This window comes from Streptomyces sp. NPDC047982, assembly GCF_043204165.1.
GTDB lineage: Bacteria > Actinomycetota > Actinomycetes > Streptomycetales > Streptomycetaceae > Streptomyces.
Genome location: NZ_JBIDBS010000013.1, coordinates 1 through 57,671, shown reverse-complemented (window position 1 = coordinate 57,671; position 57,671 = coordinate 1). Strand labels below are relative to the sequence as shown.

Here is a 57,671-nt window from a genome sequence, read left to right as displayed (position 1 = left end):
GCACCTGGCGCAACGACGACACCGGATTCGATTCGCGCTACGCGACCGTGTACTACCCGTGGATCAGCGTCTTCGACCCGGCGGTCGGCCGCAACTCCCTGATGCCGCCGAGCGGTCACGTCGCCGGCGTGTGGGCGCGCAGCGACGGCGAGCGGGGCGTGCACAAGGCCCCCGCCAACGAGGTCATCCGCGGCGCGCTGGACCTGGAGATCCGTCTCAGCAAGGGCGAGCAGGACCTGCTGAACCCGATCGGCGTCAACTGCGTGCGCGCCTTCCCCGGCCGAGGCATCCGGATCTGGGGCGCCCGCACGCTCTCCTCCGACCCCGCCTGGCGCTACCTCAACGTGCGCCGCCTCTTCAACTACCTGGAGGAATCGATCCTCCTGGGCACCCAGTGGGTGGTGTTCGAGCCGAACGACGACCGCCTGTGGTCGAGCATCCGGCGCAACGTGACCGCCTTCCTCACCGAGGAATGGCGCCGGGGCGCTCTCTTCGGCCGCACGGCCGAGGAGGCGTTCTACGTCAAGTGCGACCGCGACAACAATCCGCAGGAGTCGATCGACCTCGGTCAGGTCGTGTGCGAGATCGGCGTGGCGCCGGTGAAGCCCGCGGAGTTCGTGGTCTTCCGTCTCGCGCAGTTCTCCGACAGCACCAGCCTCGTCAACGAGTGACCCGGCAGGGTCCACAAACGGAACAGGTGACACAGAGTCATGGCAGAGGGCGACGCTCTTTCCACCCACGTCTTCGGCGTGCAGCTCGGCGGCTATCTCGTCGAGTCGATCCAGGAGGTCAGCGGTCTGACCGTCGAGGAGGAAGTCGTCGAGGTCCGTCAGGTGACCGCCGAGGGCAAGCAGATCATCCGCAAGCAGCCCGGCGCCCGCCAGGCGGGTGAGGTGACGATCACCCGCGGGATCGACAAGAGCAGCGAGTTCACCAACTGGATCAAGGAGACCCTCAACAAGGGGGCCGTCGACACCGCGCGCCAGAACCTCACCATCGAGATCAAGGACTCGAAGGGCGACACGGTCCGGCGCATCCAGCTGATGCAGGGCTGGGCCAGCAAGTGGGAGGGCCCGTCGCTGAAGGCCGGCGAGTCCAGCGCGGCCACCGAGACGGTCACCATCACCTTCGAGGAGATCGTGGTCGAATGAGGCGCAGGACCGTTACGTCGGGCGGGCTCGACGACGTCCTCGACACCCTCGCGGCGGCCCCGTCCGCCGCACGCGAGGAGGCCCCCGCGCCGCCTGCCGCGCGGGAACGGGAACGCCCGGACCTGCGCACGGAGTTCGAGTTCGAGCTGCCGCGCGGTTACGTCGACGACGAGGGCCAGGTGCACCGGCAGGGCTCGATGCGGCTCGCGACGGCACGCGACGAGCTGCGCCCGCAGATCGACCTGCGGGTGAAGGAGAACCCGGCGTACCTGAGCGTCGTGCTGCTGAGCCAGGTGATCACCCGGCTCGGCACCATCACCGATGTGCACGCCGGGGTGGTCGAGCGGATGTACGCCACCGACGTGGCGTTCCTGCAGGACTTCTACCGGCGGATCAACAGCGAGGGCCACACGCATGCCGCGGTGACGTGTCCGTTGTGCCACGGCTCGTTCGAGGTGGACCTCTCGGGTGGGCGCCTGGGGGAATCGTGACGTACGCACTTCCCCGTCTGCGGGAGGAGATCGCGTACGTCGCCTACCACTTCCACTGGCAGCGTGAGGACATTCTCGACCTCACCCACGGCGAGCGTCAGCAGTGGGTCCGGGAGATAGCGCGGATCAACACCCGCGTCAACGAAGGCGGGTGATCGTATGGGGTTCGGCAACTGGTTCCGTCGAGCGGACCGGACGCGGTCCGACGCCCCCTCCCTGGGCGGGGACGAAGCCGGTGCCGGGACCGACTCGGGCGCCGGCCCGACCGAGCGGCGGGACGGCGACTGGGACGGCGGCTGGCGACAGGTCGCGCCGCCGACGGTGACCGTCGCCCGGTCCTCGATCGGGGTGAGTGACGGGCTGCGGTTCAGGTCGGGCCTCGCCTCGTGGCAGAACGTCGCGTTCGGCGGCGAACTCGGCCATGCCGTGATGCCGTCCGCGCCGGTGGGACTCATCCGCGGGGTCACCCGCCCCGCGGGCGCGCGTGCGGTTTCCGCCGGTGGACCGCTGCTCCTGCGCGCCGCCCGGCCCGGTGCGGACGGGGGCGCCGAACCCGCCGCGGAGCTGCCGCCCGCGGCGGGCGGCTCGGCCGGCCGGGGAGCGACCGGTCGGAGGCAGGGCCCGGCCGCCGTCCAGCGGTCGAGCACTCCGGTGCCTCCCGCCTCCTCCGATCGGGGAACACGGGAACGGGCCGCTCGTGGGAGCGGCGCGAGGGCCCCCGAGGCCGCGTCGGGGACGCACCTGGCGAAGAGTGCGGCACCGGCCGACGGCCCGGAGCCCGCATCGGCGTCGGCGTCGGCGTCGCAGCGGGCCGGGGGCGCCGCATCGGCACCGGCCGCATCCCCGCGCACCCGCCCCGCAGCGGTGCGCCCCCGGCGGACCGCCGCACCGCTGATCGTCGCCCGGCGCCCGGCGATGCCGCTCCGGCACATCACCGGAATTCCGCCGGCGGCGCAATCCGCACCGTCCGCCCCCGTCACCGGCGACGGCGACGGCGACGGCGCCGTGCGACGGAACGCGTCCGACCGGCCGGGCCGCCCCGGCGCGGATGCCACCGTCCCCGCGCCCGACGCCGTGCCCGCACCGGCACCGGCACCGGCACCAGCACCAGCACCAGCACCAGCACCGGACAGCTCCGCCGGGCCGCGCGACGTCACGACGGTGCGGCCCGCCCTGGGCAAGCCGCTGCGGGAACTGCCCGCCGGGGCCGTGCCCACCGCCCCGGCGGGGCGGCGCGGGGTCGTGCCGTCCGGCCCGGCGGGGCAGCGCGAACCGGGCATGCCCGTACTCCAGCGGCAGACATCGCAGGCACCGGACCCGGTGACCGCAGGTCCGCGGGAGGCGACGGCACCGCGCCCGCAGCCGTCCCCGCGTCCCGGCGCCGCGGAGCCGCCCCGGGCACCCCGGTCGTCCCCGTCCCTCCAGTCGGCACCGGCTCCGGGCCGGGCTTCGTCCTCCGGGCCGGAACGGTCCCAGGAGCCCGCCGGGCACGAGCCGTCGAAGCCCGCGCCTGCCGGGGCGCCGGCACCACCACCGCCCGACGGGGCCGGCTCGCCGAGACGTACCCGCAGCGGGATCGGCGCCCCCCTCCCCTCGCTCCCCTCGACGGCCAGTCTCCGGGACGACGCTCCCCTGCTGGGTGACCGCCGTCGGACGCACCCGGGAGCCATGGGCCCCGGCCGGGGCACGACGCCGGCGCGGGAGCCCTCGGCTCCCCCGCCGTCCGCACCGGCCGGGCCCGCACGGACACCGACGCGGCCGGACGGGCCTTCCGGGATGCCCGTGCTCTCGTCCCCCGCGGCTGCGGCTGCCTCCTCGGCCGCACCGGGCCCCGCGGCCGGCCGGCGCGCGACGGACCCCCGTACGCCCACGAACGCATCTCTCACCGGCTCCTCTCCCTCCACGCCCCGGACTCCTCCGGTTCCTTCGGTGTCTTCGGCACCGGCCTCTCCGGTACGTGTCCGGAGGGTCGCCCCGGAGCGGGTGCCGACAGGCGCGTACGGACCCACCGGCGGTGCCGGAAGGCAAGCGCCCGCCGTTCAGCGTTCGCGTGCCCTGCTCCCGAGCAGGGCACTGAAGGTCAGCACCGGCTCGGCCGAGGGCTTCTCGGCCCCGGCGGCGACGGCGGGCGGCGGCGCGGCGCGGCCGGTCGTGGCAGCGACGTGGCGCCGTGACGTACCGCCACCACCGGGGGCCGCCGTACCGCCACCGGGGCACGGCAGTGCGTCGCCCGGACAGGACCGGCCGTCGACCGGTGCGTCCCCCCGGCCGACGGCCCCTCACCCGCGCACCGGTCCCGCCGCACCCGTCCCGGCGCACCGGTCCCGCGCCGACGGACGGGCAGCGGCGCCCGAAGGGCCGACCCCCGGCGGGACCGTCCAGCGCTCGTTCTCCAAAAACCCCGGGTCCGCGGCCTCTGGGAGCGGGGCGCCGCCGGGCCGGACGACCTCCGGTGGTCCCGCTCGCCCCGCACCGGAAGGCGCCGGGGCGAGGACCGCGATCGGCAGTGGCCGGACGAGTCGCGGGTCGTGGGCCGGCGGCTTCCTCCTGCGGCTCGTGCAGCGTTCGGCGCGCGGTGGGCCGACCACGCCGTCCCGGCTCGATGCCGACCCGTCGGCGCGGGATCACGGGGAATCCCGCCCGGCCCGTGTCCCCGCTCCGTCGTCCCCGGCACCGCACCACGCGCCGGCCCTCCCGTACGCGTCACCGTCCTCCCCCGGAGCGTCCGTACCGCACGCGTCGGCGTCCCCGTCCGCAGCGTCCGCGCCGTCCGCCGCTCGGCCGGTTCCGGTGGTGCGCCCGCATCCGCCCGCGACGGCCGGGCCGGGACCGGCCGCCCCGGCCGTACAGCGGATGGCGATGCCGGTGGTGCCCGAGTCCGCCGGGCCCGCGATCACCGGTCCGGCGCCCAAAGACGGCGCCGGACCGGGCGGAGCACCGGCCCTCTCGGTGCGGGTGCCGCAGCCACCGCGTCCCGCCCCCGCTTCTGCCGCCGGAACGAACGATCCGGGGTCCGCGGCCCGGGCCGTGCAGCGCGCGGCGGCCTCAGCCGGGATCACTGGTGTTCCGGTCAGGGCGGCCCCGGTGAAGCCCGCCGGTCCGTCGGCGAGGACCGCAGCGGCCGACCCGCCCGATGCGGCGGGTCCGGCCGCGCACCGGGTGACCGGCGCGGAGATCGAGGAACTGGCACGTCGCCTGCTCGATCCGGTGAGCCGGCTGATCCGCGCGGACCTGCGGCGGGGCCGGGAGCGCGCCGGCCGGTTGTACGACGGCCGCCGCTGACCACCGGTCCCACCCGGCAGCGCACTGGGAAACGGCAGAGAAGAAGAAGAGCAATGACGGACAACATCTTCGCGACGAGCGTGTTCTTCAAGCTGGTGATCGGAGGCAACGACCTGGGTGCCTTCCACACCTGCTCGGGGCTGGGTGCCGAGGTGGAGCTGGAGCAGTACGCCGAGGGCGGCAACAACGGCTTCACCTGGCAGTTGCCGGGGCGGATCACCTGGACCAACATCACGCTGACCCGCCCGGTGACCGCCGACACGCTGAAGATCGCGCGGTGGCTGAACGACACGACCCAGCGGGTCGAGCGCAAGGACGGCGAGATCGTCGCGCTCCGTCCCGACCTCAGCCGCATCATCGGCTGGCAGGTGCAGGGCATCGTGCCGGTGCGCTGGCAGGGCCCCTCCTTCGATCCCGCCAGCTCCCAGCCGGCGATCGAGACGCTGGAGATCGCGCACGAGGGTCTGGAGCCCTCCTGAGCGTTCATCGGATCGCCTGCGGACACCAGCGGTCCGTCACACGTGCGGTCCCGTTCGTCACACGCGAAGTTCCGGAAGGAGGAACGCGATGTCACCCGTCGCCCGCACGAGTCGTGCGCGCGCCCAGCTGACCATCATGGAGCCACCGGCGGAGGTCGGCGCCAAGCCGGGCGGCAGGATCGCCCAGCTCACGTTGCAGTTCAACCCGGCGAAGCTGTCGCTGAACAAGAGCACCGAGTGGCGGCGCACGCCGTCGCGGATGGCCGAGCAGTCCGCGCTGCCCGAGTTCGTGGGCAGCGGACCCCGGACCCTGTCCATGGAGGTCTTCCTCGATGCCACGGCCACCCATGACAACTCGGTGGAGAAGGCGGTGGAGCAGCTGATGCTGGCGTGTGCGCCCACCCCGAAGAGTCTGGCGCGCAAGACGCCGGCCAGCCCCTGGGTGCGCTTCGACTGGGGCACGTCCCGGACGACCTCGTTCGACGGTGTGATGTCCAGCCTGTCCATCTCGTACACGCTCTTCGACGTCGACGGGAAGCCGTTGCGCGCCACCTGTTCCCTCTCGATCGAGGAGGCGGGCGGCGAGACGCCCGGCCAGAACCCGACATCGGGCTCGCGGGAGGCGCGGCGCACCCATCGGGTCGTCGTCGGTGACAGTCTGCCGCTGCTCGCGTGGCGGGAGTACGGCGACGCCACCGCGTGGCGCACGATCGCTCGTGCCAATGACATCGACGACCCGATGCAGTTGGCCCCCGGCACGGAGCTGGTCGTACCCGGCCTGGAGGCCCCCGCCCCGGAGGGCGGCCGGTGACCGCCGCCGGCCGCTCCTTCGCCGCCGATCCGATCGTCGAGGCCCCCGGCGAGCTGCCCCCCGTCTGGGCGGCCCAGTTGGTGAGCTGCGTGGTCGACGAGAACGTCGGCCTGCCGGACACCGCCGTGCTGACGTACCGGGACCCCGACCACAAGCTGCTCACCGCCACCGGGCTCACCATCGGCACCCCGCTGAACATATCCGTGGTCACCGTGCAGGAGCGGGTGCGCGAGCGGTTGTTCACCGGCGAGGTCACGGCGGTCGAGCTGGACAGCGACACCACTGGTTCGTTCACCGTCGTCCGGGCCTTCTCCCGGGCCCATCGGCTGCAGCGCGGGCGGAAGGTGGTGGCCTACCGCAACATGAGGGCCGCGGACATCGTCCGCAAGGTCGCCGCGGGCGCCGGGCTCGCCTGCGGAAGGATCGAGGCCGCGCCCGTCACGTACAAGCAGCTGACCCAGCCCAACGTCTCCGACTGGGAGTTCCTCCAGTACCTCGCGGGCGAGAGCGGCGCGCACGTGCGGGTGGACGACAAGGGCCTGTTGCAGTTCGTGAGGCCGAGACCCGCCGCGTCGGCGCCCTCGCCCGACACGTCCGCCGCCCGGAATCCGATGGTTCTCGAGTACGGGCGCAATCTGCTGGCCCTGCGGGCCGTCCTGACCGGTGCCGACGGGGCGGACGACGTGGAGGTGCGCGGCTGGGACATCGAGACCAAGACGCGGCTGGTGGCCCGTGAGCAGTCCGTGCGCAGCGACACGGTGTCCCCCGGGATGAGTCCGTCGCGGGCGGCCGGCGCGTTCGGGCCGGGCGCCCGGCTGACGGTCGCCGACACCCCGTACCGGACCCAGGCCGAGGCCACGGCCGTCGCCGGTTCGCTCGCCGCCTCGGTGAGTTCCGGTTTCGGGGAGATCGAGGCGGTCGCCGAGGGGAACCCCCGGCTGCGGGCCGGTGAGCCGGTGGCGCTCGGCAACGTCGGGCCCGCGTTCTCCGGCCGCTACACGGCGACCGCCGCGCATCACGTCCTGGAGCCGAACGGCGGCTACCGCACGACCGTGCTGGTGAGCGCCGCGCCCGACCGCTCCCTGGCGGGGCTGGCCGGTGGCGCCGACGCGACCTCGCGCGGTCCGCGCATGCCGGGCCTCGCGATCGGCGTGGTCACCGACATCCGTGAGGAGGGCAGGGGCGAACGGGGCTGGGTCCGGCTGAAGTTCCCCTGGCTCGACGACACCTATGTGTCCGACTGGGTCCGTACGGTGCAGTGGGGCGGCCGGGGCGGCGGCGGTGTGTTCAGTCCCGAGGTCAACGACGAGGTGCTGGTCGGATTCGAGCAGGGCCTGCTGGACAGCCCCTACGTGCTGGGGGGCCTCTACAACGGGGTCGACAAGCCGTCGCCCCACGACGTGCCGCTGGTCGATCCCACCAGCGGCAGGGTCAACCGCCGTTCGCTGGTGTCCCGTTCCGGGCACCGGCTGGAACTGCTGGACAGCCCGCGCGGACCGTCCGGCGTCCGGCTGGCCAGCGGTGACAAGCGGCTCGACGTCACGCTGGACGAGCGGCGAAGCGAGATCGCGCTGAAGGTGTTCGCCCCCGGCGGCACCCGGGTCCTGAGTTCCGTGACCCTTTCCGCGTCCGGCATCACGCTCGACGCCGGTACGGGTGAGGTGAACGTGAAGGGGCGCTCGGTGACCGTCAACGGCAGGACGGGGGTCACCGTCGACGGCGGACTGCTCGCCGTCCTCAAGGCCAAGCTCATCCGGATCAACTGACGTCCTGACACGGCCGGTTCGGCGGCCGAAGTCCTTTTCGCAGCAAGGAGAACAGCGACCATGCCCCCTGCAGCCCGCACGGGCGACACCACCGTTCACGGCGGCCTCATCGGCACCCCGCCACCGGGGGCCGCGGCCGTGGCCACCGTGCTGATCGGCGGCAGGCCGGCGGCCGTCGCCGGCAGCCTGCACGTGTGCGTGGTCCCCCCGCACGCCGCGCTCGGACCCGGGAACGTCATCCTGCCCAACCCCGCCGCCGCGGTCACCGGTCAGGTGCTGATCGGCGGGCTGCCGGCCGCCCGCATGCGGGACACCACCAGTTGCGGCGCGCTGATCACGAGCGGCGCGCCGGACGTCCTGATCGGGGGCCCGGTGTGAGCGGCGGCTTCATCGGACGCGGCTGGGGCTTCCCGTTGCGGGTCGGCCCCACGGGGGGCATCGGCATGGTCGAGCGGGACCGCGAGATCGAGGAGGCGATCGGGCTGATCCTCGGCACGGCGCCGGGTGAGCGGCCGATGCGCCCGGCGTTCGGCTGCGGCATTCACGACTACGTCTTCGCCCCCGGCGACGGCGCCACCGCCGGACGCATCGCGCACGAGGTCCGTACGTCGCTGGAGCGCTGGGAGCCTCGTATCGAGGTGACCGATGTGGTGATCGCGTTCGACGCCATCGAGGAGGGCACCTTGTACATCGACGTGCACTACACCGTCCGCGCCACGAACGACCTGCGCAACCTCGTCTTCCCCTTCTACACCATCCCCTCCTCCGAGGGCTCCGAGGAAGCGGGAGTGCGCTGATGGCCCTGCCCTCACCCAACCTGGACGACCGGCGCTTCCAGCAACTCGTCGACGAGGCCAAGCGGTACGTCCAGCAGCGGACCCCCGAGTGGACCGACCACAACGTGTCGGACCCCGGGGTCACGCTCATCGAGACGTTCGCGTACATGGTCGACCAGTTGCTGTACCGGCTGAACCGGGTGCCGGACAAGAACTACTCGGCCTTCCTCGACCTGCTGGGCGTCACGCTGTTCCCGCCGACGGCGGCGCGGGTGGAGGTCGACTTCTGGCTGTCGGCCCCGCAACCGGAGACCGTGCTGCTCCCGGCGGGCACGGAGGTCGCCACCTCGCGCGGCGAGGCCGAGGAGGCGGTGGTGTTCTCCACCCCCGACGACCTTTCGATCGTGCCGAGTTCGCTGGTCCGGCTGGTCACCGCGCCGGTGTCGGGCGAGCAGACCGACCGCACCGCGCCGCTCGGTGCGGGCGAGGACGTGCCGTGCTTCCAGGCCCGGCCGGAGCCGGGTGACGCCGTGCTGTTCGGGCTGCCGACCGCCGTCCCGCGGTGCATCGTCGCGGTGCGCCTGGACAGCCGCGTGGAGGGCGTGGGCGTGGACCCGCGGCAGCCGCCGCTGGTGTGGGAGGCGTGGGACGGTGCCCGCTGGGTGACGTGCCGGACCGGCACCGACAGCACCGGCGGGCTGAACAGGCCCGGTGAGGTCACTGTGTTCGTCCCCGCCGGACACACCACGTCGGTGGCCGCGGGGACGCGGGCGGGGTGGCTGCGCTGCCGGGTCACCGCTCCGGAGCCGGGCCAGCCGTTCTACTCCGAGTCGCCGACGATCCGGGAGGCCGAGGTGTTCACCGTCGGCGGCACCGCGGGCGTGGAGCACGCGGAGACCGTTGTGGACGTTCCGCTGGGCGTCTCCGAGGGGGTCGCCGGGCAGCGGTTCCGCGTGAACAGGGCGCCGCTGCTGCTGGACGGGGAGCCGCCGGTGGTCCAGGTGTCCTGTGCGGAGGGCTGGCAGGTGTGGACCGCCGTGGAGCACTTCGGCGCCTCCCTGCCGGACGACCGCCACGTGCGGATCGACGCCGTCACCGGCGAGTTCGCGTTCCCGCCCGAGGTGCGGGAGCCCGACGGGACGATGCGCGCCTGCGGCGCCGTGCCCGAGAAGGGCGCACAGCTGCGGGTCCCCCGCTGCCGGACGGGCGGTGGCGCGGCCGGGAACGTCGCGCGGGGCGCCATCAATGTGCTGCGCAGCTCGGTGCCGTACGTGGCGAGCGTGAACAATCGTGAGGCGGCCCGGGGTGGGGTCGACGGCGAGACGGTGGAGAACGCGAAGGTCCGGGCGCCCCACATCCTCCGGGTGCAGGAGCGGGCCGTCACGGCCGCCGACTACGAGATGATCGCCCGCGAGGCCGCTCCCTCCCTGCGCAGGGTCCGGTGCCTGCCCGCCGCCGCGGGCGAGGGCGGTGCGGTGCGGGTCCTGGTGGTCCCCGACGCGGTCCCCGACGCGGGCGGAAACCTGCGGTTCGAGCAACTGATCCCGTCGGACCAGGTGCTCTCGGCGGTCGCGGCGCGGCTCGACGAACGGCGGCTGGTCGGAACCCGGCTGGTGGTGGAACCGCCCGCGTACCAGGGCGTCACCGTGGTCGCCAGGCTGGTGGCGTCCGGTGGGGACGTGGACCGGGTCCGTACGGAGGCGCTCGCGGCACTGTTCCACCACATCGACCCGCTGCGGGGCGGGGCGGACGGGACGGGGTGGCCGTTCGGCAGACCGGTGCAGTACGGCGAGGTCTTCGCGGTGCTCCAGAACGTGCGGGGGGTGGGCCTGGTGGAGGAGGTGCGGCTGTTTCCGGCGGACCCGATCACCGGCCGGCGCGGGGCGGCGCAGGAGCGGATCGACGTCGCCGCGGGCGCCCTGGTCTTCTCGCACCAGCACCAGGTCGTGGTCACCGCGGGCGGGCCCGGTGACGGCGCATGACGAGGGCCGCGGTACCGGGGCTCGCCAGCCGCTACCCGATCGGCGGGCTGCTGCCCGCGCTGTACGCGGACGACGACCTGGCCCAGCGGTTCACCGCGGGCCTGGACACCGTCCTGGCGCCCGTGCTGTCCACCCTGGACAACCTTCCCGCCTACTTCGATCCGGCGCTCGCCCCGGCCGACTTCCTGCCCTGGCTGGCGTCCTGGGTGGGCGCCGATCTCGATCCGGCGCTGCCCGAAGAACTGCGGCGGGCGGTCGTCGCCCGCGCCGTCGAGCTGCACCGTTGGCGTGGCACCCGCCGGGGCCTGATCGAACAGCTCCGGCTCTGCTTCGGCGTCCACGCCGACATCCGTGACGGCGGAGGCGTCGCGTGGTCGTCCGAGCCGGGCGCCGAGCTGCCTGCGGCTCCGACCGGCGAACTGCTGGTGCGGGTCTGGGCGCCGCACGGGGGCCCGGTGGACGCGAGCCGCGTCCTGGACGTCGTCGCGGCGTCGTGCCCCGTACACCTCACGTGCCGGGTGGAGATCCTGCCGGGCCCGCCAGAAGAGACAGGAGGCTGACGCGATGCGCGCATGTCCGGCGTGCGGTGGCGCCAACCGCGAGGACGACGAGTTCTGCGGGAACTGCGGTTCCTATCTGGGCTGGTCCTCCCGGCCGCCGCGGAACACTCCCGCCACCGCGGAACCTGTCGACCCGGAGCAGCCCGTCGGCCCGGAGCAGCCCGTCGGCCCGGCGGATCCCGCTGCCGAACCGACGACACGGGCTCCAGCCATTCCCGAGACCGGTACCGCCCCGCGGACCCCGGACCCCGCCGCCGGGGCCCCGCCCTCCCCGCGTCCCGAGCCGCCGGGCAACCCCACGCGGTCGCGCACACCAAAGCCCGCCGGACCGCCCCCCGCGGTGCCCGCTGCGCGCCCGGAACCCTCCCCGCAGCCGGCGCAGCCCGCCCCTGTCCCACCGGAGCCATCGGCGGGACAGGACGTGCCCGTCGTCGCGGTGCGGCCGGCCGAGCCGATCGCCCGGCGTCCCGTCGTCAGGCCCGTGGCAGCGGAAGAGAACCCCGACGGGCCGCCGTGCCCGGCGTGCGGCACCCCGAACCTTGCGGGACGCCGGTTCTGCCGGCGCTGCGCCGCACCGCTGCACACCCGCGAGCAGCCGAAGCCGCTGCCGTGGTGGCGCACGGTGTGGCCGTTGCGCCGCCGTGTGCGGGGCGGATCGGGCCGGGTACTGCGGCGGACCCTGCTGGCGCTGGCGGTCGTCGGGCTGCTGTTCGTGGGCTTCCTGCTCCTGCCGGCCGGGCGCTACGTCTTCGAGGACGTACGGGACAAGCTCGGCGGGACGGCGGAGGTCGGCCCGGCGAAGGCCACCGCGAGCTCCCAGGCTCCCGGCCACCCGGCGAGCGCGGCCATCGACGGAGTGACCAACACGTACTGGGGGGCACCCACGCTCGGCTCGTCCTTGACATGTGTCTTCGACAAGCCGTTCCGACTGGTCGGCGTGGTGGTGCACACCGGTGTCTCGAAGGAACCCCAGGAGTTCCGGCAGGGGGCCAGGCCCACTCGGGCCGATCTGATCGTCACCACGGCGGACGGCGAGGTACGTGAGAAGGAGGTGCCGCTCACCGACAAGCCGGGCCCGCAGACGATACGGACCGGCATCAGCGACGTCGTCTCCGTCCGGCTCGTGCTGCGGGCCGCGTCCGGCCAGGGCGAGGGGCGGCCCATCGCGGTCGGGGAGGTCGAGTTCTTCAAGCGCACGTGAGACCGAGCACCGCTCGCGAGCGGACAGCCGCGGCACAGCGCTGCCGTGGTGATGCGCGAAAGGGCCTCGGGGGCGCGTTCCCCGGGGTCCGCGCGGACGCCCTTGCGCGCCGGGACGGAACAAGGCGCCCTCACCGGGGCTCCGGGCCTGCGCGCCGCGCCCGTTCCCCGGGGGGTGGTTCTTCGGGTCGGAACACGTCCATGTCATGTGCGCCGCGCGGCGCGCAGGGTCCGCAGCGTGAGTGTGCCGTCGGGCCCGTTGCCGACGCGGGTGCCGAACGCCCGGCTGTGTCCGTCCAGGGCGGCACGCAGCCACTCGGTGTCCTGCGGTGAGGCATGCTCGAGCCGCATCCTGCGGGCCTGCAGGGGCACCATCCGCATGTCGACCAGTCGGCCGGTGTCCGCCTCCACCGACACCAGGTACAGCAGCCGCAGGTCGTCCCGGTAGCTTTCGTAGCCGCCGATGCCCTCGTAGTCGTCGATGAGGTCGCCGCAGCCGTACAGGACGAGCCGGTCCTTGTACACCTCCAGCGGGCGCGGGTGGTGCGAGGAATGTCCGTGCACGATGTCGACGCCGGCGTCGAGGAGTGTGTGGGCGAAGCGGACCTCGGAGCGGGAGACGTCGTGGCCCCAGTTGGGGCCCCAGTGGACCGAGGCGACCGTGATGTCCCCCGGTCGCCGGACCTGACGCAGACGGTCGGCGAACGCGGCCGCGGCGGCGACCGAAGGCTTGGCGACGACGTCGGCGCCGGCCCGCCGCCCGTCGGCGGCCCAGTCCGGGGGGATCCCGCTGGACGGCATCCCGAAGGAGAAGACCAGCACCCGCCCGCCGGAGCGCAGGGGCACGATCGCCGGCCGCCTCGCCCGCACCACGTCCCGACCCGCGCCCGCCGTCCGCAGCCCCGCCCGCGCCAGGGCGTCGAGCGTCTCACGGAGGCCGACCGGGCCGAAGTCGAGCACATGATTGTTGGCCAGCGCACAGACGTCCGGGCGGGCCGCGGCCAGGCAGGGCAGGTTGGCCGGGCTCATCCGGTAGTGGACGTCCTTGCCGGGCACGAAGTCCCCGTCGCCGGTGACGGCGGTCTCCAGATTGACCACCCGCACGTCGGGCGCGGCGTCGTCCAGGACCGGCAGCGCCTCGCCCCACGGCCAGCGGAAGTCGACCGGCCGGGGAATCGGCCCGTTCGCCGCCTCGGCAAGGCCGACGTAGTCCCGGGCGTCGCGGACGTACGGCTCGCGCAGCGCCGGATCACCGGGGTGCGGAAGGATCTGGTCGACGCCCCGGCCGAGCATCACGTCCCCGCCGAGGAACAGGGTGACCACGCCCTCGTACATCCTCCCAATCTAAGACCGACCGGACGGTGCGCGAAGCATCCGCACGACGGGCCCGTCCGCGGGACGCGCACGGTCAGGGCCGGGGCATCGGTCGGCAGCTCCCGGTCGGCCCGCATCGCCCTGCCCATGGCTCGGCGACGAGTCGTCGGAGCAGACCGAGGTCCACGTCGCGCAGGCTGTGGGCGACCGTCCGGCGCGGTGCCGCGGGGATGGGGGTGAACGAGGGTACGGCGAGGACCGTGCAGTCGGCCGCCTCCGCGGAGGCGACACCGGTCGGGGTGTCCTCCACGGCGACGCACGCGGTGGGAGTGACGCCCAGGGCGGCCAGGGCCGCCCGGTAGGAGTCGGGGAACGGCTTGGTGCGCGGCGTCTCCCCCGCGGCGAAGGAAGTGGTGAACCGGTGCCGTCCGAGGACATCGATGACGATGTCCACGACGGGCCGGGGCGAGGCCGACACCAGCGCCGTGGCCACTCCCGCGGCGTGGACCGCCGCGAGGAGTTCCACGGCCCCCGGCAGGGGGACGACCTCCCCGCGGACGAGCTGTGTGAAGCGTCGTTCGAGGGACGCGGCGAGCCGGGCCGCCCCGGCCCGGCCGGCCGTGCGGGAGGCGAGGTGGGCGGCGCTGTCCTCGATCGCGCGACCGAGGACGAACGGGAGGTCCGCGTCCTCGAGGACGAGTCCCAGCCCGAGGGCCTCCTCCTCGACCGCTCGCCGCCAGAGCCGCTCGGTGTCGACGAGTGTGCCGTCCATGTCGAAGAGGACCGCCTGGAGTTCGGTGTGCACAAAGGCTCCCTGGGCTGGGGTCGGTTGGGCCCGGCCCGCGACCGGGCCGGGGGTCATGGACGGGCCCGGAGCCCGATCCGGAGGGTGCGGATCTCGAACGGGCGCAGCGTGAGGTGGACCGACGCGCTCTGCGGTGTGGCGGGCCGGGCGGGTGCCGCTTCGCCCAGGGGGCGCTCCAGGAGGTCCGTCTCCGTCACGGTGTCCCACGGGACGGATGTGGTCAGCGTGGTCCGGGCACGTCCGCCGTGGGCTTCGTAGAGCCTGACGACGAGGTCGCCGGAGCGGTCGTCGGCGAGCTTGACGGTCTCGACGACGACGGCCTCGTCGTCCGTCGTGACGAGAGGGGCCACCCCCTTCATCCCGGGGACGGAGCGCTCCGGGAGGTTGAAGGCGTACGCCTCGCGTACGGCGTCGGCGATGTCGGCGCCGAGGACGAAGCCGTAGCGCAGCCGGTGTTCTCCCTGGTCGGCGTCCGGGTCGGGGAAGCGGGGGGCCCGCAGCAGGGAGAGCCGTACGGTCGTGGTCGTGCCGCCGTCCTCGCGTACGTCCCGGGTGACGTCGTGGCCGTAGGTGGAGTCGTTGACCAGGGCCGCGCCCCAGCCCCGCTCGCCGACGTGGAGGTACCGGTGGGCGCAGATCTCGAACTTCGCGGCGTCCCAGCTCGTGTTGGTGTGGGTGGGGCGCCGGACATGGCCGAAGGGGATCTCGGCGGTCGAGTGGTCGGCGCGGACGTCCAGGGGAAAGGCCGCCTTGAGAAGGCTCTCCCGCTCGTGCCAGTCGATGGCGGTGTCGATGTCGAGGCGCCGCGAGCCCTCCCGCAGCGAGAGCAGCTGCCGGATGCGCGAACCCCCGAAGCCGCGCCGGACCTCGACGCCCCCGTCGACGGCCGTCACGTCGTCGACGTCCGTGAGGTCGCGGACGGTGTTGCGATAGAAGGCGTCGATGTCCCAGGCGTCGTACTCGTTGGGGAAGTCCTGGTGGAGTTGGAGCAGATTGGCCACGGCACCGGGGGGCAGGGCTTCGCGGCCCGCGGCGAGGTCGACGGCCGAGACCACGAGTCCGCGGTGGTCGATCACGAAACGCACCAGGCCGTTGTCGAGCACGTGGCCGCCCTCGTGCGGCGCCGGGACGACCGTGGGTACGGGGTCCCCGGTGCGCGGGGCGGCGCCGAGGGCGTCGACGCCGCCCCGGGCGAACGGCGCGCCGTTGAAGACGACCGTGCCCGATCCCTGGCCGGCCAGCGCCCGCTGTGCGGCGTCGACGAGGCCGTCCAGTTCGGCACGCACCGCCGCATACGTCTCCTCCGCCTGCCGGTGCACCCAGGAGATGGAGGAACCGGGCAGGATGTCATGGAACTGGTGCAGCAGGACCGTCTTCCAGAGCCGGTCGAGTGCGTCATACGGATAGGGGAAGCCGGTGCGCACGGTTGCCGTCGCCGACCACAGTTCGGCCTCGCGCAGCAGGTGCTCGCTGCGCCGGTTGCCCTGTTTGGTCCGCAGCTGGCTGGTCAGCGTGCCCCGGTGGAACTCAAGGTAGAGCTCGCCCAGCCACACCGGGGCGTCGGGGTACTCCGCGTGCGCGCGGGCGAAGAAATCGGCGGGCCGCTCGATGACGACCCGGGGGGATCCCTCCAGGTCGGCCAGTCGCTCGGCGCGGGCGAGCATCTCGCGGGTGGGTCCGCCGCCGCCGTCGCCGTATCCGAAAGGCAGCAGGGAGTGGTTGGCCGGGCCCTTGTCCTGGAAGTTGCGTACCCCGTGGGCGAGTTCCGCTCCGGACAGCTCGCCGTTGTACAGAGCGGCTCGCCGCCGGCCTCGCCGCCCGTCAGCCAGGGGGGCCGGTCCCCCGCCCGCGTCGGTGCGTGGTGGGGTTCGCCGGGGAAGGGGACGGTCGGGTTGGCGGCGGCCTCGACGTAGTAGGTGAACTCTTCGCCTCCGGTCGCCGGGTCGCCGACGGGGATCCACGCGTTGCGCGGGTTGAGCGCCTTGACCACGGTGCCGTCCTGGCGGTGGACGAGGCCCTCGGTCGAGAAGCCGGGGCCGGTGACGTCGAAGCCCAGGTCGAGTACGGCCTCGACCCGCTGCCCCGCCCACCCCGGCGGCACCTGTCCGCTGATCCTGAACCAGCTGGTGGACCAGGCCGGTCCCCACCGGTGGCCGAGCGTGACGGGCCGGTAGGGCGCGGTCAGTCCGTCGGGCACGGGCACGGGTTCGCCCGGGGCGTTCCAGATCTCCACCTGGAGCGGCGTGGCGCGGGCGTGGACGGCCGGGCGGATGCGCTGGTTCAGCACGCGGTCGAGCCGCTGCTCGGTCAGGCGCCGGTTGCTGTGCATGGCATGCTCCGTGAGACGGGGGCGGTCACTCCTCGGTGGGCCCGAGGTCGGGTGTATCACGCAGGTGGACGTGGCGGGTGGTGGCGGCATGGAGTTCGAGGACGGTGATCTCGTTGGGTCCGGGTCCGAGGACGGGCGCGGGCACGTAGAGGCTGCCCTGGGGTCCTCGGGACCAGTAGCGGCCCAGCGGGAAGCCGTTGATCCAGGCGACGCCCTTGGTCCAGCCGTCGAGGTGGAGGAAGGTGTCGGCGGGCTCGTCCACGGTGAAGGTGCCGTGGTGGAACGTCGGCCCCACCGGCTGCCGGGCGGGGTCGGCGGGGTGGTGGACGAAGGTGTCGGGGCGGTCGAGGGGCAGGGCGCGGCTCCGCCAGGCGGCGGGCGGGTGCCCGTTGACCGTCGTGCGGCCGATGAGGCCCTTGCGGTCGTGGAGTCCGGGTCCGTAGTTGACGCGTCCCTGGTTCTCCACGAGTACGGCGAGCCGGGCTCCCGGGCGGGGCACGGTGAAGGCGAGGGCGTGTTCGTGGTTCTCGCGTTCCAGGACGCCGACCGGTTGGCCGTCGACGAAGACCTGGGCGCGGTCGTGGACCTGCTCGACGTGCAGGACGGCTGGTCCGGGCGTGGGCAGGTCGGTCTCGTGGAGGACGAATCCGAAGGGCCGGCCGAGTTCCTCCATGGTCAGCGGGCGGTCGGCGGTCACCGGGGTGCCGAGGGTGTCGGCCTGTTCCAGCAGGCCGGCCGTGGGGGTGAGTTGCACCGGTCCGAACGCGGCCTTGGGGGCGGTGGGAGGCAGGGGCTCGGAAGGAACGGGTGCGTGGCGGGCGATGACCTCGCGGAAGGCTTCGTACTTGGGGGTGGGGTCGCCGGCTTCGTCGAGGAGGGCGTCGTAGTCGTAGGAGGTGACGGTGGGACGGTAGGTGCCCTTGTCGTTGGCTCCGTTGGTGAAGCCGAAGTTGGTGCCGCCGTGGAACATGTAGATGTTGACGGAGGCACCGGCGGCGAGCAGGCGGTCGAGGTCCGCGGCGGCGTCGGCCGCGTCGCGGCGGGTGTGGATGCCGCCCCAGCGGTCGAACCAGCCGATCCAGAACTCCGTGCACATCAGCGGGCCGCGCGGCCGGTGCTCGCGCAGGGCGGCGAGCCCGGCGGTGACGCGGCTGCCGAAGCTGGCGGTGGGCAGGACGCCGTCGAGGCTGCCGCGCACGAGATCGGAGGGCTGGTCGCAGGTGAACAGGGGATCGTCCACGCCGTGGCGGCGCAGCATGGCGGCGAGTTCGGCCAGGTAGGCGGTGTCGTCGCCGTGGGCGCCGTACTCGTTCTCGACCTGGACGGCGAGGATCGGCCCGCCGTTGCTTCCCAGGTAGGGGTGGAGCGGGGGCAGCAGGGCGCCGAAGTACTCGTCGACGGCCCGCAGAAAGCGGGGGTCGCTGCTGCGCAGGACGAGGTCCTCCTCGGCGAGCAGCCAGGAGGGCAGGCCGCCGCCCTCCCATTCCGCGCAGATGTACGGGCCGGGTCTGAGCAGGACGTGCAGTCCTTCGGCCGCAGCGGCGTCGAGGAACCGGGGCAGGTCGAGACCTCCGTCGAGATGGAACTCCCCGCGGCGCGGGGCGTGCAGGTTCCACGGGACGTAGGTCTCGACCGTGTTGAGGCCCAGCAGCCGTGCCTTGCGGAGTCGGTCGGCCCACTGCTCCGGATGGACGCGGAAGTAGTGCAGGGCTCCGGAGATGATGCGGAACGGTCGGGTGTCGAGACGGAAGCCGTCGTCGACGATCTCCAGTCGGGGCATGGCTGTGGTGCTCCTCAGGGGTACGGATCCGGTTGGTTCAGCCGCGCGGGCGGCACAGCAGGGCGTCGGGAACGCCGCCGTGGTTCCACTTCCACGTGTAGGCGACGCCCGCGAGGTACTCGTCGTCGGCGCACTGGCCCTTGTAGTGGCCCGGAGCCCAGTCGCTGCCGGTCGAGCCTCCGGTGGCGGGCCGGTTGTCACCCTTATCGAACCAGACCGCGCGGCCGGTGGTGGGCAGGGAGCCCGCTGCGGGGGCGCACAGGAGGGCCGACATGGCGTTCTTGTGCACGCTGTAGCCGACCGCGAACGTGTTGTCGGGGCACTGGAGCTTGTTGTAGCCGCTCGCCCAGTCGCCGCCGGTGACATACCGCTCGTCGGTGACGACGGTCCAGGCGCCGTTCCCCTTCGTCGGCTGACCGGCGTCGGTGCACAGTCCGCGGCTGTCGCTGCGGCCGAGGCCGACCAGCCGCTGGCCGTCGGGGCAGTTGCCCTTGCGGTTGCCCGGAGACCAGTCCGGCTTCGCCAGCATGGTGGCGGAGACGTTGTAGTCGGCGTAGTCCAGGTTGAGCATGTTCCAGCGGGGGGCGGGGGCGATCCGGCCGGTCTTGCCGGGGGCGTTGACGAGCTTGTTCCAGTCGGTGGCGCGCCAGTCGCCGGCGTCCATGACGCCCAGCCGTGTGCCGTCCGCGCTGTAGTTGACCATGGCCCAGTTGTCCTGCGGTGTGCCGCTCGTGTCGGTCCAGCCGACCAGGGGCCAGATGGCGAAGTCGGTGTCGTTCTTCACCAGGATGTCGGTGAAGTTGGCGAACCAGGCACGTTCCTTGGCGTCGATGTCGCCGCGGCCTGCGGCGCCGAACTCGCTGATCCACACGGGTGCGGTGAAGTGCTGGCCGGACCGGGTGACGAACAGGGCCTGGTCGTCGACGACCTGGGCGAGCTGTGCGGGGGTGAATTCCTCGTAGCGCGGGTCGTGCGTCTCGCCCACTCCGGTGGCACCGGTGTGGTTCGGGCCGGTGTAGCCGTAGAAGTGGGCCGCGTAGACGAGTTTGTCGGAGCGGATCAGGGTGTTGGACAGGGTGGCGACGGGGGTGAGTGTCGGGCGGCTGTGGGGGGTCAGGTCGGTGGGTATCCCCTGCCAGTTGATGCCCTCCATGATGACGAGCATGTCCGGATTGGCCTGCAGGATCTTGTTGCCGGCTTCTTCCAGGGCCTTGTTGAGGTCGTGGTCGTTGCCCCAGCCCCAGTTGGCGTCGTTCCAGGTGTCGCGACGGACCTCGTTGCGCAGATCGGCTCCGACGACCCGCTTGTCGGCCTGGTAGCGCTTCGCCAGGAACACCCAGTCGTCGATCCACTGCTGGGTCGTCTGGCCGCTGTTCCAGCGCTCGTTGCCGTCCAGGCCGCAGCAGAAGCGGTAGCTGGTGGTGTGGTTGTTGAGGATGACGGCGAAGCCGTCTGCGGTCAGGGCTCCGACGACGGCGTCGAGCACCTGCAACGGGGTCTTGCCCTTGAGCTGCGGGTTGGCGGCGACGGCCGAGTCCGGGACGGCGCTCGTGTCGTGGATGAGTGCGTTGGCGAACGGGAGCCGGATGCTGTTCAGGCCCAGGGCGTGGAAGTCGGCCAGGATCTGGGCCATCGGCTTGCGGTCGAGGCCGAGCGGGATGTTGTTCGACATCTGCCTCGCCTGGTGGTTGGCGACGTCGCCGACGTCGCCGCTGCCCTCCCAGGTGCCCTGGGCGCCCGCCCAGTTGCCGGACTTGAGCTTGAACCGGTCGCCGTCGGCGTCGACGACGTATCGGTCCCGGGTGGAGAGCGGGGCGGTCCATGAGGCGGCGAGCTGTGCGCCGGTGAGGGCCGGGGGCGGCGGTGCCGTCCCCGTGTCCACCGCGGCGGCGGTGGGGGTGAGGGTGCACAGGAGGAGCGCGGACGACGTGGCGAGGGCCGCGGTCGCGCGTCGGAGCAGGGTGATGCGAGGTGTCACGGGAAAGCTCCTTGCGGGTGGGGGACGTGTGCCTGCCTTGTGCGTGGTGCGGAACGGTGTGGTGCGGTGGATCAGCCCTTGAGGCCGCTGGTGGCGATGCCCTCGACGATGTAGCGCTGGGCGACGAGGAACATGACGACCAGGGGCGTGATGGTGACGACGGCGCCGGCGAAGAGACCGGGCAGGTTGATGGTCTGCGAGGTGAGGAAGGTGGACAGCGCGATCTGCGCGGTCCAGGCGGACGGGTCCTGGCCGATGACCAGCGGCCACAGGAAGGCGTTCCAGCTGTCGATGAAGGACAGCGCCCCGAGCGAGGCCAGCATCGCTCCGGAACTCGGCAGGGCGATCCGGCGGTACAGGCCGAGCCAGCCGAGGCCGTCGAGCCGTCCCGCCTCTTCGATCTCCTGCGGGAACTGGAGGTAGAAGTTGCGGAACAGCAGGACCGCGAACGGATTGAAGAGGCCGGGCACCATGATGCCCCACAACGTGTTGACGCCTCCCATGGAGCCGACGACGAAGGTCGGCACGAAGGTGACCGAGCCGGGGATCATCAGCGTGGCCACCACGAGGGCGAGCAGCACGCCGCGTCCGGGAACCGGAATCCTGGCGAGGGCGTAGCCGGCGGCGGAGGCGAGGAGCGTGGAGACGGGCGCGGTGACGGCGGCGATCACCAGCGAGTTGACGAGGGAGGGGCCCATGGCGACGGCGGGGTCGTCGAACAGGGCGGTGAAGTTCTCGAAGTGCATCGTCGAGGGCCACCACGTCCACTCCGGCGCCGTCAGGCTCTGGGAGTCCATCAGCGCGTTGCGGAGCATCAGGTAGAACGGCACCAGGAAGACCGCGGTCAGCAGGCCGATGAGCAGGCCGCGTGCCAGCAGGCGCACGTTTCGGGGCAGTCCGGGCAGGGTGATCATGCGCTTCTCATTCTCCGCTCCTGCCGAATCCGGTGAACCGTCCCTGGAGCAGGGTCACTCCGACGATGAGGCCGGTGAGCACGAAGGCTCCGGCCGAGCCGAGGCCGTAGTTCTGGCTGCCCATGGCGGTGTCGTAGAGGTGGACCAGCGGTGTCTTTACGGGGGCGGTGCCGGTTCCCGCCAGCCCGCTGTTGAACAGGTTGTAGAACTCGTCGAATGCCTGGAAGGCGGCGATGAACAGCAGCATCAGCACGGCGACGGCGGTGTTGCGCAGCATCGGCAGGGTGATTTTGGTCAGCAGCCGCCGGCCGGTGGCGCCGTCGAGCGCGGCGGCTTCGTAGATCTCCCTGGGGATGGCCTGGAGCCCGGCGAGGAAGAGCACCATGTAGAAGCCGACTTGGAGCCACAGGCGCAGCGTGACGAGGACGATCCAGTAGAGCGGTGGCGAGGCGGACTGCAGCCAGGGCACCGGATCCGCACCGAACCATCCGCCGATCATGTTGGCGATGCCCGACGGCAGGCCGTTGAACAGGCACATCTTCCACAACAGTGACGCGGCGACGTACGAGACGGCCGCGGGGATGAGGAAGGTGGTGCGCAGCAGGGACCGGCCGCGCCGGACCCGGTGCACCAGCAGGGCGAGCCCGAGGGAGGCGGCGAAGGTGACCGGCACGATGAAGGCGGTGAACACCAGGATCGTGAGCAGCGAGTCACGGAACGCCTGATCGGACAGGAGGGTCTGGTAGTTGTCGAGTCCGACCCAGTGGCCGAGGGCGATGGTGCCGCGCGCGTCGCTGAGGCTGAGCAGGAAGCTCCAGCCGATCGCGATGTACTTGAAGACGCCGAGCCCGATTAGTGTCGGCGCGGTCAGCAGGAGGAACGCGATCCAGCCGGACCGGCCGACGCGGGGCCGGGCCTTACGGGCCCGGCCGGTGCGGGCGGCGCCCCGCGGGACGATTGCGGGGTGCCCGGCCCGCTCGGGCTTCGGCGTGATGTCGGTCGCCGGATTCATCGGTTTCATCGGCCGAGCTGCTTGTCGATCTCGCGCTGGGCCTTCTTCACCGTCTCGGCCAGGAGAGCGGCCGGATCGCCCTGCCCGCCGGCGATCTTCGCCGCGGTCGCGTTGAACGCGTTGCTCACGGCGGTCTCCCAGGTTCCGGGGTAGTGTTTTCCGTACTTCGCCGCCAGATCCACGGCCTCCTTGGCGGTGCCTGCGGAGAGCTTCTTCGCGGTTGCCGCCACGGACGTGCGCGGCGGGACGTGGAAGCCGTAGCTCTCGGCGAAGTCCTTCTGCAGGTCGGACTGCTGGACCCACAGCCACTGGACGAACTTCTTGGCCGCTTCCACGTTCTTGCCCTTGGCGTTGACGCAGCTCGTCCAGCCGCCGACCCGTACGACGGGAGCGCCGCCGGCCTTGTACGTCGGCCACGGCAGCACGCCGAAGTCGTCGCCGAGCGCGGGCGAGATGGCGGGCATCGCCCACAGGCCGCACCACTGCATCGGCACGACGCCCTGGATGAAGGCGGCGGGGTCCCACCAGTCGGTGGTGAACCCGAGCAGCAGCGACTTGTCGTCGTGCAGGCGCTTCAGACCGGTCAGTGCTTCGAGTGCCTGGGCCGAGCCGAACGCCACCTTGCCGTCGGGGGTCACGAGGTCGCCGCCGTTGGAGAAGACGTTGAGGATCGCGGAGTCGCCGATGCCGTCGTTGCCGACGAACAGGCCCTTGTTCTTCTTGGTGGTCAGGGCCTTCGCCGCGTCGACGAGACCGTCGAAGGTCGTGGGCGGGGTGATCCCGGCCTTCGACAGGATGCTCTTGCGGTAGTAGAGCATCATGACGTCGTCGATCTCCTTGACGCCGTAGAGCTTGCCGTCGACGGTGACCGACTCGATGGCGTTGGTGTTGAAGTCGCTCTTGGCGCTGCCGTACACGTCGTCGAGCGGGGCGATCTGGCCGCGGCGGGCGAGGGCCTCGCTGAAGTCGCCGATCTCGAAGACGTCGGGGGCCGCGTCGGTCAGCAGGGTCGCGTAGAGCTTGCTGGAGTAGTCGCCGGGAACCCAGGTCACCTTGACGGCTATGTCCGGGTTGGCCTTGGTGAAGGCGGTGGCGTAGCGGAGCGCCGCCTGCTGGGCGCCGGCCTCGCCGTAGGCGTGGTACCAGACGTTGAGGGTGGTCTTCGCTCCGGAGGAGGAGCCGCCGGTGGGGTCGGTGCTGCAGGCGCTCGTCAGGACCGTTCCGGCGGTGACGAGCAGCGATCCCGTGAGGAATCCGCGTCGGCTAAGCTCGACTCTGCGTGCGCTCATGTGCGTGTCCTTCTGTGAGGATCTGTGCGGGGCGGATGTGCTCCCTGGCTGGTGCCTTCGTCAGTGCTTGCCGGCGGAGGAGGGCGGTGGCCGGGGAGTCGTACTCGGCGGCTGCGAGGACGACGGTTGCTGCGTCGGTCATCCGGCGCCGGTCGTGATGGTGGCCGCGGGCTGTGGGAAGAGGGCCTGGATGGCCACGGCGGCGCCACCGCGGGCCCACTCCTCCCAGGGCAGCGGGCGCAGCAATAGCGGGCACCGGGACGCCGCTCCGAAGGCGTGTGCGGCGTATGCGTCCTGGATGTGGCGGCTGAACAGGTCGTAGGCGTCGACTCCTTCGCCGCTGACGACGACACGCTCCGGGCCGACGAGGTTGACCAGCGCGGCGATGCCGACCCCGATGGCCTGTCCGGCCCGGGCGAAAGCCTCGCGGGCAGCGGGATGGCCCTCGCGGGCCATGTCGACGGCCTCGTCGAACGTGAGACGCGGGTTCGTGGCGGCGTGGCGGACCGCTGCGAGTATGGCGTCGGTCGAGGCGATCGCCTCGACGCAGCCGCGAGCGCCGCAGCGGCAGAGCGGTCCGGCGGGGTCGACGCAGAGGTGTCCGACCTCGCCCGCGACGCCATGGGCGCCTCTGAGCAGGTGACCGTTGACGACGAGGGCGGAGCCGATGCCCGCGCCGATGGTGACCAGGGCGAAGTAGCCGGTGCCGATGCCTTCGCCGAACCAGTGCTCGGCGACGGTCAGGGCCCTGACGTCGTTCTCGACGGTCACCGCCAGGCCGGTGGAGGCGCTGAGCAGTTCGCCGAGCGGGACGTCGCGCCAGCCGAGGAGGCCGGAGTGGCGGAGCCGGCCGCTGTCGCGGTCCACGTCGCCGTTCACGGCGACGCCGAGGTGGCGCGTACGGGCCCGGAACGCGGGCTCGGCGTCGAGCAGTTCGTCGACCAACTCGGCGACGAGGGCCGCGACGACCTCGGGGGCGCACGAGTCGAGGGGCCGGGCGGCCGTGTCCCGGATGCCGGCCCGCAGATCGCAGACGGCGCCGAAGAGCTGGTCGGAACTGATCTTCAGTCCGACGAAGTACTCCCGGTCGGGAGCGACCGCGAGCGGGTTGACCGGTCGGCCGGCGCCGGGTGCGGTGCGCTCCGGCGGGAGTTCGTACAGGTAGCCGTCGTCGATGAGCGGCCTGGCCGCCTTGGTGACGGCCGTCGAGGAGAGCCCCGTCCGCCGCGCCAGTTCCACTCTGCTGAGCGGTCCCTCCGCGAGGAGCAGGGTGAGGACCGCGGTCTCGGCGGGTGCACTGACCAGAGGCTGGGAGTGATGTCGAAGCACGGGTGCAACGTAGAGCAAATAAATAACTTCTTCCAGTATTGATTTGGGAGTTGGGACCGTCCTACGCTCGGGGCCGCCTCCGTGCCCGTCCCGGGGCCCCGGATCGCGGCGTCGGTCGTGCCCTCGCCACGCCGCCCTGGATACGACCCTGTTCCTCTCCGCACGTCAGGGGACCCATTCCGTGCTCGTCACGCTCCCGCTCGTCACCTTCGATCCCGCTCTCGGCCTCGCGGTCCTGCGCACGCCGAACAGCCAGTACGCGCTCCGCGTCGCCCCCGACGGCAGCCCCCGGCACCTCCATTGGGGCGCCCCGCTCGACACCGCCGCCCTCGCCTCGATGCCCAAGCCGCTCTCCCCGGCCGCGAGCAGCTTCGAGGCCGACGCCGCCGCCGACGAACTCGCACCGCAGACCGGGGCGCGATTCGGACCGGCCGGCCTTCAGGTCCGCTTCGCCGACGGTACCCGGGGCGCCCAGTGGCGCTTCGCCGGGCACACCATCGACGGCGGGGAGCTGCGACTGTGCCTCGAAGACCGCCACCGCCCCCTGCGGGCCGAACTGTGCTACCGCGTCCGGCCCGGCACCGACGTCGTCGAGCGCTGGACGGAACTGACCCACACCGGGGCCGCGGACGGCCCGCCGGAGCCGGTCACCGTCGACCGCCTGGACTCGGCCTCCTGGACCGCTCCTGCCCTGCCCGACTACCGGCTCAGCCACCTGGTCGGCGGCTGGAACAGCGAGTTCCAGCTCCGGCGCGACCCACTTCCCGTCGCCGAAACCGTACTGACGAGCCGTCGGGGACTCACCGGCCACCACGCGAACCCCTGGCTGGCCCTGGACGACGGCACCGCGACGGAGGAGCGGGGCGAGGTGTGGAGCACCGCGCTCGCCTGGAGCGGAAGCTGGCGCGTCACGATCCACCGCGATCCGGTCGGCCGCACCACCTGGACCGGCGGCTTCGGTCACGAGGGCCTCAGTTGGACCCTGCGGGCGGGGGAGAGCCTTCGCACACCGGTGTACGCCGGCCTCTACAGCCCGCACGGCTTCGGCGCGGCCGGGCGCGCCTGGCACGACTACGTACGCGGGCACGTGCTGCCGGAGCCCGAACGGGACCGGCCGGTCCTCTACAACTCGTGGGAGGCCACCGGATTCGACGTCGACGAGGCCGGCCAGATCCGTCTTGCGCACCTGGCCGCCCGGCTCGGTGCGGAACTCTTCGTCCTGGACGACGGCTGGTTCGGCACCCGCCGCGACGACCGGTCCGGGCTCGGCGACTGGACCCCCCGCCCCGAGGCGTTCCCCCGCGGGCTGCGTCCGCTCGCCGACGAGGTGCACCGCCTCGGCATGGCCTTCGGGTTGTGGGTGGAGCCGGAAATGGTCAACCGTGACAGTGAGTTGTACCGCGCCCATCCGGACTGGGTCGTCCACTCCCCCCGCCTCGACGCCACCGAGCTGCGCAACCAGCTGGTGCTGAACTTCGCCCGGCCCGAGGTCGAGGCATGGGCCCTGGAGACCCTCGACCGGCTGGTGCGCGAGCACGACGTCGACTGGCTCAAGTGGGACGCCAACCGGCCCTTCACCGAGGCCGGCTGGGACGGGCACCCGGACCCCGACCGGCTGTGGATCGACCACACCCGGGCCGTCCACCGGGTCATGGACCGGCTCCGCGCCGCCCACCCCGGGCTGCGCATCGAGGCGTGCGCGGGCGGCGGCGGCCGCGTCGACCTCGGCATCCTCGCCCGCACCGACCAGGCGTGGACCTCGGACAACACCGATCCGGTCGACCGGATCGGCATCCAGCACGGCTTCGCTCAGCTCTTCCCCGCCCAGGCCATGGCCGCGTGGGTCACCGACAGTCCCAACCCCGCCACCGGCCGGCGCACACCGCTGCGCTTCCGCTTCCACGTCGCCATGGCCGGGGCGCTGGGGCTCGGCGGGGACCTGACGTCCTGGTCCGACGAGGAACTCGTGGAGGCCGCCGAACTCGTCGCCCGGTACAAGCAGATCCGCCCCCTCGTGCAGCGGGGACGCCGGCACCGCGTCACCCCGGACGGCCCCGTGACCGCCGTGCACTACGCGGCGCCCGACGACAGCGACCACGCGGTCCTCGTCTGGCGCCCCACCACCCGCTTCGGTCACCGCCCCGCCCCCGTGCGGCTGGCCGCGCTCGACGCCGGGGCGCACTACCTGGACCCGGACCTGGACCGGGTGTACAGCGGCGCCGTCCTGGTGCACCAGGGCATCGACCCGCGGCTTCCCGCCGGCGACTACGCCAGCAGCCTGATCCGGCTCCGCCGCGTCGGCCCCTGAGCATCACGCCCCTCCGCGCCCGCGCCCCGCCTTCCTCTTTCGCCCACGACACGTCTGGATGCGCCCATGGACACCCCGCAGGACACCTCCCGGAACGCCGCCCGCGTACTGGTGGTCGGCATCGACGGCGTACGCCTCGACCTGCTCCCCGAACTCGCCACCCCCCATCTCGACGGGATCGCCCGCGCGGGCTTCCTGGCGCCCGTCGAGGTGGACTCCGTGACCCCGACGATGTCGGGCCCGTGCTGGACCACCATCGTCACCGGCGTCGGGGTCGCCAAGCACGGGGTGTGGGCCAACCGCTTCGACGGCAACCGCCTCGACGTCTTCCCCGATTTCACGACCCGTCTCGCCGCCGACTGCGGGCGGCGGACCTTCGCCGTCGGAGGCTGGGCGCCGCTCTTCCTCGCGCAGGACGGCGGTCCGCTGTTCGTCGCCCCGGCCCGGCTCTCCTACGTCGCTCCCCGCGAGGACACCCCCGAAGCGTGGGAGGAGGTGGACGAGAAGGTGACCGCCGAGGCGGAACACCTCCTCGGCGTGGACGACGACCTCCACGCCGGCTTCGTCTACCTCGGCGCCGTCGACGAGACCGCCCACTTCCTCGGCTGCGGCCAGGAGTACCGCCGGTCGATCGAGGCCGCCGACCAGCGGCTCGGCCGCCTGCTCACCGCCGTACGGCAGCGTCCCGGCCATGCGGCGGAGGACTGGACGGTGATCGTGGTGACGGACCACGGCCACCGCGACGAAGGGGGCCACGGGGGACGCAGCCCGCAGGAGCGCACGGCCTGGATCGCCGCGTGCGGTCCCGGTCTGCCCGCCGGGACGGCTCCGCCGGCCCTCCACCACGCCGACGTCGCCGCCCATGTCTACACCGCCCTCGGCATCACCCCCGACCCCCACTGGACCTTGGACGGCACCGCCTTCACCGCCTGATCCGACGGGGGACCTCCGGGGACACCACCCCCTCTCCGCCGGACGCGGCGCAGTCCGTCGCGGCGTCGCCCTTCGGCGACCAGTGGTGGCAGGACCCCTGTGCCCTCCACATCGGCGGCGTGACGGTCAGCGTCCGTGCTCCCGGCGGTGGCGTCGGCGCGGCGTCCATGCTGTGCCGTCCCACCGCGGGCGGGGCCGCGGGCGGTCAGGCGGACATGCCGGACGCGGCTTGAGAGAGCTCGCGGACGAACTCCTCCGCCCGGGGCCATGCGCCGTGGCCGGAGGCGGGGTTGAGGTGTCCGACCGGGCCGAGATCCACGAGGCGGCTCCCCCATGCCCGGGCGAGGTCGGCGACGCGTTCGGCATCCGCCAAGGGATCGTTCGTGCTCGCCGCCACGATGCTGGGGAAAGGCAGGGGTGTCCGCGGCGTCGGCGTCCAGCCGTTCTCGCGCAAGGCGTCCGGGGTGGGGTAGCCGTCCGGCAGCGGGGTGTCGAAGTCGGGCGGCGTCGCCAGAAGCGCGCCCTGGACCGGGCGCCGGTGCCGTTGCGCCCAGTGCACTGTGGTCATCACCCCGGCGCTGTGGGCGACCAGTACGACGGGGCCGGAGATCTCCGACAGTACCTCGTCCAGTGCGGCTACCCGGGCGTCGCGGCACAGCCCGTCCTTCTCCAGCGGGGGAACGGTCCGGGCGCCGGCGATCTTGTCGGCGAGGATGGTCTGCCAGTGGTCCGGCACGTGATCGCGCAGTCCGGGAACGATGACGACGGTCGGCCGTGTGCGGGGACTCATGACTGCAACTCCGCTTTCTTGAGCGCCAGGTCGGGGAGCAGCCCCAGACGGCGCAGGTCGTTTTCGTAGGAGAACTTGCCGATGGCGAAGGCCACGCTTCCCGCGAGCGCGACGAGCGGGATCACCTGCAGTGCGCCGAGCAGGCCCAGGCGGTCCGCGAGCATGCCCGTCACCGCGGGCCCGGGGGCCAGCCCGAGCAGGCTGTTGGCCAGAGTGAGGGTGGCGAAGGCCGTCGCCGCAATGGCGGCGGGGGTCAGATTCGCCACCATGGCGGCCGCCGGACCGGCGGTGCCGCCGGCCACCAGGGTCCCGGCCGCGATCAGCACGAGCTGCGGCGGGCCCACCGGCAGGTGGAATCCCGTCATCAGCAGTACGAACGACCCGAGGGAGCAGACAATCGCAACGATCCACTTCCGGGCCGCGGCCTTCCGGCTGAGGCGGTCCGCGACGGCCCCACAGAGGATCATGCCGACGCCACTGATCAGCGCGAAGACCCCGGCGGCCAGGCCGGCCTTCGCCGGAGGCATGTCGTAGTACCGGTCCAGAAAACTGGGCAGCCACGCGAGCAGGGCCATCGCGATGAACAACTGCAGCCCGCTGCCGATGTAGGCGCAGATCACGGAGACCGAGGAGAACAGCCGCGGCAACTGGGTCCGGATGGGGGCGCGTTCACCGGGCGCGGCAGGGTCACGGATGGATGCCGGGCCCAGTCTCTTCTCGGTGACCACGAGCCCGTAGACCGCGGCCAGGACCAGTCCGAGGATTCCCATCACGCCGAACGCCCAGCGCCAGCCGTACTCCTGGGCGATCACACCGCCGGCCGACACGCCCAGCACGGATCCGAACGACCCTCCCGCCATGAAGGCGCCGGAGAGCGTGGCCCGCAAGCCGATGGGGAACACGCTGAGGACCACCGCGATGCCGACGCTCCCGTAGGCGGCCTCTCCGACGCCCACCATGAACCGGCCAAGGAACATCTGGCCGTAGCTCGCGGAAACGGCGCAGCCCAGGGTCGCCAGGCTCCACGCCGTCGCGGCGATGACGAGGATCCTGATCCGGCCCCAGCGGTCCGCCAGAAGCGACAGGGGGAAGGTGAGCACACCGACCATCAGGGCCACGATGCCGCTGAGAGAGCCCAACTGGGCATCGGAGAGCAGCCACTCCGCTTTCAGCAGGGGAAAGACCGCGTTGAGGACCTGTCGCGACATGTAGTCGGACAGCAGAAGCCCGAAACCGAGGGCGAACACCAGCCAGGCGTAGCTGCGGGACACAGCCGGTGCGACGGGAGACGTCCCGGGCACCGTCGTGCCGGCAGTGTGCAGTCCCATGGGCATCACCTTTCGTCTCTGGGTGCGGCTCAGAAGGGACTGTCGCCGACGATTCCCGCGCGCTCCATCTTGCGGACGGCGGGCCAGTAGTCCTGGACGGCGTAATGCTGGGTGGAGCGGTTGTCCCAGATGGCGACGCTGTTCTTCTGCCAGCGCCAGCGCACCTGGTACTCGGGGACGGCCGCCTGGCTGATCAGGTGGTTCAGGAGGTTGCCCGCTCCGGGCGCGTAGTCCTGGCCGAAGCGCACGTTCTCGGGCGTGTGGAAATTGACGAAGTGCGTGGTGAAGGCGTTGACGAAGAGAATCTGTTCGCCGGTCTCCGGATGGGTACGCACCACGGGGTGCTCGGGGTCCGGGAAACGGGTCTTGAGCTGGTGGCGTTGCTCCGTCGGCATCACGGCTCCGAAGGTCGCCTCGATGCTGTGCCGTGCGCGCAGGCCCGCGATCTGCCTCTTGATGTGCTCCGGCAGTCTGCGGTATGCCTCGGCCATGTTGACCCAGATCGTGTCACCGCCCACGTCCGGTGTTTCCACGCAGCGCAGCACGGCGCCCATGGGCGGGCACGCGCGCCAGGTCGCGTCGCAGTGCAGCGCGTTCTCGTAGTGCTCGGGTTTGCTGTCCAGATCCTTGTAGATGCGGACCAGCCCGGGGTGGTCGGGGTCGCTGCCGACCACGGGATGGTCCTCCAGCGGGCCGAAGCGCCCGGCGAAGGCGATGTGTTCGGCGCGCGTGATGTCCTGGTCACGCAGGAACAGCACCTTGTACCGCAGCAACAGCGCCTTGATCTCGGCGAACAGATCGCCGTCGCGCGCGGCGTCGCCCAGGTTCACACCGGACAGTTCGGCGCCGATGGTGCAGGTCAGCGGCTCAACCTCGATCGAGGTACGGAGGACGCCCGGACGCACCAGGGCGGGCGTTTCTTCCTTCGGACGGACGGTCTGGGACATGTGCTCACTCCTCGGGAGGTGACGTGGGGGGCACGGCGAGCTCAGAGGACGAAGACGGAGGATCCCGTGGTCCGTCCCGCTTCCAGGTCGCGATGGGCCTGTACGGCGTCCTGAAGTGCGTAGCGCTGGTTGGTCTCGATCTTGATGCGACCGGCCGCGACGTGTCCGAACAGTTCACCGGCCAGGGCGTCCCGTTCCGCCGGATCGGCGATGTAGTCGGCCAGCGCGGGACGGGTCACGAACAGCGAGCCGTGGATGGCCAGTTGCATGGCGTCGAGCGGCGGGACCCCGGAGGCGGTGCCGAAACACACCAGCAGGCCGCGGCGTTGCAGCGAGGCCATGGAGCCGGCGACGGTGTCCTTGCCGATGCTGTCGAAGACGACGGGGACTCCCTTGCCGTCGGTCAGTTCACGCACTCGCTCGGCAACGTTCTCGCGCCGGTAGTAGATGATGTGCTCGCAGCCGTGGGCGCGGGCGACCTCGGCCTTCTCCTCGCTGGAGACCGTGCCGATCACCGTGATGCCGAGCAGTTTCGCCCACTGGGAGACGATCAGGCCGACGCCGCCGGCCGCCGCGTGGAGCAGAACGGTGTCGCCGGGGTTCAGCGGATGGATCCGGCGCAGCAGGTACGCCGAGGTGAGTCCTCGCATGGTCATCGCCGCAGCGGTCTCGCAGCCGATCTCGTCCGGCAGCTTGATCAGTGAATCCGCGGGCATGACCCGCTCCGTGCTGTACGCGCCCAGCGGGCTGCCGGTGTAGGTCACGCGGTCGCCCTCGGCGACATGCGACACACCCGCGCCCACGGCCTCGATCACACCCGAGGCTTCCACACCGAGCCCCGCGGGCAGCGGAGCCGGGTACAGGCCCGTGCGGAAATAGGTGTCCGCGAAGTTGAGTCCGACGGCGACGTGCCGGATCCGTACCTCGCCCGGACCGGGGTCGCCGACAGTGACCTCTTCCCACCGCATGACATCAGGGCCACCGGTTTCGTGGAATCGAATGGCGTGTACCAAGGCGTGCTCCGTTCGCTCGTGAGTGGGACTGCGTGGGCGGCGGCGGCACGACGACCCGGGCCGCCGCCAAGGGGGTCGGGTCAGCTCTTGGGGTCGCGCAGCATGGAACCGCGCCGGCCGGGGCGGCGGTTGGGCACCATGCCGAGCCGGTCCAGGGTCTCGTCGGCGTCCGCGTACCACTCGCCGATCCTGTAGATCTTCTTCGCCTCCGGTCCGGTGGCGATCTCACGCCCGAGCGCCTGGGCGATGGTGACCATCTGCTCGACCTGCTCCACGGAGGACATCCGTTCGCCCTTGTGCCGCCACAGGTTGTCCTCGTTGCCCACCCGCACGTGCGTGCCGAGGGCGATGCCGATGGCGTTCATCGGCGCCACCGCGCGCATGGATGCCTCGATGGTGAGTACGGCGCCGTCCGGGACCCGGCGGATGAACTCGATCAGGTCGGCCGGGTGCCGGCCGGCGAACCCGCCGCCGATGGCGACGTAGTTGAGCACCAGGGGCCCGCTGTAGATGCCCTTGCGGATCAGCCGCTCCACGGTCTCCAACTGGGCCAGGTTGGCGAGTTGGAAGTGCGGCTGGATGCCGCCCGCACGGAGCCGCTCGAGATGTTCGAGGTAGAAGTCCGGCCCGGCCTCGACCACCATGTCCCGATATGCCTTGTAGTAGCCCGGCTTGGCGATCGAGGTGCCCTCGATGTCCTCGTCGTCGAAGAGCTCGACGATGTTCATCTGGTTGGTGTTGATCGCGATCGTCACCTGATCGGGCCGGGGAGTGATCTCGGCCAGCATGTGGCGGGTGTCGTAGCTGAGCCACTTGGCGTCGCCGCCCTCGTCCTCGGGGGCGAAGGAGATCGACCCGCCGATCTGCAGGACCATGTCCGGCACGGCCTCGCGCAGGCGGGCCATCAGCTCGTTGAACATGGAGATGCGCTTGGATCCGTGGCCGTCCAGTTCGCGCACGTGGATGTGCAGCACCGTGGCGCCGGCGTTGTAGCAGTCGACGGCCGCCTGCACGTGCTCGTCCATGGTGAGCGGCAGGTCGTCGGCGTCACCGGGCAACCACTCCGGCCCGTAGGGCGCGGCCTGGATGACGAGCTTCTCCTGGTTCTCCGGGTACAGGGAGTCGTCGAAGAAGTGCATGGTCCATCTCCTTTGTCGGATGGTCTTCACTCGCCGCACGCATCACTGCCTGCGATGCGAGGCCCGGAGGGCTTGCGAGGAGCGGACGCGGGAATGCGGACGGGGTTCCCGGGCTCGCGGAGGTCTCGGATACGATCAGCGGGCCCGGGAGAGAACCTTCGGCTGCGGGCAGGGTTTCTTCCCGCCCTCTGTGATCGGCCATGTCCCTTGCGGTGAGGCAACGTTAAGTGCGCTCCACGGCATGCGCTTGACCGAGGGTGACGGAAGACTTACCGCTTGGGGACACGCCTAGTGCCGTGACCGGCAGGGTTTGCCCGGAAGGAGCGTCGTCCGGTGCGTGCGATCGCAAGGCGGCCGGAAGCCCTCGGATGGGATGTCGAGAGCTCGGGGAAGGGCTACGTGGGCTTGTGGCCGACGCCGCGAGCAAGGGGGGCTCCCCCGCTCGAACGAAGCTGAGAGCTCGGGGAAGTGCCGGGCGGCGCGACGGGGCAGACGTTGCCGGGAAGGGCACGCCGCGCGGGCGCCGTGCCCGGACGGACGGGACATGGCGTGAACGGCCGTTCCACGTCCCTGTGCAAAAACCTCGGTGGTCACTCCTCGCCGGACGGCTGCTGCCCGGTCCCGCCGGCCCGCCACTGCCTGGGGCTGCAGCCGAACCGCTCGCGGAACCAGCGCGAGAAGGCGCTCGGTGCCGAGAATCCCAGGAGCCCGGAGATCTCCGTGAACGAGCGGCGCGGGTTCGCCACGAGTTGCTCCGCGAGCTGGGCACGTGTGGCGTTGAGAACGGCGGAGAACGTCTCGCCCGAGGCCGCGAGGTGCCGGTGGATCGTCCTGCGGTCGATGCCGAGGCTGTCTGCGACCTGCTCGATCGAACAGCGTCCGGTGGGCAGCAGGACTTCGATCAGCTCACGTACGCGGTCCAGCACGGTGGTGTCCCTCGAGACCGCGAGGGACTCGAAGTACTGCCGGGCATAGGTCCGCAGCAGCGGGTCCGACATGGGGTTGGGAGCCTCGAGGTCGCCGGCGTAGAAGACGATCCCGCTGAACTCCCGGTTGAATTCCACTGCGGGGCCGAAGAGACGCCGGTGGGTACCGGGATCCGGCGGCGCGTCGTGCGCGAAGCACACGGACAACGGCTGCCATCGGGCGCCGAGGAAGCTGCGGAGGACCCCGTGGAAGGCACCCACGGCCAGCTCCGTGGCCTGGCGGGCGGCCATGGCCTCACCCAGTTCCAGGCTGACCTTGAGGGTGACCAGGCCGTTGGCCCCGGAGAGCCGGCTGCGGAGCATCTCGTTGTACATGTGCTCGTGGCGGACGAGCAGTTCGAGGACGCTTCGGACATCGGGCTCGTCGCGCAGGACCAGACTGATGGGGCCGAGATTGGAGAAGCTGCGCCGCTCGGCGAGGAGCAGGCCGAAGTCGCCCCGCCCCGAGGCCGTTGCGGAGAGTTCGAGCAGTTGGACGACCGCCGTGCCGGGTATCCATCGGTCCTGGACCGCGAGGCCGACGGGGTCCAGGCCCACCCGCTTCATCAGAGTCCGTGCGTCGATGCCCAGCGACTGACTGACCTCGACATAGTTGTTCAGCGCTGCATTGCGGACAAGAGGCTTCATGGGCGCGCTCCAAGGGATTTTGTCCCCAAGTGATAAGTGAGACGTCACGTCACGTCAAGCCTTCGGCCACGTGGTGACCTAGCGTGGCAGCACTGCGGTTGGGTCCTCCCCCTGGAAACGGTGCCCCGGCCGATCGGAAATCCAGCGGAGAGCACCATCGGACCTCGGCTGCTGTCGACGCCAACGGTGACCGCCACCAACCCGGACGGAAGAGGAAACCGAATGAACAACCTCGCCACGCTCCTGGCCGAATCCGCGAGGGCCGACGGCGACCGTATCGCCGTCCGGCAGGATGAGATCGCCCTCACCTATGCCCAACTCAACGATATGAGCGCGAGGTTCGCCTCACTGTTGCAGACCAGGGGCGTGCGGCCGGGCGATCGCGTGGCGTTGGTCATGCCCAATGTCACCTGCTTCCCGGTCGCGTACTACGGCATCCTCCGCTGCGGCGGCGTGGTGGTACCGATGAATCCACTGTTGAAGGCCCGCGAAATAGGCTTCGCCCTCCGGGATTCCGGATCACGGATCGTGGTGACGTTCCCGCCCTGCGCGGACGAGGTCGCACAGGCTGCGGCACAGACCGGGGCGGAATGCCTGGTCACCGACTCGACCGCGTTCGACATCCCGGTGCGGGCGACCGAACCGATGGCCCGCATCGTCGACCGGTCGGACGACGACACCGCCGTGATCCTCTACACATCGGGCACGACAGGAACCCCGAAGGGCTCCGAGCTGACCCACCGCAACCTGATGACCAACGCGGCCACCGCGGCCGAGACGCTGCTCCACGTCGGGCCGGACGACGTACTGTTCGGGGGCCTGCCGCTGTTCCACGCCTTCGGGCAGACCTGCGCTCTCAACACTGCCGTCGCCGCGGGCGCCACCCTGACGCTGCTGCCGCGGTTCGAACCGGCCAAGGCGCTGGAGATCATGCGACACGACGGGGCCACCGTCTTCCTGGGCGTGCCCACGATGTACACCGCCCTGCTCCAGACCGGGATCCCCGAGGGCTTCGACCTCTCACGACTGCGCCTGGCCGTTTCCGGCGGTGCTTCCTTGCCGGTCGAGGTGTTGCACGACTTCGAACGGACCTTCGGTGTCACGGTGTTGGAGGGTTATGGACTGTCGGAGACATCGCCCGTCGCTGCGTTCAACCCCCCGGACAGGCCCCGCAAGGCCGGCTCGATCGGTCTCCCGATCCGCGGGGTCGAGCTCAAGGTCGTGGCGGACGACGGCGCCTCGGTGGGCCCGGGTGAGGTGGGTGAGATCGCGATCCGCGGCGACAACGTGATGAAGGGGTACTGGAATCGTCCGGACGAGACCGCGGACGCCATCCGGGACGGGTGGTTCCACAGCGGCGATCTGGCGCGTGTCGACGAGGACGGCTACTACTTCATCGTCGACCGGAAGAAGGACCTCATCATCCGTGGCGGATACAACGTCTACCCGCGCGAGATCGAGGAGGTGCTCTACGAACACCCGGCCGTCGCGGAGGCCGCGGTCGTCGGCGTGCCGCACGAGTCCTACGGAGAGGAGGTGGCCGCCGTCGTGACCCTCCGCAACGGTGCGCAGATCACGGCCGATGAGATACGCGACCATGTCAAACAGCGCGTGGCGGCGTACAAGTATCCCCGGATCGTCACCTTCACCGACGAACTCCCCAAGGGAGCAACCGGCAAGATCCTCAAACGGGAGATCGTCGTCGAGCAGCCGGGACGCCGCTGAGAGCCTCACCGTCAGTCCTGGAGTCCGCCGAGCCAGCGCAGGGCGGTCTTGCTCGGCAGGAAGCAGTACTCGCCGCCGCGGGTGACGACGAAGCGTGGCAGCGGGGTGAGGCGCCGTCGCAGCGGCCTGCGGGGAATGGTGAAACCGGTGGCCCCGTCATGAGATCCGGTGACGGGGTCCTTGGTGCTGCCCGCGCCGAAGAAGACGCCGTCGTTCATCCATTCCGACTGGACGAACTCGAACTGCCGCCCGAGGTGGGCTCCGATGAACGCGAACATCAGGCCGCGGTCGGCCCCGTCGTCCACCAGGACTCCCTCGGGCAGCAGCGGACCGTAGACGGCGCCGCGTCTGATCATGCGGTGCAGGCGTACTTCTCCCGCCACCGAGGCGTCACGGGGGTTGGCCCGGCGGATGTGACAGCCGCGGGGCGTGACGAATCCCGTCGGATCGTCTCGTTCGTACAGGAAGGTGTTGCGGCGCTGCCCGTCGGTGCCGATAGCGGGGTCGTCGCGCTGCGGGCTGAGCGCGAGGGGGGCTCCGCTGCGCCAGCGTCCCATGATCTTGGCCGCGAGGAGTTCCTCGTCTTCGGGAGAGGTGGCGTTGTCCCGCAGATAGCGCCGGAACGCGGCGACGTCCTGATGGAGCTTGCGGAAGGCCGCGTAGCTGCCGTTGCGCCCCAGCACCTGGGGCCGCGGGGTCTGGAGACCGCCGAGCTCGTCCCGGTAACCGAGCACGAACTCCCCGCTCTTCAGCGGGGCTTCCAGCCGGTTCGACCCGGCGATGCCGCTCCCTTCGATGGCCGGATGGCTGACCCCGTCGCGATAGCCGAAGTGCTCGGTCTCGGTGGGCAGCGCGTAGCAGTCCTGCCGCCAGATCGCGGTCACACCGGGAAGGTGGTCGTAGGCGGGACGGGCCCGGTCGAGGGCCGCCTCCAGGCGCGGGGGGTCGGGCGCGAGGGCCGTGAACACCACGTGGACGTGCGGCGTGCCCAGCGGTGCTTCCCAGTTCTCCGGGGCGCTCTCGCCGACGTCGCCCAGCGTTCTGGCCCGGGCGGCCATCCCCTGCCGGAACTCCCAGGCGAACGTGTCCAGTGATGCGCGCGGCACGCCCAGGGCCTCCAGCCCGTGGCAGGAGACCGCGACACTGACCCAGGTGTCTCCCCGGGGGCTGACCGGGTCGGCGGCGGACGTCACCACCGTGCTCGCGCGCCGCATCAGCTCGCGTCCGTCCGCCCGGTCATCGACGCGGAACACGAGGTAGGTCGCCGCGTAGGGAGTCGGCCGGGGGCTGAGAACCCCGCGCTGGATATCGTCGAGTTCCAAGGCGACGTGCGCAGGTCCGCTCACGGTCGGCCTCCCTCCGGCACTACTTCGAAACGAGGTTCCGCCAGAAATTCCGCAGACTCTCGTCGCCGCCGAACAGCGAACTGAAGATCGTGGAGTCCGCGAGCAGCACGTCGCCGGCCCGCTCACCGCTCGGAGGCATCCACAGGAACATGTTGAACTCGGTGTTGCCGGCCTCGATGAACGGATGCTGCCTGGAGGTGTCGATCGGCTGCCTGGCCAGCACGTGGACGACATCCGGCTCGTCGGTCGTCACGGCGTAGTGCGGCAGGTGCATATGGAAGTTGAAGTTCGTCACCCCTTCCAGCCACCCTTTCGCGTCCAGGTCCCTGGCCGTGGAGAGCGGGGCGATCCTCTTTCCTTCCCGCACCGCGGGGCGCAGTCCGTAACGGTTCTCGACCGGCACCGCAAGGCCCCGCATCAAGCCGCGGACGTGGGTGGCGAAGCGCTGCTGGCGGGGAACCAGGGGGTCGCCGTGATGGCGGTACTCCACGTCCCGCACGGCCGGATCGTCCGATGCCCCGACGTCATGATGCGGCCCCAGCACCAGGCAGGCGTCCTCCCGGCCGAGGAAGGCGCGCAGGGCCTCGACCTCCTCGGGCCGGGCTTCCTGCCCGGTGACCATGTGGTCCAGCCCGAACACGAAGAGGGTGTCGGTGTCGGCCAGTACGCGTTCGTCGAGCGGGGTCCGGAATCCGGCCTGGTCGATGCGCTGATACACGGGGACGGGGTGCCCGGTGACCTCCTCGACGAACTGTTGGAACGGCACCCAGGCCCAGAAGAACAACTCCAGTGCGCCGGAAATGCCCTGCTGGAACTGCAACGGGTCGGACCACTTCGGGTCCTCGTAGGCCGGCCACGTCGCTCGCCTGACCTCCGTCATCGTGGAGAACCGGTTGTCCAGTTCGGCCGGGTTCCTGCCCGCCTCGGCCGGATAGCTCCACGAGACGTAGATGCTCACCCGTCGCCGACCAGGAGTGTGTGCGCGCGGAACGTGGTTCTGGTTGTAGGTGCGCGCGGTCCTGACCTCGCTCATCTCGTCTCCGATCTCGCCAGGGGACAGGCACACGACGGGTCGACGCTCACTGCAACTGGTCGAGCATCTCCGACAGAGCCTCCTTGATCCGCAGAGCCTTCTTGATCTCATCAGCGGACACGTACGGGTACTCTCCGTACTCGATGAAGCTCGGACAGTGGTGTTCGCGCACGAACCTGACGAACGCCTCGGGATTGGTCCGCCAGTCCTCGGGGAACCCTTCGAGGTTCTCGAAGGCCGTGCTGACCCCGGCCTTGCCGAAGAGCGCGATCGCGTCCTCGGTGTACTTGTCGAAGTCGGTGTCGAAAATCCCCTGATACATGAAGCGCGTGTCGTCGTCGAAGAGCACCCAGCGCAGGTAGTGCAACTTCAGCGGCGCCAGGAGATGGGGGTCTTCCTCCAAAGCCTTGGCCAGGGTGCGGCCGTACTCCCGCATCGCCTGGGCACGGCCCGGCTTGACCTTCGCGACGACGGTGAACCCGTAGCACGCCGGTGTCTTCGGAAAGACAGGGCCGTACTTCCCCTGCTCGAGCCGGTCGCTCTCGGGGATCACGGCCGCCTGCGGCTTGATCTCCATGTCCGCTCCTCCCGCCGCCTGCCGGTCGGGGACTGCCCATCTCATCGTCCCACCCGGCACACCCGTCCGCCTCGTCAGCAGCACTGTCATGACCTCGGCCGCGCGACGGAAGATCCGCCCGCATCCGGGGCCGGGCTGAGAACGCCCCCGTCCTCGGACGCGTTCTCCGTCGGCGAGGGACGCGACGGGTTGCCCGGGACGGAGGAGCGCCGGCGCCGACACCGTGCTCCCGTGACCGACACGACCCCGACTCCGGCTCCGCCTGCGGCTCGGGGGCGCACTGATCCGGAGCAACGGATCGTGCCCTGTGATCAGTGATTCTCACACTCCGTACCGCGTCCGTGCCGCCCGCCGGACGGTGCGCGATCGAGCGTCGACGTGTCGAGACCGGCGTGCGACCGGGCGCAGGTGGGGCAATGGTGGGAGCAGGAGGATTCTTCCACTCGCCATCACGCTGCCGCGAACTGCGAGTGAGCACGTTTCGGCCGGCCGTGGCGGCACCCGGGAGGTGAGGACCCTGTCCCGTTTCGAGCGCGACCCTTCCGGGGGCACCGAGGCGATGCCGGGGTGCTCCCGGAGACGAAAGGTGACCCGCCGCTTCGCGGAGCGGCCCGATGCCGGATCCGAACGGTGCGGGAAACCCCGTCCGGAAGACCCCCCGCGGGCTCCGGCATCGTCGCCGTGTGCGCAACGGTCTTCGGGGCGTCTCGCTGACGCGTGGGGGCCTGTTTTCGCCCGTGCTGCTCCTCCCCGGAGCGAGGAACCACAGCCCGTCCGCGGACGGGCCCTTCCGAGCCGGGCAGTAACGGTTGCGAACCCAGCAGCAGCCGAGCGGCACCCCACCACAGCCGGACCCCGGCGCGCCCTGCCGCACCCCTTCTTGTCCGCAGGAGCATCGCATGTCGAACGTCGAAGGAACCGTACCCACGCCCGGCGCGCCCTGCTGGGTGAACCTCATCGCACGGGATCTGCGAGGGGCGCAGTCCTTCTATTCCGACGTCATGAACTGGGAGTTCAGACGCAGCACACTCGGCAACAATTTCTCGGTGGCGCTGGCGCACGGCGAACCGGTCGCCGGAATCGGGTGCTGCCCGAGCGGTGACCATCCGACCGCCGTCTGGACGCCGTACTTCGCCGTGAGGGACGCGGACACGACCGCGGGCAGGATCAACGAGCGCGGCGCCACGCTCGCCGTCGGCCCCCTGCCCCTCGGCGACGGCCGCGCCGGAATCGCCGCCGACCGCGACGGGGCCGTGTTCGGTTTCTGGGAGGGCCCGGCGCCGGGCTGGCCCGTAGGCCGGGGCAGGGCTCCCGCACGGCTGGCTCTCCGGACCCGCAACTCGTTCGAGGCCGCCATCTTCTACGCGGAGGTGTTCGACTGGGCCCAGCCTCCCGGGGGCTGCACGGTCGACTACGCCCACGACCACGTCCTCGTCCAATCCGCGGGACGCACCGTCGCCAGCCTGCACGGCCAGGACCCCGAAACCGACCCGGACCCTTCGCTGCGCCCCCGGTGGCTCGTCGACTTCTACGTCGAAGACGGCAAACGAACGGCTGCGGCGGCCGTCACCGCCGGAGGCGGAGCCTCACCGGCTCCCCCACCCGCCGGGGCGCCGAGCGACGCCGACACGTTCCTCATCCGTGACTGCGACGGCGCCCTCTTCACCGTGTCCGACGGCTGAGTGCGACCGCGCCGTCCGGCGCGCTCATCGGTTCATCCGCGCAGCTCGGAGAGTGCGTCCGGGTCGACTGTCCCGTGCCGTTTGGAGATCCGGATGACCAGAGCGAGCAGGAGTGCGGTGACGGTGGCGCCGGGCCACGTGGATCAGCCGGCTCCCGGCGCGAAAACCGACATACACGGACCGGCGCGAACAGGCACGGACAGGCACGGACAGGCGCGCTCCGTCGGCGCATCACCCTCCACGCAGTCGCTCACTCGGAAAGGAACCCACATGCCCGACACCGGTGGGAGCAAGCGAAAAGTGCTGGCGATCGTCTCGAACTACGGCGTCGAGCAGGACGAACTCTTCGTGCCCCTGGAACACCTGCGGCGCCGGGGTGCCGAAGTGGAGGTTGCCGCCGTTTCACAAGAGGACGTCCACACGCTTGTGCGGGACAAGGAGCCGGGCCGAACGCTGCCGCCCGACCACACTTTGAAGCACGTGAATCCGGCGGACTACGACCTGTTGCTCGTTCCCGGCGGCACTCTGAACGCGGACAGGCTGCGAACCCAAGAACCCGCCGTCGAAATCGTCCGTGCCTTCGCTGCGTCCGGCCGCCCCGTGGCAGCCATCTGCCACGGCCCTTGGGCCCTGGTCGAAGCCGGTGTGGTCGAGGGCAAGCGGATGACTTCCTATCCCTCGCTCAAGACGGACGTCCGCAACGCCGGCGCCGAATGGACCGACGAACCGGTGGTGACGGACGATGGGAACGGCTGGATGCTCATCACCTCGCGCCGCCCCCGCGATCTGGACGCCTTCCTCCGCGAGGTCGACGCGGCACTCGCCGACCCCGGTCGGTAGACCGTCACCGGTCTCACGGCGTGGCGTTCTCCGACGCCGGCGCCGAGCCCGGCCGACCGAGCGAGGCGGGCGTTCCCCTCTCCGGCGGAAGTCCGCCGCCCGCGCTCGGCGTGACGCTCGACTCGCGACGCGGGGCCCGAGCGGATTGCCCGGGCCTCCGGCACACCGGGCCGGACACCGACGACCGATCGTGAGGACCTCCCCATGGGAACCCCGGTTGTCCACGTCGCTCACCGACGCGCAACCTCCTGCGAGCGGTGGAACCGTGGGAGCGGGTGCGACCGAGTCGGTGCGGCGCGGGCCCGGGTCGCACCGCAGACGAGACGTCGAGCGGCGCAGGAGAGAGGCCGAGCAGGGAGAGAAGGAGAGAAGCCGTGCGGGCGACCTTGGCACTGGGGCGGATCGCGGGGGTCCGGATCGGGGTCCACTGGAGCGTGCTGTTCATCTTCGTCATCATCGCGTTCGGCCTCGCGCAGGGCCGTTTCCCCCGGACGTATCCGGGTCATGCCCCGGTGGTGTACTGGGCGGCGGGCCTCAGTGCCGCCTTGGTCTTCCTGGCCTCCCTGCTCGCCCACGAACTGGCGCACGCCGTGGTGGCACGGCGCAACGGGGTGGCCGTCGACGACATCGTGCTGTGGCTGCTGGGCGGGGTCGCCCGGCTGAAGTCGGAGGCATCGAGCCCCGCGGCGGAACTGCGCATCGCGGGCGTCGGCCCACTGGTCAGTCTCCTGCTGGGCGGGCTCTTCGTCCTGGGCGCCTGGCTGCTCACCCTGGTGTCCGCGCCGGGGCTCCTCATCGAGGTGGCGGCCTGGCTCGCGGGCATCAACCTGTTGCTCGCCGTTTTCAACGCCCTTCCCGCCGCCCCGCTCGACGGCGGACGACTACTGCGCGCCTTCCTGTGGTGGCGTACGGGAGACCGGCTGCGGGCGACTGCGGGAGCCACCGCGGCGGGACGCGTCCTCGGCTGGCTGCTCGCCGCGCTGGGGCTCGTGGCGTTCATGAGAGGCGGCGGGTTCGGAGGACTCTGGCTGGCCCTGATCGGCTGGTTCCTCATCGCGGCCGCCACTGCCGAGGGGAAGCAGGCCCAGCTGCGCGGCCTGCTCGCAGGCGTACCGGTGCGTGATGTCATGACGAGGGATCCGCTCACAGTGCCCGTGGTCCTGACGCTCGCGGACCTGCTGACAGACCCGCGTTACCGATACCGGCACTCGGCGTTCCCCGTGACCGACGCGCAGGGAGCACCGGTCGGGCTCGTGACACTCGACTCCGCCAGGCAGGTACCACCCGGGAAGAGCGGCACCGTGACCGTCGGCGAAGTGATGGTGCCGCTGTCACGGACCATCGTCACGAGTCCGGACACCCCGCTCGCGGATCTGCTGCCTCGAATGGAGCCCGGCGCCGAGCACCGCGTCCTGGTCGTTGACGAGGGCGCACTGGCGGGAATCCTGTCGCTCTCGGACGTCAGCCGTACGGTGAACTGGCTCATGAGTTCCGCTTCCAGACGCTGAGAGGCCGCTCACGGGACCTCCCGTGCCCCACGTCGGCGTTCCGGCTCCGTCCGACGGACTCGGCCGTAGCGCCCAGCACGGGGCGCCGCCGGCCCCGACCCCGGCGCGGGCGCCGGGGTCGGCGCCCGCTCGTCACGGAGAGGTCCCGGGCCGGCGCCCGTTCTCGACGCGCTCAGCCCGCGAAGCGGGCCATCCACTCCTCGACCTCGTCCGCGGACCGGGGCAGGCCCGCCGACAGGTTCTCGTGGCCGTCGTCGGTGACGACCAGGTCGTCCTCGATCCGGACGCCGATGCCGCGCCACTCCTCGGGCACGGTGAGATCGTCCGGCTGGAAGTACAGGCCGGGCTCGACGGTGAGCACCATGCCCGGCTCCAGTACGCCGTCGACGTACTCCTCGTTACGGGCCTGCGCGCAGTCGTGGACGTCCAGACCGAGCATGTGACCGGTGCCCGCCATCGTGAAGCGGCGCTGGAGGCCGAGTTCGTACGCGCGGTCGGCCGGGCCCTCGATGAAGCCCCACTCGACCAGCCGCGCCGCAAGGTGGCGCTGGGCCGCCTCGTGGAAGTCCCGGTACGCGGCGCCGGGCTTGACGGCTGCCATGCCGGCCTCCTGGGCCTCGTACACCGCGTCGTAGACCTTGCGCTGCAGCGGCGTGAAGGTGCCGCTGATCGGCAGGGTGCGCGTGACGTCGGCGGTGTAGAGGCTGCGCGTCTCCACGCCGGCGTCGAGCAGGAGCAGCTCCCCCGGGCGCACCGGGCCGTCGTTGTCCGTCCAGTGCATGATCGTGGCGTGCTCGCCCGCTGCGCAGATCGTGCCGTAGCCGACGGCGTTGCCCTCCAGGCGTGCGCGGCGGAAGAACGTGCCCTCGATCCACCGCTCGGAGGATGCGACCGCCCCGGAGAGCTCACCGATCGCGTCGGTGAACCCGCGGACCGTGGAGTCGACGGCCTTGCGGAGTTCGGCGATCTCCCAGTCGTCCTTGACGAGGCGCAGATCGCCGAGCGCCTCTTCCAGTTCGGCGTCGCGCTCCTCGTCCGTGGTGACGGCGGCCTCCAGGGACGGGGCGATGCCCCGGACGATCCGGGTCGGCGTACCGCAGGCGGCGAGCTCATCGGCCGCCGCGCGGATGTCCCGGCAGGGCAGACCGAGGACCTGCTCCGACTCGGCGAGGGTGCGGCGCCGGCCCATCCACAGCTCCGCCGTGGGACCGGTCCAGAACTCGTTGTCGCCCCTGCTGTCCCGCGGCAGCAGGTAGCAGTAGGCGTCATGGCCGCCGTCCGGCCGGGGTTCGAGGACGAGAGCGCTGTCCCGGGCCTGGTCCCCGGTCATGTGCACGTAGCCCGAGTAGGGCCGGAACGGGTAGACGTCGTCGTTCGAACGGATCTTGAGGTGGCCCGAGGGAATCACGAGGCGTTCGCCCGGGAAACGCGCGGAGAGCGCGGCGCGGCGACCTGCCGCGTACGGGGCCTGCTCGTCGAGCCGCAGGTCGTGCTGCTCGGTGTCCTCCCACCCCGTCCGCATCAGCGCGGACAGCTCCTCGGATATCTCCGGGTACAGACCGTTCTTCCGGCGTTTCGCCACGGCATACGCCCTTCTTCTCGACGCGTTCGGTCATTGCGCGGCGAGGGCCGGAGTGTCCGTCGGGACGGGGGTCCACGCGGACGGACATGTTCCCGGGTGCGGCCGGGTGCCCTCGCCGCCGCCGGGGGTCGGCGGTTCCCGGAACGGTATCCCGCGCCGTGCGCGACCGGTGCGCGAAAGTGACACTGGCACGCATCGGCCACAGGGGCCCGACCGGGGCCGTCGATAATGCGACGTATGACGAACGAATGCGGCACATGACGAACGTGAGACTCGGCGAGGCCCTTCGGCTCCTGGGCATCGATCACACGGCGGTCCGGGTCTATCTGGCACTGCTCGACCTGGCTCCCGCTCCGCTGAGCGTGATCGCGGCCTCGGTCGGCCTGGATGGTCCGGAACTGGCCGCGGCCTACGACACGTTGGTCGACGCCGGTCTGGCCAGCGCCGCCGAGGAGGGCGGGGACGTGGTGGCCCCGGTTCCGCCGACCGCCGGTCTGGAGGTCCTCGCCCGGCACCGTGTGGCCGAGGTCGAGGAGTCGCGCCTCGTCGTCGGGGGTGCGTTCGAGTCGTTCCGGCGGCAGCGGCTCGCCGCGTACAACGACCATCTCGTCGAGGTCGTCACCGGCGACGCCATCGGCCCGAGGATGCGCCGCGCCTGGATGAGCGCCCGCGATCAGATCCGGCAGTTCGAGTCGCCGCCGTACTTCCCCCTGATGGGCGCCACGGAGGATGCGTTGGCGACGCTTGCCCGGGGTGTGACGCAGCGTGTCGTGTACTCGCGGGAGTCGTTGGAGCACCCCGGTCATCTGAGGGAGGCCGTCGAGCCGTGCGTCAAGGCGGGCGAACAGGCCAGGGTGCTGCCGTCGGTACCGGTCAAGCTCCTCATCATCGACGAGGCGTACGCCCTCGTGTCGTTGTCGAGCAAAGAGGCCGACGTCCACAACACCATGCTGGTCGTGCAGCCGTGCGGCCTGCTCTCCGCCCTCGTCGCGCTGTTCGAGCAGTGCTGGCTGAACGCCCTGCCCCTCGACGGCCGCACCACCCGCCCCGGCGGCCTGTCCCCCGCCGACCGCCGCCTGCTGTGGCTTCTCGCGGGCGGCGCGAGCGACGACGTCATCGCCCGTGAGCTGGGTATCAGCCGCCGCACGCTCTTCCGCCGCCTGCAGATCCTGATGGCCCGGCTGGGCGCCGTGAACCGCTTCCAACTGGCCTTGCAGGCACAGCGCAGCGGATGGCTGTGACGGGAAGCGGCGTCCCGGCCCGGCGCGCCGGCCGTACCACCCGCGGGCAAAGCACCGCCCGGCGTCGTACGCGCAAAAGCGGCCCCCGGGAAAGCCGGTGACCGGCGTTCCCGGAACATGGGACCATCCGCGTGAGACCGAGGAGGAACCTGTGCAGTTGCGGAACGTCACTCCGGACGATGTCGATGCCTACATCCGGATGCGGTGCGATCCCGAGATGATGGTCGATCTCGGCGGACCTCTGCCGCGCGAGGGGATGGCTGACAAGGTCCGCCGGGATGCCCGGAAGGCGGCGGACGACCTCGCGTGGCTCAAGATGATCATTCCCGATCGGACCGAACCGGACGTCGTGGCGGGCACGGTGAATCTCTGGTCCCGCGACACCGATGAGGGACCGGTCTCCGAGATCGGGTGGATGGTGCTGCCCGAGTTCCAGAGGCGGGGACTGGGCAAGCGCGCCGTCCGCGCCCTCCTGGAACAGGCCCGGGACCAGGACCGCTGGGGCCTCGTTCACGCCTTCCCTGCGACGGGCAACGCGGCGTCGAACGGCATCTGTCGCTCCGTCGGTTTCCGGTTCCTCTCGCAAACCGACATGACGTTCGCGGGCCGTGTCTTCAGGACCAACCACTGGGTCATGGATCCGCGGGAGCTTCCGGCCTGACGGAAGGGCGGCGAGGCCCCCGCCCGGAGCACGAGAAGGCACGAGGGACACGAGGAGTACGGCGGAGCCCGGTCGGCCGGCCGCACGGCTCTGCGCGCAAAGCGACGGTGCGTTCGCCGCCCCGCACACAAGGGGGCGGGACACTCGCCGCCCGCACGCAAGGGGGCGGGGCGCCCTCCGCCCCGCCCCCGCTGCCGGTGGTCACCGGCCGTCGGTCGGTCGTGTCACCTTCCCTCGGCGAGTTCTCCCAGCGTGCTCGCGTAGGCGTCCGCCAGGGCGGCGATGGTGCTCCGCTCGTACTGGGCCGAGGAGTACGACCAGCTCACGGTCAGCCGGCCGCCCTGCACCAGCGCGCCGACATCGATCAGATGCGGCCTGGCTTCGCCGAGGTCGAAGTCACGGCCGATCACGTCCAGTTCGCGGCGGAGCAGGCCGCCCGCGCAGCTGGCGCCGCCGTCGCCGCCCGCCATGTCGAACCGGCCCAGGTAATTGAAGCTGATCTGCGGATGGGGCGCTTCGGGGAGCAGGCCCTCGCCGAGCCAGCGCAGGGCACCGTACCCGACTCCGTGGTGCGGGACCGCCCGCAGCCGGCGCTTGACCGCCCGGACGGTCTGCGCCCAGCCGGCCCCGGCCGGGGTGTGCAGCGCCACCGGGTGCAGGGCCGTGAACCAGCCGACCGTGCCCGACAGGTCGATGTCCTCGAAGAGGTCCTCCCGGCCGTGGCTCTCCAGCGCGACGACCTGGTCGTCGCGGCCGGTCCAGTCCGACAGGACCCGGCCGAGCCCTGCCAGGAGCAGGTCGTCGATCCGGGTGCGGTAGCGGCCGGGCGCGGCGTGCAACAACGCGTGGGTCCGTTCGGCACCCAGGGTGACCGCCACCGCGTCCAGCTCCGCCCCGGTGTTGGGGGCGTCCGGACGGTCCACCGGCAGGGCGCCGGCGGCCTCGCGCGCCGCGTCGGCGGTGGCCCGCCAGTGGTCCAGCTCCGCGCCGAACCCGTCTTCCGCGAGGTGCCGTTCCAGTCGGCGTGTCCACTGTCGCACCGACGAGGTCCGGGGCCGCACCTCGACCGGCTCGCCCGCCACCGCCTGCGCGTATCCGGCCTCCAGGTCGTCGAGCAGGATCCGCCAGGACACGCCGTCGACGACCAGGTGGTGCGCGGTGAGCGTCAGCCAGGGCGCGCGGCCGGGGCCCCGGTCTGCGTACAGGGCCCGGAGCAACGGGCCCTCGTCCAGCCTGAAGCCGGCCTGCGCGGCGCGGACGACGGCGTCCCAACGGGCGTGCGCGGCGGCCTCGTCCGACGTGCCGGACAGGTCGTGCACGGTGAACACGGCGTCCGGGTCGGTCTCCTCGACGGCCGCGACCCGCCCGGTCCACCGGCCGTCCGCACCGGTGGGCGCGTAGGTGGAGCGCAGCGCCCCGTGCCTGGCCGGCAGGGCCGTCACGGCCGCCCTCAGTGCCGACGGGTCGGTTCCGGGGGCGAGTTCGAAGGAGTTCGTCATGCCGAAGTGGGCCGGGGCGACGGGGTGCGTGGCGAAGAACCAGCGCGCGATCGGCGTGAGGGGCAGTTCGCCGGTCTCGGTGTCCTCGGCGGTGACCGCCGAGGATCCCGTCTCGCGGGCCGCGTCGGCCTCCGCCGCCAGGACCGCGACGGTCTGCCCCACGAACACGTCCCGCGAGGACAGTTCGAGACCGGCGCGGCGGGCCCGGGACACGACCTGGATGCTGAGGATGGAGTCACCGCCCAGGTCGAAGAAGCTGTCGTGCACCCCGACCTCGTCGGCCTTCAGCACGTCCGCCCAGATCGCGCAGAGCGTCCGCTCGGTCTGCGTGCGCGGGCCGACACGTCCGGCGACCGGCCCGGCCTCAGGCGGCGCGGGCAGCGCCTTGCGGTCCGTCTTGCCGCTCGCGTTCACCGGCAGCGCGGGCAGGGTCACGTACGCCGACGGCACCATGTAGTCGGGCAGCGTCCGGGCCAGATGGGACCGCAGCTCCTCGGGCTCGCACGGCGCCGCGCCCTCGGCCGGAACCGTGTACGCCACGATCCGCTTCGCGCCCGGCCGGTCCTCCCGTACGACGGCCGCGCCCTGTTCGACCGCCGGATGGGCGGCGAGCGCCGCCTCGATCTCGCCGAGCTCGATCCGCAGGCCGCGGATCTTCACCTGGTCGTCGGCACGGCCGACGAACTCCAGCCGCCCGTCGGCCCGCCAGCGCACCACGTCGCCGGTCCGGTAGAGCCGTGCGGCGCCCTTCGGGTCGGCCGGGTCGGGGACGAAACGGGTGGCCGTCAGACCCGGCCGGCCCAGGTAGCCGCGGGCCACACCCGCGCCCGTCACGTACAACTCCCCGGGTACGCCGACCGGGACGGGGCGCAGCCGTCCGTCGAGCACCGACACCTTCGTGCCGGAGACCGGGCGACCGATCGGGGGCACGGCCGCCGCGGTCGCGGGGGCCGGCGGCAGCGCGCCGCTGAGCGTGGCGACGACCGTGGTCTCGGTCGGGCCGTACGCGTTCAGCATCCGGCGGCCGTCCGCCCAGCGCGCGACGAGGTCCGCGGTGACGGCCTCCCCGCCCGACAGCAGCGTCCGCAGGCCCGCTGCCCGGCCGGCCGGGATGCTGCCGAGGACGGTCGGCGGGATGAAGGCGTGCGTGACGCGTTCCCGTTCCAGGACGTCGGCGAGGTCCTCTCCCGCGAGCGGACCGATGGGCAGCGGCGTGCCGTCCGCGTCCCGGACGCCGGGGTCGGAGGGCAGGACGAGGGTGCCGCCGCCGCTGAACGCCATCAGCAGTTCGAGCAAGGAGGCGTCGAACCCCGACGACGCGAGCTGGAGGAACCGCCCGCCGTCCGCGGTGCCGTCTCCGCCCGGGCCGCGCGCGGTCGGGGCGTCGGCGCCCTCCCCGTCCAGGTCCCGGACGGTCCGGGCGAGGGACGCGAGACCGGTGTGCGGCACGACCACGCCCTTCGGGCGGCCCGTCGAGCCGGAGGTGTAGATGACGTACGCCGCTGCCGACGCGGGTACCGGCACCCGCAAGGGCCGCGTGACCGCCCCGGCGTCGGTCCGGACGAGCGCCGGGTCGTCGACCGTGAGGACGACGGGCGCGGTGCGTTCCGTCCGCGCGGGCGAGGCGGTGAGCGCGTCGGCGCCGGAGCGGTCGGTCACCAGCACGCTCGCAGCGCAGTCGGCGAGCACGTAGTCCAGTCGCTCGGTCGGCCAGCCCGGGTCGACCGGGACGTACACGCCGCCGGCCCGCAGTACCGCGACCACCGTGACCACCCAATCGGGCGTGCGGGGCAGCATCACCGCGACCCGTGATTCGAGCCGGACGCCGCGGGCGCGCAGCAGCCCCGCCATCCGGTCCGCCCGCCGGTCCAGTTCGCGGTACGAGATCTCCTCGCCGCCCCACGCCAGCGCGGGTGTCCGCGCGTGCGCGGCGGCCCGCCGGGCGAACCACTCGCCGAACGCGACCGGAGTGGAACCTTCGCGGCCGGCGCCCCAGTGCGCGACGCGGCGCGCCTCGTACGCGGACAGCGGGGCCACGTCCGCGAGGGTCGCCGCCTCCCCGGAGGTCAGCTCCCGCACCATGCGGGCCAGGTGCTCGGCGAGCCGCCGCGCGGTGACTGCGTCGAACCGCAGCGGGTCGTAGGCCAGATCCATGCTCAGCCCGCCTGCGTCGCCCTTGCCGCCGCCCGCGATCAGTGTGAGCGGGTAGTTGGTGGCCTCGACCGCTGTCACGTCCCGCAGCCCCACGCCGTGCCGCGCGGCGGCGTCGGCGTCCGCCGGGTAGTTCTCGAACACCACCAGGGTGTCGAACAGCGCCGTGCCGGAAGGGACTTCGGTCTCGATGTCGCTCAGCGCCACGTACTCGTGCCTACGCGCCTCGACGGCCCGTTCCTGGATCCCGCACAGCCAGGGCACGACGGGGAGGTCCATGGAGACGTCCACCCGTACCGGGAGGGTGTTGATGAACAGGCCCAGGATGCTGTCGGAGCCGGGCAGTTCGGCGGGTCTCCCGGAGACCGTCGCACCGAACACGATGTCCCGCGCGCCGCTGTGGTGTGCCAGGAGCAGCGACCAGGCACCCTGCACGACCGCGTTCGGCGTCAGCCGGTGGCGTCGCGCGAACACCCGCGCCCGCTGCGCCTCGGCCGCCGACAGCGGCACCGCCACCCGCTCGGTCGACCGTCCCTGACGTCCCCGGACGGCCGGACGGTCGCAGGGCAGGGCCACGGGCTCGGCGAAACCGGCCAGTTGTTCCCGCCAGTGGGCGCGCCCCTCCGCGTGGTCGCGTGCCCCCAGCCACTCCAGGTAGTCCCGGAACGCCCCGCGCGCGGGGGCCGGCCGCGCGGTGTCCGCGCCGGTCGGCTCCGCGTACTCGGCGATCACGTCCGACAGGAGCGCGGCGCTGCTCCACCCGTCCAGGAGCAGATGGTGGAAGGTCCAGAGGACCTGCACGGCCCCGCCGGGGAGGGTGGCCAGGGCGAGCCGGGCCGGTGGCGCCGTGCCCAGATCGATGCCGCGTTCCCGGTCCGCCGCGAGCAGGGCCGTGACTCGCGCCGCGCGGTCGTCCTCGTCGGCGCAGGCGGACCAGTCGAGGAACGTGACCGGCAGCGGCGCCTCGCGGTGCACGACCTGCACCGGCCGCTCGGTCTCCTGCCATGCCACCGATACCCGCAGCGCGTCCGTCCGGTCCGCGACCCGCCGCCAGGCGCGGGCGAGAGCCGCCGCGTCGGTCACGCCGTCGAGGACGCAGGCGAACTGCTCCAGGTACGCGGCGCAGTCCGGTGCCGCGAGGGTGTGGAACAGCATTCCCGTCTGAAGCGGCGTCAGCGGCAGCACGTCGGTCACGTCGCGGCCGTCGCCGACGACCCGGTCCACCTCGTCCTGCGTCAGCGCGACGAGCGGGAAGTCCGCGGGCGAGCAGCGGCCCGCCGCGGGCTGCGCGCAGTGTGCGACGAAGTCCGCGAGCGCGGCCGTGAAGGCGTCGGCCAACCGCCGCACGGTCTCCTCCCGGTGCAGCCCCGGCGAGTACGTCCACGAGAAGACGAGCCGGCCGTCCTGGACGCCGCCGACGACCTCCAGGAGATGGCTGCGCCGCTCGCGGCCGCTGCGGTCGCCGCCCGCGTCGGACAGTTCGGCGCGGTAGAGCCCGCGCCCGCCGCCCGGGGACTGCGCGGAGGGCTCGGCGCCGGTGTGCGTGGCGGCCGGGGACACGGACTGCGGTGCGGCCGGGGAAGCGGACCGCGAGGTGGAGGGCGACCCGGGCCGCGGGGCGGCCGTCACGTCGAACTGGCCGTGGTAGTTGAAGCTGACCCGCGGCCGTTCCAAGAGGGCGGCCGCGCCGCCGAGGTGGAGCGCTCCGTAGCCGACGCCCCGGTCGGGCACGGCCCGCAGTCTCTCCTTGACGGCGACGATCGTGTCCGACCAGTCGTCGCCCGCGGGCAGCGGGAGCGCGACCGGGTACAGCGAGGTGAACCAGCCGACGGTGCGGGTCAGGTCGATGTCGTCGAACAGTTCCTCTCGCCCGTGTCCCTCCAGGTCCACCGCCACCCGGTCCTGCCCGGTCCAGCCGCGCAGGGTGCGGGCGAGCGCCGCGAGCAGCACCTCGTCCACACGTGTGCGGTACACCTGCGGCACCCGGTGCAGCAGCGCCGCCGTCTCGTCCGCGCCCAGCTCGCAGAGCACGGTCCGCTCGGCGGCCACGGTGTCGTCGCCGCCGGGTGTGTCCAGCGGAAGCGCGGTCGGCGCCCCGTCGAGCGCCGACGCCCAGTGGGCGCGCTGGTCGTCGAAGCCGCCGTCGCGGGTGTGTGCGGCGAGGCGGTCGGCCCACTGGCGCACCGAGGTGGTCTTCGCGCCGAGGTCGGGCAACTCGCCGACGAGGGCCTGTCGGTACGCCGTCTCGATGTCGTCCAGCAGGATCCGCCACGACACCCCGTCGACGACCAGGTGGTGGGCGGTGAACTGCACCCGGGGCCGCGGCCCGGCTCCCCGCGCGACGAGGACCCGCAGCAGAGGGGCCCGGTCGAGGCGGATGCGGGAGGCGGCGGCGGAGGCCAGCGCGGTCCAGGCCACTTCGGGGTCGGGGTCGGCGGAGAGGTCGTGCTCCTCCACGACGCCGCCGAGGTCGGGCAGGTCGGCGACGGGCACGATACGCGCGGTCGGTGAACCGGACGGGTGGTCGGCGAAGACCGTGCGGAGCGCGTCGTGGTGGGTCAGCACGGCCCGCACGGCCGCGCGGAAAGCGGACGCGTCCAGGTCCTCGGCCAGTTCGAACGCCATCGACATGGCGAAGTGCGCGGGGTCCTCGGTGTGCGTGGCGAAGAACCACTCCCGGATCGGCGTCGGGGAGACCTCGCCCGTCACCTCCCCCTGCTCGGCGAGCATGGCCGGTCCGGAACCGTCGCCGTTCTGCCCTGCGGCGTTCCCGGGCGCGGTGAGACCCGAGAGACCCGCGAGGGCCGCGACGGTCTGACGGGCGAAGACGTCACGGGACGACAGGACGAGACCGGCCCTGCGGGCCCGGGCGACGACCTGGATGCTGAGGATGGAGTCGCCGCCGAGATCGAAGAAGTTGTCGTGGACGCCGACCCGTCCGACGCCGAGCACGTCGGCCCAGATCGCGGCGAGGGTCTTCTCGACGGCCGTGCGCGGCGCGACGTACGCGTCGGTCGCCTCGGGGTCGGGCGCGGGCAGGGCCTTGCGGTCGACCTTGCCGTTCGCATTCAGTGGGACGGCGTCCAGCGTCGTGAACGCCGACGGCACCATGTACTCCGGCAGCGTCGCCGCGGCGTGCTCCCGCAGCGCCGCCGCGTCGACCGGCCGGCCCGGCACGGGCACGACGTGGGCGACGAGCCGGGCGGGAGCGCCTGGCCGGTCCGCGAGGGCGTCGACGACGACCTGGGCGACGGAGGCGTGGGCCGCGAGCACGTGCTCGATCTCCCTGGTCTCCACCCGGAAGCCACGTATCTTGACCTGGCCGTCACCACCCCGCCGCACGTACTCCAGCGTGCCGTCCGCGCGCCGCCGCACGACATCGCCCGTGCGGTACAGCCGCTCACCGCTCCCGCCCGGGTCGGCGACGAACGAGGCGGCTGTGAGGCCGGCGCGGCCCAGATAGCCGCGGGCGAGCCCGGCCCCGGAGACGTACAGCTCGCCGGGGACGCCGACCGGGACGGGCCGCAGCCAGGCGTCGAGGACGGTCACCCGCGTGCCGGTGACGGGGCCGCCGATGGGCGGGACGCCCGCCCCGGCGACGAGCGGTGCGCTGATGGTGGCGCAGACGGTGGTCTCGGTCGGCCCGTACGCGTTGAGCATCGTTCGCCCCGGCGCGCACCGGTCGGCCGTGTCGGCGGGGCATGCCTCGCCCGCGACGGTCAGGACCGGAGGCAGGTCGGCCACATCGAGCGCGGCGACCAGGGCGGGCGGCAGGGTTGCGTGAGTCACCCCGGTCGCGGCGACGACCGGACCGAGCCGAGCGCCCCAGTCGGCGTCCTGCCCTCCCGGTGTCTCGTCGACGACGAGGGCGGCGCCGGTCAGGAGTGCCATGGACAGCTCCCACCAGGAGGCGTCGAAGCCCGGCGAGGCGAACTGCAGCACCCGCGCACCGGGGCCGGCCCCCAGCCGTTCGGCCTGTGTACGGGCCAGCGCCGCGATCCCCGCATGGGTGACGGCGACGCCCTTGGGGCGGCCGGTCGAGCCCGAGGTGTAGATGACGTACGCCGTGGCGGTGACCGGCACATGGACGCCCGGGTCGCCCGGGTCGCCCGGGGCATGTGCGGCGAGCGCGCGAGCGGTCTCGGGCGCGTCGAGCAGAAGCGTCCGGGGCGTACCGGAGGCGGGCAGCCTGCCGGACAGTGCGGTGCGGGTGAGGAGCAGGTCGGCGCTGCTGTCCGTCAGGATGTAGCCGATCCGGTCCTCCGGATAGCCCGGGTCCACCGGAACGTACGCGGCGCCCGCCTTCAGGATGCCCAGCACCGCCACGACCTGGTCCACCGAGCGCGGCAACAGCAGCGCGACCCGCGACTCGACGCCGATGCCCGCCTCGATCAGGTGCCGGGCGAGGCGGTTGGCCCGCTGGTCGAGCTCGCGGTAGGTGACGGTTTCCGCGTCGGGCGCGGTCGCGTTGATGACCGCCGGTGCGTCGGGCGTCTCGGCGACGCGCAGCGCGAAGAGCACGGGCGCGGAGAGCGCAGGCGCGGAGAACGCAGGCGCGGAGAGGGGTTCGGGAGCGCAGAACGGCTCGTGGACGGAGGCTGTTGCGTGGGCGCCGGGTCCGTCGCCGGCGATCGTGGTCTCAGCGGTTCCGTGGTCAGCGGCTCCCTCGCCGGCGGTTGCGTGGTCAGCAGGTCCGTTCTCGACGGCGAGGGTATGGAGGGGGGTGTCGGCCGGGGCAGCGAGCAGCGCCTGCGCCAGGGTCAGCCAGTGTGCCGCCATGCGGCCGACGGTGTCGGCGTCGTACAGGTCGGTGTTGTACTCCACGCCCGCGCGCAGCCGACCGTCGTCCTCCAGAAAGCCGAAGGTAAGGTCGAACTGAGCCGTCTCCCGGTCCAGTTCGACCGGCTCGACGTGGAGGCCGGGCAGATCGAGGTCAGCGGTCGGGGTGTTCTGAAGACTCACCATCGCCTGCACGAGGGGTGTACGACTGGTGTCCCGTTCCGGGGCCAGCTCCTCGACGAGCAGGCTGAACGGCACGTCCTGATGGGCGAAGGCCCCCAGGACCGTCTCGCGCACGTCCGCGAGCAGCGCGCCGAAGCCGCGCGACTCGTCGACGTCCGTCCGTAGGACAAGTGTGTTGACGAAGAAGCCGACCAGGTTCTCCCACTCGGCGCGCTCTCGGCCCGACACCGCCGTGCCGAGCGCGATGTCGCGCTGCCCGCTCCACCGTGAGAGGAGCAGTTGGGTGATCGCCGTCAGGCTCATGAAGAGGCTCGCGCCGTGCGCGCGGCCCGCCTCGCGCAACCGCTCGGCCACGGCCCCGGGCACGTCGAAGGAGTACAAGGCGCCGGCGGTGGTCCGGACGGCGGGGCGGGGGCGATCGGTGGACAGGTCCAGGGGTTCGAGACCGGCCAGCCGCTGCCTCCAGTAGGCAAGACCGTCGTCCACCGATGCGCCACCGCCGCCGACCGCCGACCGCCGCGCACGCTGGTGAACGGCGACATCCGGGTACTGCAAAGGGAGTTGGGGAAGCTCTGCGGTCGTACCGTGGACGGCGGCGGCGTAGAGAGCGCTCAGCTCGCGGGTGATCACACCCATGGACCAGCCGTCGGTGACGATGTGGTGCATCGCGAGCACCAACACGTGCTCCTGCGGCCGGTCGGCCCGGCGGGCGAGAAGCGTGCGGAACAACGGCCCGTTGCGCAGGTCGAACGGCGCGACCGCCTCCTCGGCGAGAAGGGCGTCCAGTTCGTCCTCGCCCGTGACGTCGACGACGCGGAGGAGACGGGAGGGCTCGGTTGGGGCGTTCTCCGCTGTGGTCCGTTCGGCCGTGGCCCGCTCCGTCGCGGCGTTCACCGCCATGGTCGTGTCGTGCACGACTTGGACGCCGTGGCCGTCGACCTCGCCGAACGTCGTGCGGAGCGCTTCATGCCGGGCGACCAGGGCGGCGAGCGCGACACGTAGAGCGGACAGGTCGAGAGCTCCGGTGAGGCGGAGGGCGTCGACGACGTTGTACTCGACGGTGGTGTGCGCGAACTGGTCGAGGAACCAGAGGCGTTCCTGTGCGTAGGAGAGGGGAAGCCGCCCGTCGGCCGGTCGCGGAAGGGGCGTGAGCGCCGGGTCCGGCGCCGCTGCGGGGGTGAGGGAGGCGGCGAGGCGGCTCACGGTGGGGTGGTCGAACAGAGCGCGCGGGGAGAGCACGACACCCAGGGCGTCGCGGGCGCGGGAGACGACCTGAAGGCTGGAGATGGAGTCTCCGCCGAGGCTGAAGAAGTTGTCGTGGACGCCGACACGTTCGACGCCGAGGACGTCCGCCCAGATGCCCGCAAGAGTCTTTTCGGCGTCGGTGCGCGGGGCGACGTACTCCTCCCCCGCGCCCGACTCCGCCTCGGGTGCGGGCAGCGCCTTGCGATCGACCTTCCCGTTGACGGTGAGCGGCAGTTCGTCCAGGACGACGAACGCCGTCGGCACCATGTACTCGGGGAGTACGGCCGCCGCCTGCTCACG

The 57,671-nt window shown here is 72.0% G+C and carries 41 protein-coding genes and 1 pseudogene (1 of these 42 running past the window's edge); 21 read left to right on the top strand and 21 right to left on the bottom strand.

The window, feature by feature from the left end; all coding sequences use genetic code 11:
- The 13 genes from ACGF2V_RS17665 to ACGF2V_RS17605 all read left to right on the top strand — a co-directional run.
- Positions 1–671, top strand: the 3' end of a protein-coding gene (locus ACGF2V_RS17665; protein ID WP_362706894.1) for a phage tail sheath family protein. It extends 859 nt beyond the left edge of the window; only the last 671 of its 1,530 coding nucleotides appear in the window; the start codon falls outside the window, past its left edge; it ends in the stop codon at positions 669–671.
- 39 nt (positions 672–710) lie between these two features.
- The gene (locus ACGF2V_RS17660) at positions 711–1,151 is read left to right on the top strand and encodes a phage tail protein (RefSeq protein ID WP_351203218.1); all 441 of its coding nucleotides are present in this window, start codon (positions 711–713) and stop codon (positions 1,149–1,151) included.
- Positions 1,148–1,642, top strand: coding sequence for a hypothetical protein (locus ACGF2V_RS17655; RefSeq protein WP_362624370.1), 495 nt, complete (start codon positions 1,148–1,150; stop codon positions 1,640–1,642). Before ACGF2V_RS17660 ends, ACGF2V_RS17655 begins: the two co-directional genes overlap by 4 nt.
- Positions 1,639–1,797: a DUF6760 family protein gene (locus ACGF2V_RS17650; protein ID WP_003966147.1), complete on the top strand. Its 159-nt coding sequence runs from the start codon at positions 1,639–1,641 to the stop codon at positions 1,795–1,797. Before ACGF2V_RS17655 ends, ACGF2V_RS17650 begins: the two co-directional genes overlap by 4 nt.
- Before the next feature lie 2,704 nt (positions 1,798–4,501).
- Entirely contained in the window at positions 4,502–4,924 is a 423-nt protein-coding gene (locus ACGF2V_RS17645; RefSeq protein ID WP_392912568.1) for a hypothetical protein, read from the top strand.
- Positions 4,925–4,977: 53 nt separating this feature from the next.
- A complete protein-coding gene (locus tag ACGF2V_RS17640) occupies positions 4,978–5,403 on the top strand; it encodes a phage tail protein (protein ID WP_362624364.1) in 426 nt (141 codons plus the stop codon).
- Between the two features lie 88 nt (positions 5,404–5,491).
- Complete coding sequence (locus ACGF2V_RS17635) at positions 5,492–6,214, top strand: LysM peptidoglycan-binding domain-containing protein (RefSeq protein WP_362624362.1); 723 nt, start codon at positions 5,492–5,494, stop codon at positions 6,212–6,214.
- Positions 6,211–7,980 carry a VgrG-related protein gene (locus tag ACGF2V_RS17630; RefSeq protein WP_362624360.1) on the top strand — a complete coding sequence of 590 codons (1,770 nt, stop codon included), beginning with the start codon at positions 6,211–6,213 and terminating at the stop codon, positions 7,978–7,980. Before ACGF2V_RS17635 ends, ACGF2V_RS17630 begins: the two co-directional genes overlap by 4 nt.
- A gap of 60 nt (positions 7,981–8,040) precedes the next feature.
- A complete protein-coding gene (locus tag ACGF2V_RS17625; protein ID WP_362624358.1) occupies positions 8,041–8,358 on the top strand; it encodes a PAAR domain-containing protein in 318 nt (105 codons plus the stop codon).
- Positions 8,355–8,777, top strand: a complete 423-nt coding sequence (locus tag ACGF2V_RS17620; RefSeq protein ID WP_362706890.1) for a GPW/gp25 family protein — start codon at positions 8,355–8,357, stop codon at positions 8,775–8,777. The genes ACGF2V_RS17625 and ACGF2V_RS17620 overlap by 4 nt, the downstream gene beginning before the upstream one ends.
- A complete protein-coding gene (locus tag ACGF2V_RS17615) occupies positions 8,777–10,738 on the top strand; it encodes a putative baseplate assembly protein (protein WP_362706888.1) in 1,962 nt (653 codons plus the stop codon). The genes ACGF2V_RS17620 and ACGF2V_RS17615 overlap by 1 nt, the downstream gene beginning before the upstream one ends.
- Positions 10,735–11,298, top strand: coding sequence for a phage tail protein (locus tag ACGF2V_RS17610; protein WP_362624353.1), 564 nt, complete (start codon positions 10,735–10,737; stop codon positions 11,296–11,298). The genes ACGF2V_RS17615 and ACGF2V_RS17610 overlap by 4 nt, the downstream gene beginning before the upstream one ends.
- Positions 11,299–11,779: 481 nt before the next feature.
- Positions 11,780–12,499, top strand: coding sequence for an NADase-type glycan-binding domain-containing protein (locus ACGF2V_RS17605; RefSeq protein ID WP_362624351.1), 720 nt, complete (start codon positions 11,780–11,782; stop codon positions 12,497–12,499).
- A 203-nt stretch (positions 12,500–12,702) separates the two neighbouring features.
- Here the strand turns inward: ACGF2V_RS17605 and ACGF2V_RS17600 are convergent, their stop codons facing one another.
- The 9 genes from ACGF2V_RS17600 to ACGF2V_RS17560 all read right to left on the bottom strand — a co-directional run bounded on the left by ACGF2V_RS17600 (position 12,703) and on the right by ACGF2V_RS17560 (position 25,248).
- Positions 12,703–13,833, bottom strand: a complete 1,131-nt coding sequence (locus tag ACGF2V_RS17600) for a CapA family protein (RefSeq protein ID WP_362706885.1) — start codon at positions 13,831–13,833, stop codon at positions 12,703–12,705.
- A gap of 73 nt (positions 13,834–13,906) precedes the next feature.
- Positions 13,907–14,617, bottom strand: coding sequence for an HAD family phosphatase (locus ACGF2V_RS17595; protein WP_362706882.1), 711 nt, complete (start codon positions 14,615–14,617; stop codon positions 13,907–13,909).
- Between the two features lie 53 nt (positions 14,618–14,670).
- Positions 14,671–16,578, bottom strand: a complete 1,908-nt coding sequence (locus tag ACGF2V_RS17590) for an alpha-mannosidase (RefSeq protein ID WP_392912558.1) — start codon at positions 16,576–16,578, stop codon at positions 14,671–14,673.
- A 393-nt stretch (positions 16,579–16,971) separates the two neighbouring features.
- Positions 16,972–18,726 carry a beta-galactosidase family protein gene (locus ACGF2V_RS17585; RefSeq protein ID WP_362624345.1) on the bottom strand — a complete coding sequence of 585 codons (1,755 nt, stop codon included), beginning with the start codon at positions 18,724–18,726 and terminating at the stop codon, positions 16,972–16,974.
- 37 nt (positions 18,727–18,763) lie between these two features.
- The gene (locus tag ACGF2V_RS17580) at positions 18,764–20,704 is read right to left on the bottom strand and encodes a cellulase family glycosylhydrolase (RefSeq protein WP_362706879.1); all 1,941 of its coding nucleotides are present in this window, start codon (positions 20,702–20,704) and stop codon (positions 18,764–18,766) included.
- 71 nt (positions 20,705–20,775) lie between these two features.
- Positions 20,776–21,618, bottom strand: coding sequence for a carbohydrate ABC transporter permease (locus ACGF2V_RS17575; RefSeq protein ID WP_362706877.1), 843 nt, complete (start codon positions 21,616–21,618; stop codon positions 20,776–20,778).
- Between the two features lie 7 nt (positions 21,619–21,625).
- Entirely contained in the window at positions 21,626–22,639 is a 1,014-nt protein-coding gene (locus ACGF2V_RS17570; RefSeq protein WP_362706874.1) for a sugar ABC transporter permease, read from the bottom strand.
- Positions 22,636–23,919, bottom strand: a complete 1,284-nt coding sequence (locus ACGF2V_RS17565) for a sugar ABC transporter substrate-binding protein (protein WP_362624337.1) — start codon at positions 23,917–23,919, stop codon at positions 22,636–22,638. Before ACGF2V_RS17565 ends, ACGF2V_RS17570 begins: the two co-directional genes overlap by 4 nt.
- A gap of 138 nt (positions 23,920–24,057) precedes the next feature.
- Positions 24,058–25,248: an ROK family transcriptional regulator gene (locus ACGF2V_RS17560; RefSeq protein WP_362706872.1), complete on the bottom strand. Its 1,191-nt coding sequence runs from the start codon at positions 25,246–25,248 to the stop codon at positions 24,058–24,060.
- 181 nt (positions 25,249–25,429) lie between these two features.
- On the opposite strand from ACGF2V_RS17560, the gene ACGF2V_RS17555 reads away from it, so the two are divergent.
- Both ACGF2V_RS17555 and ACGF2V_RS17550 read left to right on the top strand, forming a co-directional pair.
- Positions 25,430–27,556 carry an alpha-galactosidase gene (locus ACGF2V_RS17555; RefSeq protein ID WP_362706870.1) on the top strand — a complete coding sequence of 709 codons (2,127 nt, stop codon included), beginning with the start codon at positions 25,430–25,432 and terminating at the stop codon, positions 27,554–27,556.
- Positions 27,557–27,622: 66 nt separating this feature from the next.
- The gene (locus ACGF2V_RS17550) at positions 27,623–28,489 is read left to right on the top strand and encodes an alkaline phosphatase family protein (RefSeq protein WP_362624331.1); all 867 of its coding nucleotides are present in this window, start codon (positions 27,623–27,625) and stop codon (positions 28,487–28,489) included.
- Positions 28,490–28,694: 205 nt separating this feature from the next.
- Here ACGF2V_RS17550 and ACGF2V_RS17545 read toward each other — a convergent pair whose 3' ends face one another.
- The 6 genes from ACGF2V_RS17545 to ACGF2V_RS17520 all read right to left on the bottom strand — a co-directional run bounded on the left by ACGF2V_RS17545 (position 28,695) and on the right by ACGF2V_RS17520 (position 35,319).
- The gene (locus ACGF2V_RS17545) at positions 28,695–29,279 is read right to left on the bottom strand and encodes an alpha/beta hydrolase (protein WP_362624329.1); all 585 of its coding nucleotides are present in this window, start codon (positions 29,277–29,279) and stop codon (positions 28,695–28,697) included.
- Entirely contained in the window at positions 29,276–30,607 is a 1,332-nt protein-coding gene (locus ACGF2V_RS17540; protein ID WP_362706867.1) for an MFS transporter, read from the bottom strand. Before ACGF2V_RS17540 ends, ACGF2V_RS17545 begins: the two co-directional genes overlap by 4 nt.
- A gap of 29 nt (positions 30,608–30,636) precedes the next feature.
- Positions 30,637–31,554, bottom strand: a complete 918-nt coding sequence (locus ACGF2V_RS17535) for a TauD/TfdA family dioxygenase (protein WP_362706864.1) — start codon at positions 31,552–31,554, stop codon at positions 30,637–30,639.
- 41 nt (positions 31,555–31,595) lie between these two features.
- Positions 31,596–32,567: a quinone oxidoreductase gene (locus tag ACGF2V_RS17530; RefSeq protein WP_362624324.1), complete on the bottom strand. Its 972-nt coding sequence runs from the start codon at positions 32,565–32,567 to the stop codon at positions 31,596–31,598.
- An 80-nt stretch (positions 32,568–32,647) separates the two neighbouring features.
- A complete protein-coding gene (locus ACGF2V_RS17525) occupies positions 32,648–33,706 on the bottom strand; it encodes a 3-keto-5-aminohexanoate cleavage protein (protein ID WP_362706862.1) in 1,059 nt (352 codons plus the stop codon).
- A 590-nt stretch (positions 33,707–34,296) separates the two neighbouring features.
- Positions 34,297–35,319, bottom strand: a complete 1,023-nt coding sequence (locus ACGF2V_RS17520; protein WP_362624320.1) for an AraC family transcriptional regulator — start codon at positions 35,317–35,319, stop codon at positions 34,297–34,299.
- 222 nt (positions 35,320–35,541) lie between these two features.
- Here ACGF2V_RS17520 and ACGF2V_RS17515 point away from each other — a divergent pair, with 222 nt between their 5' ends.
- Positions 35,542–37,044: a long-chain fatty acid--CoA ligase gene (locus tag ACGF2V_RS17515; protein ID WP_362706860.1), complete on the top strand. Its 1,503-nt coding sequence runs from the start codon at positions 35,542–35,544 to the stop codon at positions 37,042–37,044.
- Positions 37,045–37,055: 11 nt separating this feature from the next.
- Here the strand turns inward: ACGF2V_RS17515 and ACGF2V_RS17510 are convergent, their stop codons facing one another.
- From ACGF2V_RS17510 to ACGF2V_RS17500, 3 genes are read right to left on the bottom strand one after another with little or no spacing between them, the layout of a single operon-like run.
- The gene (locus ACGF2V_RS17510) at positions 37,056–38,390 is read right to left on the bottom strand and encodes a Dyp-type peroxidase (protein WP_362706857.1); all 1,335 of its coding nucleotides are present in this window, start codon (positions 38,388–38,390) and stop codon (positions 37,056–37,058) included.
- Positions 38,391–38,409: 19 nt separating this feature from the next.
- On the bottom strand, positions 38,410–39,423 hold the full coding sequence (locus ACGF2V_RS17505) for a hypothetical protein (protein WP_362706855.1): 1,014 nt from the start codon (positions 39,421–39,423) through the stop codon (positions 38,410–38,412).
- Positions 39,424–39,469: 46 nt separating this feature from the next.
- A complete protein-coding gene (locus tag ACGF2V_RS17500) occupies positions 39,470–40,000 on the bottom strand; it encodes a hypothetical protein (protein WP_362624312.1) in 531 nt (176 codons plus the stop codon).
- Positions 40,001–40,899: 899 nt separating this feature from the next.
- Here ACGF2V_RS17500 and ACGF2V_RS17495 point away from each other — a divergent pair.
- Positions 40,900–41,682: a VOC family protein gene (locus tag ACGF2V_RS17495; protein WP_362624311.1), complete on the top strand. Its 783-nt coding sequence runs from the start codon at positions 40,900–40,902 to the stop codon at positions 41,680–41,682.
- A gap of 32 nt (positions 41,683–41,714) precedes the next feature.
- On the opposite strand, the pseudogene ACGF2V_RS17490 reads toward ACGF2V_RS17495, so the two are convergent.
- A pseudogene (locus tag ACGF2V_RS17490) lies at positions 41,715–41,813 on the bottom strand (dehydrogenase); the annotation flags it as partial.
- Positions 41,814–41,952: 139 nt separating this feature from the next.
- Between ACGF2V_RS17490 and ACGF2V_RS17485 the strand changes: the two are divergent.
- Together ACGF2V_RS17485 and ACGF2V_RS17480 are read left to right on the top strand one after the other, a co-directional pair.
- A complete protein-coding gene (locus ACGF2V_RS17485) occupies positions 41,953–42,522 on the top strand; it encodes a type 1 glutamine amidotransferase domain-containing protein (protein ID WP_362706852.1) in 570 nt (189 codons plus the stop codon).
- A gap of 374 nt (positions 42,523–42,896) precedes the next feature.
- Entirely contained in the window at positions 42,897–44,030 is a 1,134-nt protein-coding gene (locus tag ACGF2V_RS17480) for a site-2 protease family protein (RefSeq protein WP_362706850.1), read from the top strand.
- A 172-nt stretch (positions 44,031–44,202) separates the two neighbouring features.
- Here the strand turns inward: ACGF2V_RS17480 and ACGF2V_RS17475 are convergent, their stop codons facing one another.
- Positions 44,203–45,612, bottom strand: a complete 1,410-nt coding sequence (locus ACGF2V_RS17475; RefSeq protein WP_362706847.1) for an aminopeptidase P family protein — start codon at positions 45,610–45,612, stop codon at positions 44,203–44,205.
- Positions 45,613–45,869: 257 nt separating this feature from the next.
- On the opposite strand from ACGF2V_RS17475, the gene ACGF2V_RS17470 reads away from it, so the two are divergent.
- Both ACGF2V_RS17470 and ACGF2V_RS17465 read left to right on the top strand, forming a co-directional pair.
- Positions 45,870–46,853: a helix-turn-helix transcriptional regulator gene (locus tag ACGF2V_RS17470; RefSeq protein WP_362706844.1), complete on the top strand. Its 984-nt coding sequence runs from the start codon at positions 45,870–45,872 to the stop codon at positions 46,851–46,853.
- Between the two features lie 151 nt (positions 46,854–47,004).
- Positions 47,005–47,514, top strand: a complete 510-nt coding sequence (locus ACGF2V_RS17465; protein ID WP_362624302.1) for a GNAT family N-acetyltransferase — start codon at positions 47,005–47,007, stop codon at positions 47,512–47,514.
- A gap of 224 nt (positions 47,515–47,738) precedes the next feature.
- On the opposite strand, the gene ACGF2V_RS17460 is transcribed toward ACGF2V_RS17465, so the two are convergent.
- Positions 47,739–57,671, bottom strand: a 9,933-nt coding sequence (locus ACGF2V_RS17460) for an amino acid adenylation domain-containing protein (RefSeq protein ID WP_392912540.1), incomplete at its 5' end; no start/stop codon positions are given.

Bases quoted from the DNA above. Each gene is read 5' to 3' on its own strand.
- ACGF2V_RS17660 (WP_351203218.1), top strand. From the start codon at position 711: ATGGCAGAGGGCGACGCTCTTTCCACCCACGTCTTCGGCGTGCAGCTC.
- ACGF2V_RS17655 (WP_362624370.1), top strand. From the start codon at position 1,148: ATGAGGCGCAGGACCGTTACGTCGGGCGGGCTCGACGACGTCCTCGAC.
- ACGF2V_RS17645 (WP_392912568.1), top strand. From the start codon at position 4,502: ATGCCGGTGGTGCCCGAGTCCGCCGGGCCCGCGATCACCGGTCCGGCG.
- ACGF2V_RS17640 (WP_362624364.1), top strand. From the start codon at position 4,978: ATGACGGACAACATCTTCGCGACGAGCGTGTTCTTCAAGCTGGTGATC.
- ACGF2V_RS17635 (WP_362624362.1), top strand. From the start codon at position 5,492: ATGTCACCCGTCGCCCGCACGAGTCGTGCGCGCGCCCAGCTGACCATC.
- ACGF2V_RS17625 (WP_362624358.1), top strand. From the start codon at position 8,041: ATGCCCCCTGCAGCCCGCACGGGCGACACCACCGTTCACGGCGGCCTC.
- ACGF2V_RS17615 (WP_362706888.1), top strand. From the start codon at position 8,777: ATGGCCCTGCCCTCACCCAACCTGGACGACCGGCGCTTCCAGCAACTC.
- ACGF2V_RS17610 (WP_362624353.1), top strand. From the start codon at position 10,735: ATGACGAGGGCCGCGGTACCGGGGCTCGCCAGCCGCTACCCGATCGGC.
- ACGF2V_RS17600 (WP_362706885.1), bottom strand. From the start codon at position 13,833: ATGTACGAGGGCGTGGTCACCCTGTTCCTCGGCGGGGACGTGATGCTC.
- ACGF2V_RS17585 (WP_362624345.1), bottom strand. From the start codon at position 18,726: ATGCCCCGACTGGAGATCGTCGACGACGGCTTCCGTCTCGACACCCGA.
- ACGF2V_RS17575 (WP_362706877.1), bottom strand. From the start codon at position 21,618: ATGATCACCCTGCCCGGACTGCCCCGAAACGTGCGCCTGCTGGCACGC.
- ACGF2V_RS17570 (WP_362706874.1), bottom strand. From the start codon at position 22,639: ATGAAACCGATGAATCCGGCGACCGACATCACGCCGAAGCCCGAGCGG.
- ACGF2V_RS17565 (WP_362624337.1), bottom strand. From the start codon at position 23,919: ATGAGCGCACGCAGAGTCGAGCTTAGCCGACGCGGATTCCTCACGGGA.
- ACGF2V_RS17550 (WP_362624331.1), top strand. From the start codon at position 27,623: ATGGACACCCCGCAGGACACCTCCCGGAACGCCGCCCGCGTACTGGTG.
- ACGF2V_RS17545 (WP_362624329.1), bottom strand. From the start codon at position 29,279: ATGAGTCCCCGCACACGGCCGACCGTCGTCATCGTTCCCGGACTGCGC.
- ACGF2V_RS17540 (WP_362706867.1), bottom strand. From the start codon at position 30,607: ATGGGACTGCACACTGCCGGCACGACGGTGCCCGGGACGTCTCCCGTC.
- ACGF2V_RS17535 (WP_362706864.1), bottom strand. From the start codon at position 31,554: ATGTCCCAGACCGTCCGTCCGAAGGAAGAAACGCCCGCCCTGGTGCGT.
- ACGF2V_RS17525 (WP_362706862.1), bottom strand. From the start codon at position 33,706: ATGCACTTCTTCGACGACTCCCTGTACCCGGAGAACCAGGAGAAGCTC.
- ACGF2V_RS17520 (WP_362624320.1), bottom strand. From the start codon at position 35,319: ATGAAGCCTCTTGTCCGCAATGCAGCGCTGAACAACTATGTCGAGGTC.
- ACGF2V_RS17515 (WP_362706860.1), top strand. From the start codon at position 35,542: ATGAACAACCTCGCCACGCTCCTGGCCGAATCCGCGAGGGCCGACGGC.
- ACGF2V_RS17505 (WP_362706855.1), bottom strand. From the start codon at position 39,423: ATGAGCGAGGTCAGGACCGCGCGCACCTACAACCAGAACCACGTTCCG.
- ACGF2V_RS17500 (WP_362624312.1), bottom strand. From the start codon at position 40,000: ATGGAGATCAAGCCGCAGGCGGCCGTGATCCCCGAGAGCGACCGGCTC.
- ACGF2V_RS17495 (WP_362624311.1), top strand. From the start codon at position 40,900: ATGTCGAACGTCGAAGGAACCGTACCCACGCCCGGCGCGCCCTGCTGG.
- ACGF2V_RS17485 (WP_362706852.1), top strand. From the start codon at position 41,953: ATGCCCGACACCGGTGGGAGCAAGCGAAAAGTGCTGGCGATCGTCTCG.
- ACGF2V_RS17470 (WP_362706844.1), top strand. From the start codon at position 45,870: ATGACGAACGTGAGACTCGGCGAGGCCCTTCGGCTCCTGGGCATCGAT.